We start from the raw sequence: 57,671 nt of genomic DNA, 5'->3' as shown, positions 1-57,671 counted from the left end.
GGTAGTCCAGCACACTCTTCTCACCGGTGATGATGTCCACCGTCGCCACCATCCCCGGGATGATCAGTAACGGCTTCGCATCCCCACCCAAGTGGTTCTTGTCGGTGCGCACCTGGATCAGATAAAAGCTGTTGCCCTTGTCATCGGTAATGGTATCTGCGCCAATCAACTCCAGCTTGGCGCTCAAGCCGCCATAAATGGTGTAGTCGTAGGCGCTGAACTTGACCATCGCCCGCTGCCCCGGATGCAGAAACGCCACGTCCTGCGGACGGACCTTGGCCTCGATCAGCAGGTTGTCTTCCAACGGTACGATTTCCACCATGTCGCTGCCGGGCTGGACCACGCCGCCGATGGTGTTGACCTTCAGCACCTTGATGATCCCGTGAACCGGCGAGACCACCGTGGTGCGGGTGACGCGGTCATCGATGGCGATGCTCGAAGCGGTAATTTTTGAAAGGTCGGTGCGTTTCTCGTTGAGCTCCTTGGCAGCGTCCGAACGGAAAGATTGTTCGGACTCGTCAATCTTGCTCTTGATTTCAGCGATCGCCGATTCCGCCCGAGGAATGGCCAGGGTCGTGGCGTTCAACGAGCCGCGAATTTCCACCGCGCTGCGCTTGAGTCGCAGGATTTCTACGGGGGACACGGCACCGGTGCCGACCAGCGGTGCTGACATGTTCATCTCTTGCTGCAGTAGGGCCAGGCTCGAACTGAATTGCCCTTGTTTCGAGCGAAACTCCGCCAGTTCCTGGGTTTTTTGCCGCAGCTGTTCGCTGAGCGTGCGCTGTTCACTGGCCAGTCGACGCTGCCGTTGCTCGTAGAGCGAGCGCTCGTCCTCGGCCACCTGCGGCGCCTTGGCGATCACCTCGGCCGACAACTTGAAGGGCCGCCCTTCGGCCTCGGCGGACAGGCGTTCAACCTGGGCGGTCAAGGCATACCGATCGGCCTCGCTTTCACCCTTGTTCGATAGAAAGCGGGTGTCATCCAGGCGCAGCAAGGTATCGCCCTTGTTCACCATCTGCCCCTCGCGGACAAAGATCTCGGTGACGATGCCGCCTTCCAGGTTCTGAATCACCTGGACCTTGCTTGACGGAATCGCCTTGCCTTCGCCCATGGTGACTTCCTGGAGCACGGCGAATTTGGCCCAGACCACGGCGCTGACGATCAGCCCCGCCGCCAGCCACACGGTGATCCGCGACCAGCGCGGGGAATCCTGCAGCGTCGCGCCGGCGGTCTCCGGCATGAACTCGCTCTCGGCGCTTTTCCTGAAACTGCCGAAATAACCGCGCGGCTTTGCGTCGGGCGAGTCGGATGATGATCGGGCCATGGGCAACTCCTAGACCGCTGCAGAGCCGACGCGGCCCTTGCGCAGTGCATCGATGACCGCTTCTTTCGGACCGTCGGCGACGATCCGTCCGTTGTCCAGCACCACCAGCCGATCCACCAGGCTGAGCATCGAGGTCCGGTGGGTGACCAGCAGCAGGGTCTTGCCCTGGACCCAGCCGTGGAGTTTCTGGCGCAGGACGTCTTCGCTGCTGTTGTCCATGGCGCTGGTGGGCTCGTCGAGCAGCATGATCGGTGGGTCGAGCAACAAGGCCCGGGCCAGCAGCACGGCCTGGCGCTGGCCGCCGGACAGCAACTGGCCGCGTTCACCTACCGGCCGGTCGAAGCCTTGCGGGTGTTGGCGGGCGAGCTCTGTGACGCCGGTGAGTTCTGCCACTTCGAGCATTCGCGAATCACTGACATAGCGGGCGCCCAGGGTCAGGTTATCGCGCAGGCTGCCGGCCAGCAGCGGCAAGTCATGGGCAACATAGCCGATCTGCTGGCGCAAGTCGGCGACGTCCAGTTGCCGCAGGTCCAGGCCGTCGAGTAGCAACTGGCCTTCTTCCGGGGTGTAGAAACCCATCACCAGGCGGGCGAGGGTGCTTTTGCCCGAGCCGCTGCGGCCGATAATGCCGATGCGCTCACCGGGTTTCATGCTGAAACTGACGTTGTGCAGCGCCGGGGCACTCTGGCCGTTGTAGTGAAAGGTCACGCCACTGACGTCGAGGGCGCCTTGCAGTTGCGTGCGCTCCAGCGGCCGTTGCCGGGCGTCGCGCTCCTGGGGCAGCCCCATCAGCGCATCGGTACTTTTCATGGTCAACTGCGCTTGCTGGTAACGCGTGATCAGGCCGGCAATCTGCCCGAGCGGTGCCAGCACCCGGCTGCCAAGCATGTAGGTCGCCACCAGCGCACCAACGCTGAGGTTGCCGGCAATGATGCTGTAGACCCCGGCGACGATGGTCGCCATGCCGGAAAATTGCTGGATGAACAGGGTGCCGTTGGTGGCCAGGGCCGAGAGATTGCGGGCGTGGCTGTCGAGGCGGGTCAGGGCGCCGTGGGTGGTTTCCCATTTGTGCTGGCGCTCGCTTTCGGCGCTGCAGGCCTTGAGGGTTTCCAGGCCGCCCAGGGTTTCAATCAGCAGGGCCTGGCGTTCCGCACCCAGGGTCAGGCTTTTTTGCACGGTGTCGCGCAGGCGTGCCTGGATGATCATCGCGAAGATGATGGTGATCGGAAATGCCAGCAGCGGGATCACCACCAGCCAGCCGCCCAGCAGACCGATCACCACCAGCATGAGCACGGCGAATGGCAGGTCGATCAGGCTGGTGAGGGTCACGGCGGTGAGAAACTCACGCAGGCCCTGGAAGTCATGGATGCTCTGGGCAAACCCGCCGATGGTGGCCGGCCGTGCCTTCATCGACATGCCAGTGATGCGCTCGAACAGAGTGGCCGAGAGAATCACGTCGGTTTTCTTCCCGGCGGTGTCCAGCAAGTGCGCGCGCACCACGCGCAGCACCAGTTCAAAACCGGTGCCGATCAGCAAGCCGATGGACAGCACCCACAGGGTCGATGTGGCCTGGTTCGGCACGACCCGGTCGTAGGTCTGCATGACGAACAGCGGCACCATCAGGCCCAGGAGGTTGATCAGGAAGCTTGCCAGGATGGCGTCGCTGTATAGCCATTTGGACAGTTTCAGTGTGTCGCGAAACCAGGCTTCCACCCGGGGTACCAGGGGCGAGCGCAGGTCTTCAAGTTCATGGCGTGGCCGGGCAAACAATGCCTGGCCGCTGTAATTTTCAGTCAGCTCTTCACGGCTGACCCATTGTTCGCCACCGTCGGCTTCGCTGGGCAGGATGAGCAGGCGGCCATCGTCTCCCAGACGTCGCAGAACGGCCGTGCGGCCGTTGCCGAGTATCAGCATCACGGGCAGGTTGAGAGTGGAAATATCCGCCAGGTCCCGGCGCAGCACGCGCGCCTGCAAACCGGCCCGGGCTGCTGCGCGGGGCAGCAGGTCCAGGCTCAGGCGTTGTTTGTTCAGGGGCAGCCCGGCACTCAGGCTGGCGCGACTGACCGTCGCGCCGTGGAGTTTGCAGAGGATCAACAGCCCGTCAAGAAGCGGGTCGTCGAAGCCAAGACGCGGATCGACACCAGTGTTGCCGGTTTCCATGCTGGTCAAATTGATCGCTCCAGGTGAACGGGCTGCCACATCAACACAACATACTGTGTAGGAGCCTGGGGCAGCTCCTACACCGGCACTTACCTCAGTTCAGGCAAGCGGGCTTCATTCTTCACTTCGGTCTGGGCGATCGCATCGGCAGGCAGCACCACGCGTTGTTTGCTCAGCAACAGGCCCATGTTCGAGAGGATGCGGTACATCGAGTATTCCTCGGTGTAGCGAACTTCGGTGTAGCGACGGTTGGCGTTGTAGAGCTCGTTCTCACTGTCGAGCACGTCCAGCAGGGTGCGCTGGCCGAGGCCGAACTGATCCTGGTAGGCCGCACGTACGCGTTTGGTCGTTTCGGCGTACTCGCGCGCGGTCGGCGTCTGCTTCTTCGCGTTGAGCATGGCGTTCCAGGCCAGGTGGATATTTTCGTTGAGCTGGCGCAGGGCGTTGTTGCGGATGTCCATGGCCTGGTTGATCTGGTGCGCGTTGGACTGCAGGCGGGCCTTGTCGCTGCCGCCGCGGAACAGGTTGTAGTTCATCACCACACCGACCCGCCACTCGTTGTCGTGACCTTCATCGCCCTGCACGTTGTTGTTCGCGCCCACTGCCGCTTCAGCGTCGAAGCGTGGGAAGAACGGCGACTTGGCAACTTCGTACTGGCTCTCGGCGGACTGCACGTCTGCCTGGGCGGATTTCAGGTACGGGTTATTCTCCACCATGCTCTGCTGGGCTTCCTGCAGGGTAGCGGGCAATTCACCGCGGGTCGAAGGCAGGGTTTCCAGTTCATCCGGCAGGCGACCTACCACGGCGTAGAAGTTCGATTCGGCGTCGGCCAGGTCGACTTCGGCGGTGTCCAGGTTGTTTTGCGCCAGTGCCCGACGAGCGGTGGACTGGTCGGCGTCGGCGGTGCTGCCGATACCGCGCTCGGTGCGCAGGCCGATCTGGTCGTTGACGCGCAGGTGAGCTTGCAGGTTGTTCTTGGCCAGGGTCACCAGTTCGCGACGCTTGAGCACTTCGAGGTAGACCTCGATGGTCCGCAGGGCCAGGTCCTGGGCAGTGCCCTGGGCGTAATAGGCCCGGGAATTGACCACACCCTTGGTGCGTTCGACTTCGTTGGCGGTGTTGAAACCGTCAAACAGCATCTGCCGCAGGCGCAGTTCCGACTGGGTGTAAGTCAGGACCTCCGTGTTGTGATTGCCCTGTGCACGGGTGTTGGTGTTATCGCTGTAGCCGCGGCCGTAAGCAGCGTTCAGATCGACAGATGGATAGAAGCCCCCTTTGGCGATTTTGACTTCTTCGTCCGCGGACAGCCGCGCGTCCACGCGTGAGGCAAGTTCCGGGTGAGTTGCAATAGTGCTTTGGATGGCCTCGGTCAAGGACATGGCCTGGGCCTGTGAAGTGCAGGCCATGGCCAGCAAAATCGCGCTGCAGAGGGGGGTTAAAACGCGCATGGGTGTATCTCCCTGATTCCTAATGATGCTTATCAGTCGCCAAATATTTGACGGCATTTATAGTGAAAACCGTTTCAAGCTTGTAACAACAGAGCTAAGAACATTCTAGAGCAAAGCTAAGAAATTTTTCTCATAAGTCTTATGCCAAAAAAAACTTATGCGCTCTGAAAAATCCAGCACATTGTTCACTCGTGGAACCCTTGTATTACGAGCTCTAGGGAGCTTGCAAGGGCAAATCGAAAGTTCCATCCATTTATCGATAACGGACGATGGAGTGCTGGAGGGGAAGGAGGCGGGGCAGTTTTTGGGTGACATTTTTTTGTCACTTGGTCGGTTCAGAACTGTAACGCATCGCTGGCAGGTGATCATTTTTGCCGATTAGTAGCCCAAAGCCATTGAATGTATTGGGTTTATTTGAATCAGGCGCTGATTGCCCATACGCGACAGGCTTGGCGAGAAAGTCGCCAGGGCCACGGTTGACCCGGAATTATCCGGGAAAAAACTCGTAGCCCGGTAGACAATTCACCCGGTAACTGGCTTTTTTCCATGAGCACGATCTTCGCAAAAAACAGGCTGCCGGCAACGGTTGGCAGCGGAGGAAATGCACATGGCTACGCTCATCGGTATCGTCACTAAAGTCATTGGTCAGGTGGTTGCTGTAGCGGGTGACGGCACCCGACGCGCGCTGGTCGAGGGCGATCGGCTGTTTGCCGGCGATCAATTGGTCACCGGGGCCGAAGGGGCGGTGGCGGTGAAGCTGCAGAACGGCCAGGAACTGACGCTTGGACGTGGCAGCAGCCTGCAAATGACCTCGCAACTGCTCGCGCACCAGGCGCCCCATGTGCAGACGCCGGAAGCCGTGGCGCCCAGCGAGGCGCAGCTGACCGACGTCGAACGCCTGCAGAAAGCCATCGCCGCTGGCGAAGACCCGACGCAAACCGGTGAAGCCACTGCGGCCGGGCCAACGGGCAGCACCGCTGCCGGAGCCCTGGGCGGCGGCCACAGTTTTGTCCAGCTCGAAGAAGTGGCAGGCCGGGTCGATCCGACTGTGGGTTTCCCGACGGCAGGATTCAACGGCATTCCAGAGTTTCCCCTGGAGCGCATCTTTAACGATCCCGACAACAGCCTCGATAACCTGGACAACGTCACACCCCCCGTCGTCGTCCCACCGTTGGTCGTGAACAACCCCGTCATCCTTGGCGGCCTGAATACCTCGGGCGGCGAGCTGACCCTCAACGAGGCCAATCTTCCCGACGGCACGGCCAGTAACCCCTCGGCCCTGACCCAGAACGGCACCTTCACCGTGACTGCGGCCGATGGCCTGCTCAACCTCAACGTGGGCGGGATCAGCGTGTTCAGCGGTGGCGTGGCGGCAGGCTTCCCGCAATCGATCACCACGCAGCTGGGTAACACGCTGACGATCACCGGCTATGACCCGGCCACTGGCGTGGTGAGCTACAGCTACACCCTCAATGGCAACGACACCCATTCGGCGGGTGATGGCGCGAACTCCCTCAGCGAACAATTCACCGTGGTGGCGGGCGACACCAATGGCGACACGGCCACCGGTTCCCTGGACATCAACATCACCGACGATGCGCCAACAGCGATCGACGACAGCAACGCCAATACCGCTTCGGAAACCCTGTTGACCCTGACCGGTAGCGTGCTGCCCAACGATATCCAGGGTGCTGACCGCATTCCCACCGGCCCTAATAGCGGACCGGTAATCGGTGGTACGTTCACCGGCACCTACGGCACCCTGGTGCTCAATCCGAACGGCACTTACACCTACACGCTGAACCCTAATGACGCCGACTTCAAAGCCCTGCACGGTGGTGGCAGCGGCACGGAAAGCTTCGTCTACACCCTCACCGATTCGGATGGTGATACCAGCACCGCAACGCTGGTGCTGAACATTCACAACAACGATGACCCGATCGATATCGGCGGGCTCGGCGTGTCAGGCGGCGAGCTGTCCGTCTACGAGAAAAACCTGGGCGACGGCAGCGCGCCGGATGCTGGCGCGCTGACCCAAAGCGGCACCTTTACCATCACCGCCCTCGACGGTGTGCAGAGCCTGAGCATTGGCGGGATCAGCGTGGTGAGCGGTGGCGTCAGCGCAGGTTTGCCGCAATCAATTACCACCCCGCTGGGCAGTACGCTCACCATCACCGGTTACGACAGCGCAACCGGCGTGGTCAGCTACAGCTACACCCTGGCCGACAACGAAACCCATGCCAATGCCGATGGTGCGAATAATCTGTCGGAGCAGTTTGCAGTCACCGTGGTCGATGACAACGGCACAACCGCCAATGCCAGTCTCGACGTCAACATCGTCGACGACCTGCCCAAAGCCGTGGATGACAGCAACGCCAATACCGCCTCGGAAACCCTGCTGACCCTCAATGGCAATGTGCTGACCAACGACGTGCAAGGCGCTGACCGGGTAACCACCGGGGAGAACGCCGGCCCGATCACGCCCGGCACCTTCACTGGGGTCTATGGCAGCCTGGTGCTGAACGCCAATGGCACTTACACCTACACGCTGAACACCAGCGACGCGGACTTCAAGGCGCTGCACGGCGGTGGCAACGGCACTGAAACCTTCGCCTACACCATCACCGATGCCGACGGCGATACCAGCACCGCGAACCTGGTGCTGCAGATCCATAACAACGATGATCCAGTGACCATCGACGGTTTGAACGTCAACGGTGGCGAGCTGACGGTCTACGAGAAAAACCTCGGCGACGGCAGCGCTCCGGATGCCCCTGCGCTGACCCAGACCGGCACCTTCACCATCACCGCGCTCGACGGCGTGCAGACCCTCAGCATCGGCGGCCTGAACGTGGTGGTCGGTGGTGTGAGCGCCGGCTTCCCGCAGTCGATCGTCACTCCGCTGGGCAGCACCCTGACCATCACCGGCTTTGACAGCGCAACCGGCGTTGTCAGCTACAGCTACACCCTGGCCGATAACGAAGCCCATGCGAACGCCGGCGGCGCGAACAACCTTTCCGAGCAGTTTGCAGTGACCGTGGTCGATGACAACGGCACCACCGCCAATGCCAGCCTCGACGTCAACATCGTCGACGACTTGCCCAAAGCCGTGGATGACAGCAACGCCAATACCGCCTCGGAAACCCTGCTGACCCTCAATGGCAATGTGCTGACCAACGACGTGCAAGGCGCTGACCGGGTACCCACCGGGGAGAACGCCGGCCCGATCACGCCCGGCACCTTCACTGGGGTCTATGGCAGCCTGGTGCTGAACGCCAATGGCACTTACACCTACACGCTGAACACCAGCGACGCGGACTTCAAGGCGCTGCACGGCGGTGGCAACGGCACTGAAACCTTCGCCTACACCATCACCGATGCCGACGGCGATACCAGCACCGCGAACCTGGTGCTGCAGATCCATAACAACGATGATCCAGTGACCATCGACGGTTTGAACGTCAACGGTGGCGAGCTGACGGTCTACGAGAAAAACCTCGGCGACGGCAGCGCTCCGGATGCCCCTGCGCTGACCCAGACCGGCACCTTCACCATCACCGCGCTCGACGGCGTGCAGACCCTCAGCATCGGCGGCCTGAACGTGGTGGTCGGTGGTGTGAGCGCCGGCTTCCCGCAGTCGATCGTCACTGCGCTGGGCAGCACCCTGACCATCACCGGCTTTGACAGCGCAACCGGCGTGGTCAGCTACAGCTACACCCTGGCCGATAACGAAGCCCATGCGAACGCCGGCGGCGCGAACAACCTGTCCGAGCAGTTTGCAGTGACCGTGGTCGATGACAACGGCACAACCGCCAATGCCAGTCTCGACGTCAACATCGTCGACGACCTGCCCAGGGCGGTGGATGACAGCAATGCCGGCACCGCCTCGGAAAGCCAGCTGTCCCTTAACGGCAACGTGCTGACCAATGACGTGCAGGGCGCTGACCGGGTACCGACCGGGCCAAGCGCCGGGCCGATCACCTCAGGCACATTCGTAGGCACCTACGGCACCCTGGTGCTGAACGCCAATGGCACTTACACCTACACGCTGGACACCAACGACGCGGACTTCAAGGCCCTTGAAGGTCGCGGCAAAGGCACTGAAACCTTCGCCTACACCATCACCGACGCCGACGGCGATACCAGCACCGCCAATCTGGTGCTGCAGATCCATAACAACGATGACCCGGTGATCATCGGCGGCCTGGACGTCAACGGCGGCGAACTCACCGTCTACGAGAAGAACCTCGACTGGGGCACCAACCCCGACGCGCCGGCGCTGACCCAGTCCGGTACCTTCACCGTCACGGCACTCGACGGCCTGAACTCCCTGGTCGTGGGTGGCTTCGCGGTGGTCGCCAACGGCGAGGTGGTCGGCTTGCCGCACACCGTGGTAACGCCGCTGGGTAACTTCCTGACGATCAACGGCTTTGATCCCGTCACGGGCGTGCTCAGCTACAGCTACACCCTGGTGGGCAGCGAAACGCATCCAACGGCCGACGGCGCCAACGCCATCGTCGAGAATTTCGACGTGGTGGCGCACGACAACGACGGCAGTACTGCGTCGGGCCAGATCAACGTCAACATCATCGATGATTTGCCGAGCGCCAATCCGGACTTCAAGCATGTGCAAGAGGGCGGGACGGTCGGCACCAACGTCCTGGTCAATGACATCGGCGGCTCCGATGGCCCGGCGGCTACGGGTGCAGTGGTCGGCGTGCGTGCCGGCAGCGACACCTCGACCTCGGCCAGCGGTGGCCTCAACACCAATATCAATGGCGCCTACGGTTACCTGACCCTGGACGCCAACGGCAACGCCATCTATCACAGCAACCCGAACAGCGTCAGCGGGCCCGGTGCGATCGATGTATTCACCTACACCGTGCGCGATGCCGATGGCGATGAGAGCACCACCACGCTCACCATCGACGTCTACAACAGCTGCCTCAAGGCAGCGTCCGATACCGACGTAACGGTCTACGAAAAAGCCCTCGATCTGAGCAAGGACGGTCAGGACCTGGCGGCAGGCACAGTCGCAGGCAGCGATCCGGGCAATACCGGGGAAACCGCTTCCGGCACGCTGGTGGGCTCGGTCACTGGCGCCGTGGGTGCGATCACCTACGCCCTGGTCGGCAGCGCCACGGGCAGCCATGGGCAGATTCAGCTCAATGCCGACGGCACCTACACCTACACCCTGACTTCGCCGGCCAGCACCACCCCGCACGCCAACGATGGCCCCAATACCCTGAGCGAAACCTTCACCTACCAGGCCACCGATTCCCTGGGCAACATCACCACCAGCACCATCGTGGTGAACATAGTCGATGACGTGCCAAAGGCTGTGGACGACAGCAACGCCGACAATGCATCGGAAACCCGTCTGACCCTCGACGGCAATGTCCTGACCAATGACGTGCAAGGCGCGGACCTTGTCGCGACCGGCCCGAACACCGGCCCAGTCACGCCGGGTACATTTACCGGCACTTACGGCACCCTGGTGCTGAACGCCAACGGCACGTACACCTATACGCTGGACACCAACGACGCGGACTTCAAGGCCCTGGAAGGTCGCGGCAAAGGCACTGAGACGTTCGCCTACACCATCACCGATGCCGACGGCGATACCAGCACCGCCAACCTGGTGCTGCAGATCCATAACAACGATGACCCGGTGATCATCGGCGGCCTGGACGTCAACGGCGGCGAACTCACCGTCTACGAGAAGAACCTCGACTGGGGCACCAACCCGGACGCGCCGGCGCTGACCCAATCCGGGACCTTCACCGTCACGGCACTCGACGGCCTGAACTCCCTGGTCGTGGGTGGCTTCGCGGTGGTCGCCAACGGCGAGGTGGTCGGCTTGCCGCACACCGTGGTGACGCCGCTGGGTAACTTCCTGACGATCAACGGCTTTGATCCCGTCACGGGCGTGCTCAACTACAGCTACACCCTGGTGGGCAGTGAAACGCATCCAACGGCTGACGGCGCCAACGCCATCGTCGAGAATTTCGACGTGGTGGCGCACGACAACGACGGCAGTACTGCGTCGGGCCAGATCAACGTCAACATCATCGATGATTTGCCGAGCGCCAATCCCGACTTCAAGCAGGTGCAAGAGGGCGGGACGGTCGGCACCAACGTCCTGGTCAATGACATCGGCGGCTCCGATGGCCCGGCGGCTACGGGTGCAGTGGTCGGCGTGCGTGCCGGCAGCGACACCTCGACCTCGGCCAGCGGTGGCCTCAACACCAATATCAATGGCACCTACGGTTACCTGACCCTGGATGCCAACGGCAACGCGACCTACCACAGCCGGCCGGACTCGGTGGGCGTAGCGGGCGCCACTGACGTGTTCACCTACACCGTGCGCGATGCCGATGGCGATGAAAGCACCACCACCCTCACCATCGACGTGTCCAACAGTAGTATCAAGGCCGTGTCCGACACCGACGTGACGGTCTACGAAAAAGCCCTCGACCTGAGCAAGGATGGCCTCGACCTCGCGGCCGGCACCGTGGTCGGCAGCGATCCGGGCAATACCGGCGAAACTTCCACGGGAACACTGGTCGGTTCGGTCACCGGGGCTACCGGCGCAATCACCTACACCCTGGTCAGCAGTGGCACCGGGGCCTACGGGCAAATGCTCCTCAACCCCAACGGCACCTACACCTACACATTGACCTCGGCGCCGAAAACCTCGCCGAACGCCAACGACGGGCCCAACAGCCTGAGCGAAAGCTTCACCTACAAGGCCACCGATGCCCTGGGCAACACCACCACCAGCACCATCGTGGTGAACATCGTCGATGACGTACCCAAGGCCGTCGCTTCCGAGCGTTCGGTGGCGGCGGTGGAAATCGATTCCAACCTGCTGTTGGTGATCGACGTGTCCGGCAGTATGGCCGATGCGTCCGGCGTGCCTGGCCTGTCGCGCCTGGCCCTGGCCAAGCAGGCGATCAGTGCCTTGCTCGACAAGTACGACGACCTTGGCGACGTGAAGGTGCAGATCGTCACTTTCAGCAGCAACGCCACCGACAAGACCGCGATCTGGGTTGACGTGGCAACGGCCAAGTCGATCATTTCCGGCCTGACGGCGGGCGGCGGGACCAACTACGATGCCGCCGTGGCAACCATGAAGACCGCGTTCAACACGGCCGGCAAACTGACCGGCGCGCAGAATGTCGGCTATTTCTTCTCGGACGGCAAACCCAACGAAGGTGACATCAACGCGGCCGACGAGGCTTCGCTCAAAGCCTTCCTCGACGCTAACAACATCAAGAACTACGCAATCGGCCTGGGTAATGGCGTCAGCAATGCCTACCTCGACCCAGTGGCCTATGACGGCAGCACCCACACCAACACCAATGCTGTGGTGGTGACCGATCTCAACCAGCTCAACTCGGTACTCTCGGGCACCGTGCAGGGGGCCCCGGTCACGGGCACCTTGCTGGAGGGCGGAAACTTTGGTGCCGATGGCGGTTTCATCAAGTCCATCGTCGTCGATGGCACCACCTACACTTACGACCCTAAAGCGTTGAACAACCAGGGTTCGCTGATTTCCAGCGGCGGGGACAACCACGGCACTTTCAACACGGTAAACAACTCCCTGAGCATCGCCACCAATAACGGCGGTACGCTGGTCATCAACCTCGACAGCGGTGAGTACAACTACACCTCGCAGAAAGCCACGAACGTGGTGATCACCGAAAATATCGGCTTCACCTTCAGCGACAACGACGGCGACCTGGCGAGCTCGACCCTGGTGGTCAAGGTCGTGCCGAACGCCGCGCCCGTGGCCGTCGACGACCACATCATCACCAACGTGCTGTCCGGCAGCGTGGTGGTACCTGGCGAATTGTTGCTGGCCAACGACACTGATCCCGAAGGCGATACCCTCACCGCAGCGCCGACTACTTTCAACACCGGCTGGGTGGCCAGGGGCGCGGACTTTGTCGGCACCGGCGCGATCAACTTCAAGGGCAGCAACAACACCGCAGCGAACCAGAACCTGGCGGATGTGCGCGGGTCCTTCGCGGCCAATACCGCAGCGATGACAGCGGTGCTGGTGATCAGCGGTTATCTGGGCTCTGTCACCACTTCCAATGCCAATGATGAAGACCTCATCACGGTGAAACTCAAGGAGGGTGAGACCCTTAATCTGGATCACAACCTGGCGGGCGGTCGGATTGCCATGGAGTACTCGCTCAATGGCGGTGCGTTCATGACCCTTGCCGATGGCGCTACCATCACGGCCGATGCCGATGGCACGTACAAGATCCATGTCACCAACATCACCAATTCCGGCGGCGGCGTCGGTGCCAACAATGCCGAAAACTACGAGCTGACCATGACGGTCAACTACGCCGGTGCCCATGACGTCACCCCGGACTTCAACGGCGCCTACAGCGCCAACGACACCCATGGTGGCAGCGACACGGCGAATGTGACCATCAGCTACCAGGACGGCCACACCCTCACGGGTACCGCGGGTGACGACGTTCTGGTGGCCGGCACCGGCAACAACGTGCTCAACGCCGGCGATGGCAACGACGTGTTGACGGCGGGTACCGGTAACAACGAACTGCACGGGGGGGCCGGCAACGACCTGCTGTTCAGCGGGGCAGGCAACGATCTGCTGGACGGCGGCGCTGGTATCGATACTGTCAGCTACGCCCATGCCACCAGCGGTGTCACCGTCGACCTGGGCCTGCTCACTGCGCAAAACACCGGAGGCGCCGGCACTGATACCCTCACCGGGCTCGAGAACCTCACCGGCTCCAACTTCAATGACAGCCTGATGGGCGACAACAACAGCAACATCATCACTGGCGGCCTGGGCAACGACGTCCTCAACGGCGGTGGCGGCGATGACTTCCTCATCGGCGGCCTGGGCAACAACACCCTCACCGGCGGCGCTGGCGCGGATACCTTCCAGTGGCTCAAAGGCAACTCCGGGCATGACCTGGTCACCGATTTCACCCCAGGCACCGACAAGCTCGACCTGTCGCAACTGCTGCAAGGTGAAAACGGCACGGCGGCTTCGCTGGATGATTACCTGCACTTCAAGGTTGTCGGCAGCGGCGCTTCGGTCCTGACCAGTATCGACGTCAGCGCCATGGCCGGCGCCACGCCGAACCAGACCATTGACCTTGCCGGTGTCAACCTCGCCAGCCACTACGGCGTCACGCCGGGGGCGGGTGGTGTGGTGGCCGGGGGGCATGACACGGCGACCATCATCAACGGGATGTTGAATGATCACTCGTTGAAGGTGGATACGGTTTGATCTGAAGGGTGAAGGAGCGAGGCTGATCTCCTGTAGGAGCAAGGCTTGCCCGCGATAGCGATCTTGAAGACGCTATCGCGGGCAAGTCTTGCTTCCACCGTGGAGGGCAGCTACCCCGTCACATTGGCTCAGGCGGCCCGATGAACCTGCCCATGACCCCATACACCCCTAATTCCCTGATCGTCGCAAACTCTCCCTGGGTCTCGACCATCTCCGCAATCAACGGCAAATCAATACTGTTGGTTGCCCGGAAGATCGCATCAATGAACAGGCGCTTGTCGCCCTGGCGATCTATACCCCGGATATACGCACCATCAATCTTCAAGTAAGCCAACCCCAGCTGTGTCAGGTTGCCGATCTGGCTGAAGCTGCCGCCAAAATGCTGCAGCCCGACGCGATAGCCGGTGTCGAGCAGGCTATGACACAAGCGTTGCAACTCCAGCGGGGGCGGCAGTTGGCGTTCGTCGATTTCCAGCGTCAGCAGCGGCGCCAGATCGGGTAACGATTCGAGCATGTCGAGTATCTTCGCCAACTGCGCCGGATCGCGCAGGGTGCTGCCAGACAGGCTCAATGCCAGCGGCCAGCGATTGACGACAAGGTAATCCAGGGTCGCTTCGAGCATCGCCAGGTCCATGCGCGCCGACCAGCCCAGACGCTCTATCCAGGGCAGGAAATGTCCGGCGGCGATCGCCTCGCCGCTGGGGTCGAGCAAGCGTGCCAGCACTTTGTGGTGAAGCACCTGGCTGGTGTCGGCGCATTGCACCACCGGCTGAAAGTACAGCTGCATGCTCCCCTGCGTCAGGGCTTCGTCGATCCAGGTTCGCCAGTCGTGCTGGGACTGGTTCGGCGCGCAGTCACCGTCGTCCAGGTATGTCCACGGCCGCTCGGGGTGTTGCCGGGCCTGAGTCAGGGCTTGATCCAGGCGCAGCAGCACCGCATTGGCGGATTCTCCCGGGCGATAGGGGACGATGCCCAGGTGCGCCACTGGCATGCTGTCACTGGCGCCGGTCAGGCGCAGGTTTTCCAGGGTGGCACTGACTTCCGCGACCAGGCGGGCGGCGTCCGCCTGGCCCAATCCAGGTGTCAGCAAGCTGAACTCTCCGCCACGATTACGCGCAGCCAGCCAGGTACGGCGCTCGGGTAATCCGCAAAGACGCTTGAGCAATTCGGCGACTGCGCTAATCAACGCATCAGTGCGCTGTCCGCCCATGCGCTGATTGAGCCCCGCCAGGTCATTGATCCGCAGCATCAGCAAATGGCCCTCACTGCTCTGCTCGGCCATCAGCAAATGATCCGCCAGTTGCTCGTCCAGTAACCGCCGGTTGGCCAGCCCGGTGAGGCCGTCGAGGTAGGATTCGGCGCGCAGTTTTTCGCTGCGAGCGGCTTCTTCGGCGAACAGCGCCTTGAGCTTTTCGACCATCTGATTCATCGCCAGCACCACGCGTTTCAATTCCGGGGTGCGGGGCAATTTCGTCAGGCTGCGAAATTCGCGCTTGCTGATGGCTTCGGCCTGTTTGACCATCTTGTCCAGCGGGCGCAATTGCCGGCGCAGCAGCCAGCCGCCGAACACCGCGCTGAGCAGCCCGCAGATGAGCAACCAGATCAGGCTGCCCAATGTACTGTCCCAGAGCTTGGCCAGGGCAAATCGCGGGTTGCTCAATACTTCGATCCGGGCGAATTGCTCCCAGCCGCGCATGATCAACGCTTCGCCTGCCTGGGGACGCAGGTCGACCAGCCTGGTGAACCAGCCGGGCACACGTTCGCCGCGGGCCTGGGCGCTGCGCTCCACTAACACCTGCTCATCGGCAATGCTCACCACGCGGATGCTGGTGAAGTAGCCACTGTCGAAAATCGAGCTGACCATCAACTCCATCATTGCCGGATCGTCTACTTGCGCGGTCAATGACAACCCCAGCGCCGTCGCCGCGTCCTGGGCGTGCGAGCGCAACTGGCCGAGCATCTGGTCGCGGGAGCTTTCCAGGCTGACAAAAAAGCTGCCGCTGAACGCCACCAGCAGGAACAGGCAAATGGCGAGAAACAATTGTTTGCGCAGTGACATAAGACGCTCCTTGCGAGACCTTGCGAGGACGACTAGCCGTCGCCCACGGCGAAACCTTCAACCTGCATTTTTTTCAACACATCCTGCCAGCGCGACAACTTTTTCGAGTCGCTGGAACGCTTGCCCCCGTTAGCCCCCGGCAGGTACAGCCCCTCGGCATTGAATGCGTAGACCGGTAGCAGGTCCTTGCGTCGTGAAGCGGGGGAGATCTCGCCCACCAGGTTGTCCAGCACCAGCGGATCGGCCGTGGGGCTGCTGTAGAAGGTCAGTACCATGTGCGCCTGGTTCTGGGTCAGGGCTTTAACGTAGGTGATGCGCAATTTTTCGCTGGGAATGCCGAGATGGCGCAGGCTGAAATACTTGGCCAGGGCGTAGTCCTCGCAGTCGCCCGCGCCCTTGACCAGGGATTCGACGGGGGTGGCCCAGTAATCGATCTGGCGCCAGATGCGCGTATCGTCCTGGAAAGTCAGTTGCTGGTTGAAAAAGCGGTTGACCGCATTGAGTTGCTCGCGCTCGGGCTGATCCTGTTGACTTTGCAGCAATTGGCTCCAGGCCTCTATCCGTCTTTGCGCGGGACCCTGCGCGCCGTATCGGGCCTGGGCGTTCTGCAAGACCTGCGCATAATCCCAGCTGGCGAACACCGCACTGAGGCCCGGCATCAGCCAAAATGCCAGCAGCAGCCATCCGCCGAACCGAAGTCGGAGCGTTGACCATCCTGGACTACGCCGGCGACGGGGCATGTCGGGCTGCTCGGGGTGCAGATGGATGGAGTCTAGGCGGTGTTTGCGGGGGAAGAGGGCAGATCGTCGGTTGGCAATGCAGTTGCAGTGAGTCACAGGGATGCTGTGACGAGGCGATCAGGGCTTGCGCAGGGTTTTCTGTCTGAGGATGTAAATAGTCACCAGCACCGCACTGGTCAACATGAAGCCCCGCGCCCACGGCATCGGCACCAGATAGCAGGAAAACCCGATGCTCAACCACATCAGCCCGATGGCGTAGACCTTGCCCTTGAGCGGAATGCCCTCACCGTCAAGGTAACCGCGGATCCACGGCCCAAGGCGCGGATGCTCCACCAGCCAATGGTAAAAGCGCGGTGAACTGCGGGCAAAACAGGCAGCGGCCAGCAACAGGAAGGGGGTCGTGGGCAATACCGGCAGGAAGATCCCGATCACCCCCAACGCTACGCTGAGCCAGCCGATGGCCAGCAGCCCGTAGCGCAACATCAGGGAGCGGTTGCCTATGGGATTGTCCATAGGCAGAACCTTAGTGGTGACGAGGCTTGAGGATGGCCGGTTTTTCGTCAGGCGCGTTGCACAGCAGGTACAGCGCGGTCAGGGCTTCCGGGATCTGCACGATCATGTCGTCCATCAGGTTGGCATCGGCGGCGATATCGGAGAATTCCGGTTGCTCGTCGAACAGGCCCGAACCGACCATGATCGGCAGCAGCATTTCGCTGACTTCGTCTTCAGCGGTCTCAAACCAGGCGGCTTCACGCAGGAACACGCCTTCCATGAAGCCGATGCACCAGCCGCGCAGGTCGGAATCATCCGGGTCTTCGCCAAGATCGAGTTCGCAAGGCAGCTCGAATTCTTCATCGGAAGCCAGCTGGCGAGCGATGTGGGCTTTGAGTGCCAGCAGGGTGGATTCGATGGCCTCACGCTCGGTGTCGTCGGCGTAATGCGGCTCTTCGGCGAACAGGGCATCGATCCATTCACGGTCCGGTACGGTTTCGGAGCATATCGACAGGGCCGTGAGGTAGCCGTGGGCGGCCACGTAGTCCAGCGCCTCGTCATGCAGTTCATCGGCGTCGAGGAAGACTTGCAGGCGGGTTAGTTGCTCAGCGAAGGACATTAAAGGGCTACCTTGGGAATTAAACAGATGCGGGAATTCTAGGCCTTCTTGAGCAGTCAGGCCAGCCGCGCGGCACATTTGCCCCCTCTGGGCTCGTTTTTCCATATGCGCTCTGTAGGAGCTGTGGAGTGAAACGAGGCTGAGATCTTTTGATCTTGCTTTGTGTACATATCCATTGCTGCGGTAATGGCTGCTTATGGTTCCGCCCTTACGGCGGGTCACTTTGAACAGCGCAAAGTAACCAAACGCTTTCTGCCCCACCACTCGGCACCTCGCCTGGGCTCGGTGTGCCCTCACTCCGGCATTGCTCCGCGGGTCGCCGCGATGGGCCATCCCTGGCCCAGCGCGGCTAAACCGGCATCCTTGCCGGTTTCCCCGCTGCGCAATGCCTGCGTTCGGCCAGCGTGGTTAACGGGGCGCCTGCGATCCAGAGCTTCGCCGTGGCGGCCTTCGGGCCGACCAAGGCATCAAACCGGCGCGCTGCGCTTCTATGATTGTGCACTGCCTCCGGGCTGGAGTTGTTCCTGAGTAGGAGCTGTCGAGTGAAACGAGGCTGCGATCTTTTGATCTTGTTTTGTGTGCAGATCCATTGCTGCGGTAACGGCGGCTTAGGGTTCCGCCCTTACGGCGGGTCACTTTCGAAGAGCGCGAAAGTAACCAAAGCGCTCTTGCCCCACCACTTGGCACCTCGCCTGGGCTCGGTGTGCCCTCACTCCGGCATTGCTCCGCGGGTCGCCGCGATGGGCCATCCCTGGCCCAGCGCGGCTAAACCGGCATCCTTGCCGGTTTCCCCGCTGCGCAATGCCTGCGTTCGGCCAGCGTGGTTAACGGGGCGCCTGCGATCCAGAGCTTCGCCGTGGCGGCCTTCGGGCCGACCAAGGCATCAAACCGGCGCGCTGCGCTTCTCTGATGTGCACTGCCTCCGGGCTGGTGTTGTCCCTTTTGGAGCAAAGCTTGCCTGCCGGGCTGATGTTGTTTCTGTGGGAGCAAAGCTTGCTCGCGATAGCGGGATGACAGTAAGCATCAATATTGGATGCAAAACCGTCATCGCGAGCAAGCTTTGCTCCCACAGATATCAATCCTTCCACAGACATCAGTCGTTCCACAGATATCGAACTCTTCACAGATATCGAACCTCCACAGAAATGACTGTCCAGAGGCATCACTTTCCAGCGGCCACCTTCCACGGATACCACCTCACAGGGCTCATTTCATATCCAGAAAAGGTGCGCGACCCAACAAGCGAAGCGCGCCGGCGTGATGCCTTGGTCGGCCCGAAGGCCGCCACGGCCAGGTATTTGATCGCGGACGCCCCGTTAACCACGCTGGCCGAACGCAGGCATTGCGTAGCGGGGAAACCGGCAAGGATGCCGGTTTAGCCGCGCTGGGCCAGGGATGGCCCATCGCGGCGACCCGCGGAGCAATGCCGGAGTGAGGGCACACCGAGCCTAGGCGAGGTGCCAAGTGGTGGGGCAAGAGCGCTTTGGTTACTTTCGCGCTCTTCGAAAGTGACCCGCCGTAAGGGCGGAACCATAAGCAGCCATTACCGCAGCAATGGATATGCACACAAAGCAAGATCAAAAGATCGCAGCCTCGTTTAACTCGACAGCTCCTACACACCAACAACACCACCCGCCGCACCCACAGCACCCACCAATGAAGTGTTTGTCCCAATGTGTCTACCAAGCGGCACCCTTTGAACCGGAGGGGTCGGGTATACTCCCGCGTTTTGCGATGCCCTGCCGGCGTCATGGCTGAGATGGACAGCGTCATGCAATCCGCACTTACGATTTGTTCAGTGCAGACCGCGCGATTCTGAACCAGCCTTGCAGGGATGTTTCGGTGATTTTTGGAGTTTTTATGCTCGAACAGGCTCAACGCGTCCTCAAGGACATCTTCGGCTACGACAGCTTTCGTGGCCGCCAGGGTGCGATCATTGAGCGCGTGGCCAGTGGTGGCGACGCCCTGGTGCTGATGCCTACCGGCGGCGGCAAGTCCCTGTGCTTCCAGGTACCGGCATTGCTGCGCGAAGGCCTGGCCGTCGTGGTCTCGCCGCTGATCGCGTTGATGGACGATCAGGTCGCCACCCTCGAAGAACTGGGTGTTGCCGCCGCTGCGTTGAACTCCACACTGAGCGCCGAACAGCAACGGGACCTGGCCAACCGCATCAAGCGCGGTGAGGTGAAGATGCTCTACCTCGCGCCTGAACGCCTGGTTCAGCCGCGGATGCTGGCATTCCTGCAAAGCCTGGAAATCGCCCTGTTCGCCATCGATGAAGCACACTGCGTATCGCAATGGGGTCACGATTTCCGCCGCGAATACCTGCAATTGGGCCAACTGGCCGAGCTGTTCCCCAACGTCCCGCGCATCGCACTGACTGCCACCGCCGACAAACGCACCCGCGAAGAAATCGTCGATCGCCTGCACTTGCAGGACGCCGAGCGTTTCCTGTCGAGTTTCGACCGCCCGAACATCTTCTATCGCATCGTCCCCAAGGAGCAGCCGCGCAAGCAGTTGCTGGCGTTCCTGGCCGAGCGGCGCAGCGATGCCGGCATCGTTTACTGCCTGTCGCGCAAGAAAGTCGACGAAGTCGCGGTATTCCTCAGCGAGCAGGGGTTTCCGGCGCTGCCTTATCACGCCGGGCTGCCCAACGAAACCCGCTCTCATCACCAGAGGCGCTTTCTCAACGAGGAAGGCCTGATCATGGTGGCCACCGTGGCGTTCGGCATGGGGATCGATAAACCCAACGTGCGTTTCGTCGCGCACCTGGACTTGCCCAAATCCCTGGAAGCGTACTATCAGGAAACCGGTCGCGGCGGGCGTGATGGCCTGCCGGCTGATGCCTGGATGGCTTACGGCCTGCAAGACGTGGTGATGCTCAAGCAGATGCTGCAGAACTCCGAAGGCGACGAGCGTCACAAGCGCCTGGAGCAGCACAAGCTCGACGCCATGCTTTCGCTCTGCGAAGAAACCCGCTGCCGCCGGCAAACCTTGCTGGCCTATTTCGACGAAGATATGCCGCAGCCGTGTGGCCATTGCGACAACTGTGTCGATGGCGTGCAGACGTGGGACGCGACCGAGCCGGCTCGCCAGGCCCTTTCGGCGATCTTCCGCACCGGCCAACGTTATGGTGTGGGGCATCTGGTGGACGTGTTACTGGGCAAGGACAATGAAAAGGTCCGCAGCTTTGGGCATCAGCACCTGTCAGTGTTTGGTGTCGGCAAGGCGATGGGCGAGAGCGAATGGCGATCGCTGTTTCGCCAGCTGGTTGCCCGCGGGCTGGCGGACATTGACCTCGAAGGTTATGGCGGCCTGCGGTTGAGCGCCACTTGCCGGCCGCTGCTCAAGGGCGAAGTGACCCTGGAGCTGCGCCGCGACCTCAAGCCGCAAACGACTGCGAAAAGCAGCAAGAGCCAGGCGAGCCAGCTGGTTCGTGGTGAGGAACGCGAGCAGTGGGAAGCCTTGCGCGCGTTGCGTCGCAAGCTTGCCGAAGAGCACGGGGTGCCACCGTACGTCATCTTCCCGGATTCGACCCTGCTGGAAATGCTGCGCAGCCAACCCGGCTCCATGGCCGAGATGGCACGGGTCAGCGGCGTCGGCGCGCGCAAGCTGGAGCGTTACGGGGAGGCATTCCTCGAAGTGCTGGGCGGCCAGGCCGAGGCGCCAAAAGTGGTGGCCGACCTGCGCCACGAGTTGATCACACTGGCCCGCGCAGGCATGACGCCACTGCAGATCGCCGGCCAGTTGCAGTGTTCGGAAAAGAATGTGTACACCCTGCTTGCCGAGGCGATTGGCAAGCAACACTTGTCCCTGGAGCAGGCACTGGATTTGCCTGAGGAATTGATGGGCGAAATACAGGATGCTTTTCTCGACGGTGAAGGCGAGTTGCCACCGGTTGTGGAGATCGCAGCAATATTTGCCGGACGGGTTCCAGAGGGCGTGTTGTACTGCGTCCGGGCGGCACTGCAGTCGGAATTCGAAATTTGAAACAACCCTTGCTTTGATGTAACGATTCAGTACAAAGCGAGCCTTGCTTCATGTCATCGGCCATGCTTAGCTGACTAATAATTAGGTTTTCTCTATTTCAGTCTAACCATGAGTTTTTTATGCCGTTAACCGATCAACACCGCTTTGGCATGCAGTTGGCGCAGGTGTCCCGTGGCTGGCGAGCCGAACTGGACCGTCGCCTGGCGGGCCTGGGATTGTCCCAGGCCCGTTGGCTGGTGCTATTGCACCTCGCGCGTTTCGGAGAGCCGCCGACCCAACGAGAGTTGGCGCAAAGCGTTGCCGTAGAAGGTCCGACCCTGGCCAGATTGCTCGACAGCCTCGAAAGTCAGGGTCTGGTCCAGCGCCAGGCAGTGGTGGAAGACCGCAGGGCGAAGAAAATCGTCCTCTGCGCCCCGGCCCGTCCGTTGATTGAACAGATTGAAACCATTGCCAACCAGCTGCGCCAGGAACTGTTTGAAGGCGTCGATGAGGCGGAATTGAAGATATGCATGCGAGTTCACGGGCATATCCTGGCCAACCTGGAAAAATCCTGACTCGTTGCTTCGTGCAGGACTTTTGAGATCGCCCGTTGGGCGGACTATAAAGAACTACTATGCATTATCGCGTTCGTACCGGATGTGCGAACGCGTACGGTTGGTTCTGGTTATCTAAGGGATGCTCATGCTTGAGAGTTTGCACGTTGTCTTGCGGTGTGGCACCAGGCTGCTGCTGGTGGGTGGCGCTGTGTGTTACTCGGCATTGGCGCCTGCGCTGGGGTTGGGTGAAATCACCCTGCATTCCGCGCTGAATCAGCCGTTGCGGGCAGACATCGCGCTGGTGGACGCGGCGGGGCTGGAAGAGGGCGACCTGTCGGTCAACCTTGCTACGGCGGACGAATTCAGCCGCGCGGGTGTTGAACGCGTGTTTTTTCTCAACGACCTGAAGTTCACCCCAATCCTCAAGGGCAATCGCAGCCTGATCCGGGTGAGCTCCAATAAAGCGGTCAATGAACCCTTCCTGAATTTCCTGGTGCAGCTCAATCAGCCCAATGGGCGGGTGCTGCGCGAATACACGGTGTTGATCGATCCTCCTGGCGCGCCGGGTGTTGCTCCTGTGGTCGATGAACCCGCCGCCACCACGCCAAACTCTCCGTTTCCTGCAGTCAAGCCTGTGGCAGCCACGCCAGCGCCAGCGCCAAAAAAAGCTGCTGCGCCCAAGGCCGAGGCTGTTGCCCCGGTAGCGGAAATTGACCCCGCTGCAGAGCAGTTGGCTGCCAGCGTCCTGCAAAACCAACAACTGCAAGCGACCATCACTGAGCTGAATGCGCGGCTGCAGGCACAGGACGAACAGATTGCCGCCCACAAGAAGCAGGTGATCGAACTGCAAACCCGGTTGGCCGAACTGCAACAGGCACCGCCCGCGGCACCTGTTGCCGTGGCACCGCCGGTGGTCGCCGTTGAACAGCCTGATGCCAATCAATGGCCAATGATTCTCGGCGTTCTGGCTTTGGCGGTCCTGGTACTCCTGGGCTTGTTCATGCGGCGCCAACGCCAACGCCAACAGGCGGATGAGGTGGCGCAGGAGGCTCCCGTGCCTGCTTCCCGGCCTGAGTCGGTGACTGATGATCCTGTAGGAATGCAGGCACCGCCGGCCAAATCGGCGGCTGATCACCAAGAGGATGCGCCGTCGGGCGACGTGCTGGAGGGCGTGGGTATCTACATGGCCTATGGCCGGTTTTCCGAGGCGGCCGGTTTGCTGCGCGAGGCGCTGGCCAAAGAGCCACAGCGCACTGATCTAGCCGTGCAACTGCTGGAAGTGCTCGGCAAACAAGGCGATGTGGCGGCCTATAACGCCCAGGAAACCCAGCTGCGCGACTCAGGATTTGACCCACAGGCCCTGCAGGACATTCGCAGCCGACACCCGAAAATGCACAACGTGACGCCGCTGGCTGCTGCGCCGGTTGTCGCTTCAGTGATCGCCGCAGCGCCCGTTGTTGCCCAGGGCGATGAGTTCCAGTTGAATCTGGATGACCTGTCGATGGACGCCAATTGGGACCTGATCAGCCCCTTCGACAGCGCTCCGCCGCCACCCGCACTTCCAGAAGAGCCGGCGTTTCACTCCAACCTCCACATCTTGCCCGAGGTGTTCGAAATGCCCGAGGAGCCGTCACTGGGCGAACCCGAGCTGGAGTGGGATGCGCCGGCGGATTCCCAGGGGCTGGACGACGATTTCCTCGCCGAATTCGGTGACCCGGACTCATCGCTGGAAATTGAGCCCTTCAGTCTTGAACCGGACAACGCCGGCAAACTCGAACAGGCTCAGACCTGTATTGATGACGGCGATCTGGACAGCGCGATTCAGCTGCTCAACGAGCTGCTCAAGGATGCCGATGAACCACTCAAGCAGACCGCGCGGAGTTTGTTGGCCGGCATTCGCTGATAGTGCATGTGTCGTTATCAATGTGGGAGTGAGCCTGCTCGCGATAGCGGTGAGTCAGTCGACATAAATAGCGACGGACCAGCCGCAATCGCGACCAGGCTCCCTCCCACAGGCTTCAGAATGTTTGCCCCAGGTTCAGGTACACGGCCTGCTCATCGGCATCGTTAAAGCCGTAACTGAAGTTCAGCGGACCCAAGGGCGTGTCGAAGCCGATGAATACGCTGGCGGCATTGATGTAGCCACTGTCGAACTCATTGTCGTTGTTCCACGCCCGACCCCGCTCCAGTGAACCACCGGCATACAGCGGAAAATCCAGCGGCAGGTACGAGCGCGGTGTCAGGCGTCGATAGTATACGGCGCGCATCAGGCTGATGTTCTGCCCGGAAATCGCATCCTCCCTGAAACCCGATAACTGCCGTGCTCCGCCGAGCAGGAAGCTGGAAGTCACCACATTGGCGTCATTGAGCGTGCGCCCGTAGCGGCCGCCGAGAATGAAGGTGTCCGGGCCGTGGCTGAGGGCCTTGTCCAGCGCGACTTCCCATTGTCGATAGCGATTGTCCGAGCCCAGGCCGGGTTCGTACTGCCGCAAGGCCAGGCCGAAGTCTTCGCCTTCATGGGGGAAGTAGACGTTATCCAGTGAATCGAACGAGTACTTCACTTCATAAAACCCTTCGTTGAAGCTTTCGCTGGGCAGGTCCTGGTCGCCAATGCGCACGTCTGCCTTGCCCCAGGCTTCGCCAACACCCAGGCGCACTTCGCCGCTGTTGCCGATCTGGCGGCCTACGTTCAGGCCAAAGCCGTAGCGCTCAACCCGGTATTGGGCGATCGGATCGTTGTCCAGGGTGGCTTCGACGTTCTGCGCGTCAAAGGCGGCGTAGGGCGCAATGAAATATCGCGATCCGACATCCAGTGGCTGGTAGAACTCGCTGTACAGTTCCTGGCGGTCGCCGATCTGCGCGCGGGTCAACCATTCGGCACCCAGGCGGTTGATGCCGTTGACGCGGTAACTGGCGCCCAGGTTGAACGCACTGTCGCCGCGCATGTCGTCCGAGAGGTTCAAGCCCAGCCGCAGGTAATCCGTGCCGCTGCGCTTGCCGCGGGCAGTGATGATCAGGGTGTGATTAGTGCCCTTGTGGGCGACTCGGTATTGCACCTGCTCGAAGTAGTCCAGGCCATACAAGGTGCCCATATCGGTTTGCAGGCGTCCCAGGTCCAGTGGTTGACCAATGTGCTGGCGAATGTAGTACCGAATGACATCATCGCCGACTTTCGAGTCATTCTCGACCTTGATTGCGGTGATGATCGGCGTGCGCTCACTGGGCTCACGGGCGGCGCTCAGCTCCGGATCCAGCGGCTGCGACGGCTTGAGCTGCGCCAGGCGTGCATCGAGAATCCTGGTTGCGCGATAGCCTGCCTCGATCATTTCTTCGGCACGACCAAAGTCGGTCACCCCAAAACTCGCCAGTGACGGCTGGATCAGGATGTCGTCCGGGTGCAAGGCGGCGAGCTGTTCTTCGGAGTTGCGGCGGGTCATCAAGGTGATCGACTGGTTCAGCACGTCGACCACGGTGGTCAGTTGTTTGCTGTTGCGCAGGGGCGTGCCGATGTCGACCACGATCGCCACGTCGACCCCCATTTCCCTGGCGACATCCAGCGGGATGTTATCGGTCATGCCGCCGTCCACCAGCAGGCGCCCATCCAGTTCGACAGGGGCGAACACCGCGGGGATCGACATGCTGGCGCGAATCACCTGAGGCAGGTGACCCTTGCGAAACACCACCTTCTCACCACTGGCAATGTCGGTGGCGACCGCGCGGAAGGGTATGGGCAGCTTGTCAAAATCCCGGGTATCGCTGGCATGGGCCAGCAGGCTTTCCAGCATCAGGGCAAGGTTCTGGCCCTGGATGACCCCGAGCGGCAAGCCGAGGCTGCCGTCGTCGCGAAAACTGAGTTTCTGCTTCACCAGGAAGTCGCGATCATCCTGCTTGCGCCGGAACGGCACGTCAGCTCTGGGCGGCGCATCCGACAGGGCCTGCTGCCAATCAATGTTGAGGGCGAGCTTTTCCAGCTCATCGATCTTGTACCCGGATGCGTATAACCCGCCCACCACCGCACCCATGCTGGTGCCGGCGATGGCATCGATCTGGATGCCTTGCTCCTCCAGCGCCTTGAGCACACCAATGTGCGCCAGGCCTCGGGCTGCGCCACCGGACAGCACTAGGCCGACTTTTGGTCGGGGGGCCTCGGCGGCCTGGACGATCATGGGCAGCAAGCAGAGCAGCAGGCAGGACAGAAGATGGCGCATCATGAATCTCGGGACCAGCGGAAAAGGTCGCTATTATAGCGGCGCCCCTCGCCTCTGGAGTCTCGTCAATCATGCCTGCCAGCAAACCGGAAATTGTCATCACCTATTGCACCCAGTGCCAGTGGTTGCTGCGCGCAGCCTGGCTGGCCCAGGAACTGCTCAGTACCTTTGGTGACGACCTGGGAAAGGTGTCGCTGGTGCCCGGCACGGGTGGGGTATTCCATATTTTTTGTGATGGCGTGCAGCTTTGGGAGCGCAAGAGTGACGGCGGTTTTCCCGAGGCCAAGGTGTTGAAACAGCGGGTCCGGGATCAGATTGATCCCGACCGCGACCTCGGTCACAACGACCGGACTCAGTGAGAGGCTGCCTCTGCAGCAACGGTTTTCTTGTCTGACCCGCCGGCAAGACGGCTGGAGACCACAATCGCCACGATGATCAACGCGCCGCCGAACAGCATGCGTGGCGTGGGATTTTCGTTGAACAGCAGCCAGGCCATGGTGATGCCGTATACCGGTTCCATGGCAAACACCACTGCGGCGGTGCGAGCCTTGATCACCGCCAGGCTGGCGACGAACAGGCTGTGAGCGACACCGGTGCAGAAGATTCCGAGCAGACTGATCCACAGCCAGTCCAGGGCGCGCACTTCACTCAATTGCGGTGCGGCCACCGGCAGCAGGCACAGCGCGACCACCACGTTCTGGCACAGCGCGGCCTGCACCGGCGGAATCCGTGAGGAACTGGCGCGGTTGGTCAACGACAATAAAGCGAAGAGCAAGCCCGAACCCACTGCCCACAGCAGGCCGGTGGTGGCGCCGCTGGCGAGGTCGAAATCAGGCGTGACCAGCACCAACCCGATACTCACCAGCACCACCAGGAGAATTTCGTTGGCGCGAATTCGCTCGCGGAAGATCAGTCCTTCGAGGATCACGGTAAAAGCCGGGAAACTGGCGAATCCCAACGTCGCAATCGCCACACCGGCAACCTTCACCGCGATGAAAAAGCTTACCCAGTGCCCGGCCAGCAGTACGCCGCTGAGTAACAATCGGCGCCAATCCACGGCTTCGAGAGGTTGCCAGCGGGTGGCACTGGCGAACCGCGCAAACACCGCCAAGGCGAGCACCGCGAATGCCGCGCGGCCAAAAACGATTACGGCTGGGGAGGCTGCCGCGAGTTTGCCGAACACGCCGGTCAGGCCGAACATCAGTGCACCAATGTGCAGGGCGCCAAGGGCGGTACGGGGAGTCATTGCAGATCCTTGATCGATGTGTGAGCACGGCCGATACACGACCCGTAGGAGCCTCCGGCAGCTCCTACAGTAGACCGTGGACGAGCCGTATACGTCTGTCGCCAGACTAGCGTCTTTTGTCGCCGCCCTCGCGTCGCAGTTTTCCCGGAGAGGCGCCGAACTCGCGCAACACCGTGGCGGCGAATGCACTTTGCGAGCTGTAGCCGACCCGGCTGGCGATTTCGCCGATAGGCAGCACGGTGTCGCGCAACAGCTCGACAGCCCGGTGCAGGCGGCGGCTGCGGATGTAATCCATCGGCGTCTGCCCGCATTCGGCGACGAAGCGGGCATGCAGGCGGGCGCTGGACAAGTCGGCGATGCGGGCGAGGTCAGCGACCTGCAGGGGATAGGCCGCGTGCTGGTCGATGTGCGCATTCAACGCCGCGTAGGGCAGGCGACGCCCCCCCATGACCTCGGGTTTGACGTTATTGAGACTGGCCAGCAACAGCACGGCACCCTGTTGCGCAATCAGCGGGTCGTCGACCTGGCTGCCCGCCAGCCAGCTCACCAATTGGCTCTGCCCGGCATCGAGGGGCAGGCGTGCGGCGCTGTCGAGCAGGCGTCGGCTGGCGTCGGCATGCTCACCCAGGGACTGCGCCACCCATTGATCGCTCGGTATATCCAGCACCAGGCAACGGCTGCCATTGGCACTGTTGCAGGCGTGATGAAAACCGGAAGGCACCACCACAAAACTCTGCTGTATCACCTGGCTGCCATGCCCGCCCACCTCGAAATCCAGCGCCCCCGACAACCCGAACACCAACTGCGCATGGTCGTGGCTGTGGATGATCAGGTCCTTGGTGTATTGGCGGAGCGTGAGGATCGGTCTCATCGCAGGTCTCCCGGGCAAGGTGGGCATTCTACACCGCGTTGGCCGCCCGGCGTTGTCACAGGACTGACGCGTCATTGTCATGGGCGATTCACCCGCCCGGCGCACAGTTGCCCAAACCATCGTGGAGCGTTGCCAATGACCAGTGCCGAGCTCGCCAGACCCGGTCGCAAGCAGCGGGTGCGGACCTTGTGGATTTCCGACGTGCATCTGGGCACCCGGGACTGCCAGGCCGAGCACCTGAGCACATTTCTCAAGGGTTACCACGCGGACAAGGTCTACCTGGTCGGCGACATCATCGATGGCTGGAAGCTGCGTAGCGGCATGTACTGGCCCCAGGCGCACACCAACGTCATCCGCCGCCTGCTGACCATGAGCAAGCGCGGCACCGAGGTGATCTACGTGACGGGCAACCACGATGAATTCCTGCGCCGTTACTCGAAGTTGATCCTGGGCAATATCCAGTTGGTCGACGAGGCGGTGCACGTCACGGCGGATGGCCGGCATCTGCTGGTGATCCACGGCGACCAGTTTGATGTGATCACCCGCTACCACCGCTGGCTGGCGTTTCTTGGGGACTCGGCCTACGAATTTACCCTGACGCTCAACCGCTGGCTGAATCACTGGCGCGCCCGCTATGGATATGGGTACTGGTCGTTGTCGGCCTACCTCAAGCACAAGGTGAAAACCGCGGTCAGCTTTATCAGTGATTTCGAGGAGGCTATCGCCCACGAGTGCGTGAAGCGCGAGTTGCACGGCGTAGTGTGCGGGCACATTCACCATGCCGAAATCCGCCGGGTGGGCGGCGTGGATTACTTGAACTGCGGGGATTGGGTTGAGTCGTGCACGGCGCTGATCGAGCACTGGGACGGCTCGATCGAGTTGTATCGATTGGCGGACGCACAGGCGCGGGAAGAGCAGATGACGGCGCAGAAGGTGGGTGAGCCTGCCTGAGATCAGAAGATCTTTTGATTCTAGGCTGGTGAGTGCTCCTGCATCGCCGCCTTGTAGATCGAGTTCTTCGGCTGCGCAAACAGGCGCTCCATCATCGGCTCGAAGAAGCTCAGCGGCAGCGTTTCGTAGGCGGGGTCAAACGCCGCCGCATCATATTTGGCACAGAAATCAATGGTCGCCTGATACTGCGGATGACCACTGAATTGCTCGCGCAGATGCCGATCCATACCCAAGTGATGAAAAAAGTAGTAACCCTGGAAAATCCCGTGCTTTTCCACCATCCACAAATTCTCGGTGCTGACGAATGGCTTGAGGATCGCCGCAGCAATGTCCGGATGATTATAGGAGCCCAGCGTATCGCCAATGTCATGCAACAGCGCACACACCACATATTCCTCATCACGGCCGTCGCGCCAGGCACGTGTTGCGGTTTGCAGGGAGTGGGTCAGGCGATCCACGGGAAAACCACCGAAGTCACCCTCGAGCAGCGTCAGGTGGGCCACGATCCGTTTCGGTAACTGCCTGGCATAGGCGCTGAAGTCGGCAGCGATGATTGCCCAGTCTTCCTGGGTGCCGTCCTGCATGTGGGTGAAGCGGGCATTGGCATTCATCGACTGTCCTCGAATAGCGGGTGATTCCTAGAACGGCACGCGACCCATGATCATGTCGCGGTACATGACAAAATCGCCGAGCAGGCTGTAAAAGGGATGCTGGAAGGTCGCGGGACGATTTTTCTCGAAAAAGAAATGCCCGGCCCAGGCGAAGCTGTAACCGGCCAGCGGCAGGCTCAACAGTAATAGCCAGGCGCCTTTGCCGATGGTCATGGCCAGAATGAAAATAACCAGGGTGGTGCCGATGAAGTGCAATCGTCGGCAAGTACTGTCGCTGTGCTCGCTGAGGTAATACGGGTAGAACTCGGCGAAGCTGTTGAAACGTTTGATGTTTTCCACGACAACGGTCTCTGTGGTTATTGTTCTGGCGCCAAGTTGTTCTGCGGGTAGCTTATTTAAGTCTAGAGTGATCATTGGCATCAGCCAGTGACAATAGGCGCCACTTTAGTATCCTTCGGTAAACCTGACGCCGTAGACGGCTCACCAAGACAGTAAACGCCATGAGCGAAAGAACGACTTCTGCAAGCTGGGCGATGGGGATTGTCAAGGCACTGGAAATGGACGGCCTGGATTGTCGGGTCCTGTTCAGGCAGCTGGGGCTGGACTACGCGGCCCTGACCGACCCGGATGGGCGCTTTACCCAGGACTCCATGACACGACTGTGGCAACGCGCGGTCGAGCTGTCGGGTAACCCGGCGATCGGCCTGAACATGGGCAAAGTGGTGCGGCCGGCATCCTTTCATGTGGCGGGCTACGCCTTGATGTCGAGCCAGACTCTGGTTGAAGGTTTTCAGCGCCTGGTGCGTTATCAACGGATCATCGCCGAAAGTGCCGACCTGAGTTTCCGCCTGCTGGACGAGGGTTATGCGCTGATCCTGACGGTGCATGGCGACCATCTGCCGCCGACCCGGCAAAGCGCCGAGGCTTCCCTGGCCTGCGCCCTGGGGCTGTGCAACTGGCTGACCGGGCGAACCCTGCAACCCCGCAAGGTGATGTTCCAGGGTGAGCACCCCGTCAACCTTGAGCCCTATACCCAAACATTCCACGCCCCGCTGGTATTCAGCGCGCCCTATGACGCGCTGATTTTCGAGCGCGCCGACATGGAGGCGCCGCTGCCTACGGCCAATGAAGCGATGGCGGCGTTGCATGACCGGTTTGCCGGCGAGTACCTGGCGCGGTTTTCCGAAAGCCGAGTGACCCACAAGGCGCGTCAGGTGTTGTGCCGGCTGCTGCCGCAGGGCGAACCCAAGCGCGACACCGTGGCGCAGACGCTGCACCTGTCGCAGCGCACCTTGCAGCGCCGGTTACAGGAAGAGGGCACCAGTTTCCAGGCCTTGCTCGACGATACTCGCCGCGAGATGGCCGAGCAGTACCTGGCCCAGCCCAGCATGACCCTGCTGGAAATTGCCTACCTGTTGGGTTTCGCCGACCCCAGCAACTTTTTCCGCGCGTTCCGCCGCTGGTTTGACGCCACGCCGGGAGAGTACCGGGCACGGTTGACGGGCACGCCTGGGCCGGTCAGTGACGCCAAAACGCCGGAATACACAACACAAACACCGTGATGATCTCCAGTCGGCCCAGCAACATGCCGAACGACAGGATCCACTTGGCGGCGTCGGGCAGCGTCGCGAAGTTGCCCGCCGGGCCAATGGTCTCACCCAGCCCCGGGCCGACGCCGGACACGGTACTGGCTGCGCCTGTCAGCGCGGTCATCCAGTCCACTCCCAGCAGCGAAAGCAGCAGGGCGATGACGCAGATGGTGATGGCAAAGAAGAACGAGAAGGTCAGGATCGACCGCACGATCTCTTCGTCGAGCCGGTGTCCGTTGTACTTCTGCTTGATCACTGCGCGCGGGTGAATCAATTGGTTAAGGTTGGCCTTGAGCAGGATATAGGCGACCTGAAAGCGGAAGATCTTGATCCCGCCAGCGGTCGAGCCTGAGCAACCACCGACAAACCCCAGGTAGAAAAACAGCATCAGCGAGAAATTGCCCCACAGGCTGTAGTCTCCCAGGGCAAATCCGGTCGTGGTGACCACCGAGGTCACGTTCAGCGCCACGTGGCGCAGGGCCTCCAGCCAGTGCAGCTGGGTGGTCCACCAGTACCAGGTGCCGAGCACCAGCCAGGTCACCAGCAACATCCCGAGCAGACCCTGAACCTGCTGATCCTTGATCAAGGCGCGCCGGTTGCCGCGCAGGGTCGCCACGTACAAGGTGAATGGCAGGCTGCCGAGGATCATGATGACGATCGCCACCCAATGCACCGCGGGCTGTGTCCACTTGGCCAGGGACAGGTCGGAGGTCGAGAAGCCCCCGGTGGAAATGGCCGACATCGCATGGTTGATGGCATCGAAGGGGCTCATCCCGGCCCACCAGAAGGCCAGGCTGCCGAGGATGGTGATGCCGACATAGGCTGCAACAATAAGACGCGCCACCATGTGCGAGCGGGGCATGACTTTTTCGGAGCGGTCCGAGGATTCGGTCTGGAACAGGCGCATGCCACCGATGCGCAGCAACGGCAGGATCGCCACTGCCATGCCGATAAAGCCGATGCCGCCGATCCAGTGCAGCAACGAGCGCCACATCAGGATCCCGGGGGACATCTTGTCCAGGCCGTTGAGCACTGTCGACCCGGTGGCGGTGATGCCGGACATGCTTTCGAAGAATGAGTCGGTGTAGCTGATGTGCTGGGTCAGCAGGAACGGCAGCGCGGCGAATATGCACACCACCAGCCAGCTGCTGACGGTCAGCAGGTACATGTCCCGCGGGCGCAGGTGTATGTGTTCGGGCCGACCGGGGATGACCAGCGCCAGGCCGGCGACGAAGGTGATCATGCTGGCCCAGAGGAACGAAGGCAGGTCGCTGGTGCGGTCGAAAATCACCAGCGTGGCCATGGGCACGACCATGGCGATGGCCAGGGTGATCAGAAAGATGCCGATGATGAAACCAATGATCCGTAAGGTCGGCAACGCCATGAAGTCCGCTCGGGCTGAAATAGGGAAGGGCGCCATTCTACCTGCGGGGCAGGGCATGTAAACCGGCATCCCTGCGGCAGTTACCGCTAGAATAGCCAAACATTTTTCATTGGAGGTGGCCGATGCAGGCTCTCGACGCTTTGCTCAACCGTGTTTCCGTTCCCCGACTGCTCGACCCGGCACCGACCGCCGAGCAGCGTGAGGCCCTGTTCGCCGCAGCCATGCGCGCACCGGACCACGGTCATTTGCAGCCTTGGCGGTTTCTGACCATCGAGGGTGCTGCACGGGAGCAGATGGGCGAGCTGCTGGCTGAGGCGGCGAAGCAACAGGACAGCGAAGTGTCTGAAGCCGCGGTGGATAAGGCGCGCAACGGGCCGCTGCGAGCGCCGCTGGTGGTCGTGGTGATCGCGCGATTGCAGGAACACGTGAAGTATCCGAAATCCGAGCAGCTGCTGGCTGCGGGTTGCGCGGCCCATGGCATCCTGCTGGCCGCCTATGCCCAGGGGATTGGCGCGGTGTGGCGCACTGGCGACCTGGCGTATTCGCCCCACGTGGCCAAGGGCTTGGGTTTGGCGGAGGGGGAGGAAGTAATTGCGTTTCTCTACCTGGGCACGCCGCAGAAAGAACCGCGGGTGGCGGAGAAAGTGAACCTTGATGAGTTCGTCAGCGCCTGGCCGGGCAAGCGCTGAACATCGACAGATCGCAGCCCCATTTCAAAGACGGCGCGTTCTGTAGGAGCTGTCGAGTGAAACGAGGCTGCGATCTTTCCGACAACACCGCTATCGCTACGGCTGGACCACGGCCCCTGGCACCAACGGCAATTCGAGACTGGCAATGAACCCGCCTTGCGGATGATTGCTTAGCACCAGACTCCCGCCATGCCGCTCCGCCGCTCGGCGCGCAATCGCCAGACCCAGGCCATGCCCTGCGGCAGTCTGTCCCGGCGCCCGATAAAACGGCTCTCCCAACTGACTCAGATGCACGGCCTCCACGCCGGGGCCGTGATCGCGCACGCTGATCACCATCCGCTCGCCCTGCCGGGTCGCCCGCATTTCTATCGATTGCCCGGGCGGATTGAATCGTTGGGCGTTGCGCAGCAGATTATCCACCGCACGTTCAATCATCGTTGGCCAGCCCTTGAGGCTGAGCGCCGAGTCGGCTTCCAGGCTTACGGGCTGTTCCGGCGAATTCAGCTGGGCATCTTTTTGCAGGGTTTGCAGCAGCGCATGCAGATCAACGTCTTCGGCGCTGGCATTGTCGGCATCGACCCGCGCCAGGACCAGGATTTCGCTGATCAGCGCCTCCAGTCGGTCGCACTCGCGGGTCAGGCGAGGCCAGAGCTTCTGCCGTTCTTCCGGGTTGGCCCGCTCGGCCAGCGCCAGGGCGATACGCAGTCGGGCGAGGGGCGAGCGCAGTTCGTGGGACACATCGCGCAGCAATTGCCGCTGGCTGCCGATCAGGCTTTGCAGGCGCGCACCCATGCGGTTGAAATCATTGGCCAGTACGCCGAATTCGTCGCGGCGATTGGCCAGTTTGACCAGGCTGTTCTGTTGGTAGGTGGTTTGCCCCAGGTCATGCACGGCCCCGCGTAAGCGGCTGAGCGGGCGGGTGATCGACAGGGTCACGAACAGGCTGAACAGGGTGAGTACCACCAGCGCGATGCCTAGCGCACTCAAGGGCCACAGCAGGCTTTCGCGGTGCCAGGAGTCGAGTTCCGGGTGCGGGATGCGGTAGATCAGCAAGTAGGTGTTGCCGGTTTTTTCGCTGGTGTACTCGTCGGTCAGGCGCCGCCAGGGCAGGCGTCGATCACCGTCGTTCTGGCGTGCTTCGAACGCTGCGGCGCGACGCGGGAAAGTGCCGCGAACCACCGGATCGCCGCTCTCGTTAAGCACCTGGACGTCGATATGGTATTGGCGTTTGCGCTGTTCAAGGATGTCTTGCGCGGCTTCTTCGCCCTGGGCTTCGAAGGTTTGCGTCCACTGTTCGGCCAGGGTGTTGAGGCCCGGGTGGCGGCTGAGGATCCATGCGTCCTGGTTGAGCATGTGCCCCAGCAGTATGGAAAGCCCTGCAACCAGAGCGATGGCTAGCCAGAAGCTGGCCAGGATACGCCAGAACAGTGAACGCACAGAAAGTCCTCAGCAGACACGAATTAACACTGTAGGAGCGAGCTTGCTCGCGAAAAACGCAGGTACGACGTGGGCTGTCTGATATCCCGCGTTTTCGTTGACGATTTTCGCGAGCAAGCTCGCTCCTACAAAAAACAGGACCCAACGGTGGGGGCCGTTGGGTCTGTGGTCAGCGTATTATTGCGCTTTTTGCGGTTGCTGCGCTTTCCACGCCTTGAACTCGGCCCATTCGGCGCGACGTTCAGCTTTTTTCTTCTGCATCTCGTCGAATTGCTTCTGCTGATCCGGTTTCAGCAGGGCGCGGACGTCCGCTTCGGCCTTCTTGTGGTTGGCGGCCATTTCATCTTTCATGGCTTTCTGGTCGGCCGGGGAGAGTTTCTCCAGGTACTTGTCGACCACTTGCTTACGCTCGTGCATCTGCTCGCCCATGATCTTGCGGATCTGCTCGCGCTGTTCGCGGCTCAGGTCAAGTTGGCCGTAGGGGCCTTTGCCGTGCATGCCGTGCATCTGACCGCCGTGGCGCGGGCCATCCATCGGACCACCCATCGGGCCGGCGCCTTCAGGCATCGCCATGGCAACGGTCGGCAGGGCGGTGGCGAACATCAGAGCGATAAGAGTCTTGCGCATGGTGAATCTCCTTGTCTCGTTCCCGGTACGTTCCGGATGAGTACAGATTATCGAGACCAAGGTAAGCGGCGGTCAGTGGAGCGTAAAGCCTGTGTAAAGAGCATTTTTGCCCGGCCTGACAAACCAGTTAGCCACCTGATCTCCAGGACTCATGATCTACCGCCCCGCCCCCGAGCCTCCGGCAGATCCTACCGAGAGCGCGATTTATGTCGATCGTAGGGGGCTTCAGAGACTGTAATAGTACCCACGGCTGCGCAACGCAATGATGCGCGGGCGGCCGTCGGGGTGGGGGCCGATCTTTTTGCGCAGGTTGCTCACGTGCATGTCCAGGCTTCGATCGTAAAGGGTCAGTTTGCGGCCCAGGGCGATCTGCGCCAGTTCCTGTTTATCCAGCGGCTCGCCCGGTTGCTTGAGCAGCGCTTCGAGCAGGCGGCTTTCGGAAACCGTGAGGGTGAACTCCTGTTCGTCGATGCTGACCACGCCTCGCGCCGGGCTGAAGCACAGGTCGCCCAGTTCCACCTGGCTGGACACCGCCGCCGGATGACTGCGCCGTAGCACCGCGCGCAGGCGGGCGGTCAGTTCCCGCGGGTCGCAGGGTTTGGCCAGGTAGTCGTCGGCACCCAGTTCCAGCCCAAGAATCCGGTCCAGGGGTTCGCCACGGGCCGAGAGCATCAATACCGGCAGGTCCGGATGATCGCTGCGCAACTGCTTGAGCAACTCCAGCCCGCTGCCGTCCGGCAACATGACGTCCAGCACCACCGCTGCGGGAGAAGTTTCGGTCAGGGCCCGGCGGGCACTCTGGCCATCGTGGCAGGCACGGACCTGAAAGCCTTCCTGGCCCAGCCAACTGCACAGGAGCTCACACAGCTCCTGGTCATCATCAATTAATAACAGCTCGCTCATGAATCACTCAATTTAGCCATTGCCGAGGTTTTTCGACTTGCCCCGATGGCGAAGATACCGCACAGCAGGGCCAACCGCGCAACTCCCGCCTGATTCCAATCGGTTATTGGGCAGGTTGTCGGCAGGTAAACGGGAAGGATGAGCGATTGAGAACACGATGAACCCGGGAAGGTTCATCGTGGGGGACAAACTAAGGCAGGACTTGCTTGAACGGCTTGACCGAAACGTTGGCGTACACGCCCGCGGCGATGTAGGGGTCGGCGTCGGCCCAGGCCTGGGCGGCATTCAGGGAGTCGAACTCGGCGACGATCAGGCTGCCGGTGAACCCTGCAGCGCCCGGATCATTGCTGTCGACCGCCGGGTGCGGCCCGGCCAGTACGATTCGGCCTTCGCCCTTGAGCTGTTGCAGGCGCTCAAGGTGGGCAGGCCGCGCGGCCAGGCGAGCTTCCAGGGAGTTAGCGACGTCTGTGGCAATGATTGCGTAAAGCATGTCAGTCCTCGGTTTTTGGCGTTGTGGTATCGGTGTCGTGCAGGTGGCGCGACAGGTAGATGCCCTGAGCGACCAGGAACAACAATGTCATGCCCAGGCTGCCGAAAACCTTGAAGTCGACCCAGTAGTTCTGGAACGTGAACGCGACAAACAGGTTGGCGGCTCCGCAGAACAGGAAAAAGCCGATCCATGCGATGTTCAGGCGAGTCCAGACCGGGTCTGGCAGGGTCAATGCATGGCCCATGATGCGCTTGATCAGCAGGCGGTCGCCGATGAAATGACTGCCGATGAACGCCAGGGCGAACAACCAGTTGACCACCGGTGCCTTCCATTTCAGGAAGGTTTCGCTATGAAACGCCAGGGTCATGCCCCCGAACACCAGGCAGGCGATAAGGGTCAGCCACTGGCTCTTCTCCAGCTTGCGCTGGCTGATGAACAGGGCGCCGTAGACCACCAGGGAGCTGATGATCAGCATCGCGGTGGCGCTGTAGATCCCGCCTACAGTCAACTCATGGCCGGCGATGTCGACGACCCGTGGATCAAGTTTGTAGACGATGAAAAACAGGAGAAGCGGGATGAAATCGATGAATTGTTTCACAGTGGCAGCCAGAAGCAGGATGTGGCGGCATAATAACAAACATATGGGCGCGCGATAGCGCCAGCTGATTTGAGGTAACACTTCCCCGTGAATGTTGATCTGCACTGCCATAGCACGGCTTCCGATGGCGCCCTGGCGCCGGCGATTCTGGTTGCGCGTGCGTTCGAGAAAGGCGTGCGAGTCCTGGCCTTGACCGATCACGACACCCTTGAAGGGCTGGATGAAGCCCGCACGGCCGCCACGGCGCTGGGCATGCAGTTGGTCAATGGCGTCGAATTGTCCTGCACCTGGGGCGGCGCGACCATTCATGTGCTGGGTTACGGGTTTGATGTAAATGCGCCATCGCTGGTCGAAGCTATCGCCCGGTTGCACGATGGCCGCTGGTTACGGTCCGAGGAAATAAGCCGCAAGCTGGCGCTCAAGGGCATGCCGGGCGCGCTCGAAGGCGCACGGGCCATCCAGCAGGAGTTGGGCGACAGTGGCAACGCGCCGGCCCGTCCGCATTTTGCCGACTGGATGGTGCGCGAAGGTTTCGTCAAGGATCGCGCCGAGGCGTTCCGCAAATGGCTGGGTGCCGGCAAGTTGGGGGACGTCAAGCAGCATTGGCCGACCCTGGAAGAAACGGTCGAAACCCTGCGCGCGGCGAAAGCCTGGGTCAGCCTCGCGCACCCATGGCACTACGATTTCACTCGCAGCAAGCGTCGTCGGCTGATTTCTGACTATATTCAAGCAGGCGGCCACGCCATAGAAGTGGTCAATGGCCATCAGCCCGCCGAACAGGTCGGCAGCCTGGCGATTCTTGCTCGTGAGTTCGGTCTGCTGGTCAGCGCCGGCAGTGATTTCCATGGCCCTGGAGGCTGGTCCGAGATCGGCGAATATCGCCCGCTTCCGGAGGATCTGCCGCCACTTTGGTCTCGATTCAAACATGACCCAATTATTGCCGCCGTCTGAACAGGTAGAGAATGTGAGTCAATTTTTCCAGATTCATCCGGAAAACCCGCAAGCGCGCCTGATCAAACAGGCGGTCGAGATCATCCGCAAAGGCGGGGTGGTGATTTACCCCACGGACTCGTCCTATGCGATTGGTTGCCAGATTGGCGACAAGAATGCGGTTGAGCGTGTGCGTCGCTTGCGTCAATTGGATGAAAAGCACAATTTTGCGCTGATTTGCAGCGATCTTTCGCAATTGGGCCTGTTCGCCAAGATTGATACCGGTACGTTTCGCCTGCTGAAGGCCCATCTTCCGGGCCCCTACACCTTCATTCTCAACGCGACACGGGAAGTCCCGCGGCTGTTGCTGCACCCGAAAAAGCGCACCATCGGCCTGCGTGTGCCGAGTCATCCGATTGCCCTGGCCTTGCTCGCAGAGCTGGGCGAGCCGCTGATGAGCGTGACGCTGATCATGCCGGGTGACACCGATCCCTTGACCGACCCGTACGAAATGCGCCAGCTGCTCGAGCATCAGGTCGACCTGATCATCGACGGCGGCGTCGGCGGGATCAAGGCCTCCACCGTGATCAGTCTTGCCGATGGCGAGCCGGAAGTGATCCGCGTCGGCTGCGGCGACCCTGCGCCGTTCATGGCCGAAGCCTAGATGTCGGCAGTAGAGCCCGTCGACACTCAGGCCGGCGCCCAACAGGAGCTGCCTTTCGCCATGGTCTATGGCCAGGCGGTAATGGAAATGCCGCTGGACCTGTACATTCCGCCGGATGCTCTCGAGGTGTTTCTCGAAGCCTTTGAAGGCCCCCTCGATTTGCTGCTGTACCTGATCCGCAAACAGAACATCAACATTCTCGACATTCCGGTGGCGGAAATTACCCGCCAGTACATGGGCTATGTCGAGTTGATGCAGTCGGTGCGCCTGGAGCTGGCGGCCGAATACCTGGTGATGGCCGCGATGCTGGCCGAGATCAAGTCGCGGATGCTCTTGCCTCGGGCGGAGTCGATCGAGGCCGAGGAAGACGATCCCCGCGCCGAACTGATCCGGCGCCTGCAGGAGTACGAACGGTTCAAGGCCGCAGCCGAAGGCATCGATGGCCTGAGCCGGGTTGGCCGTGATGTCGTGGTGCCCAGGCTTGATGCCCCCGAGGCGCGGGCGCGCAAGCTGGTGCCGGACGTCAGCCTGGCGGAGTTGCTGATGTCCATGGCCGAGGTGCTGCGCCGGGGCGATATGTTCGAAAGTCACCAGGTCAGTCGCGAAGCCTTGTCCACCCGCGAGCGCATGAGCGATGTACTGGAAAGGCTCAAGGGCGGCGGGTTCGTGCCCTTCGTCGAGCTGTTCACCGCCGAGGAAGGGCGCCTGGGGGTGGTGGTGACCTTTATGGCGATCCTCGAACTGGTCAAGGAATCCCTGGTCGAGCTGGTGCAGAATGAGCCGTTCGCGCCGATCCACGTGCGGGCCCGAGCCGAATAACGAGTTGAATCATGAACCTGACTGAACCCCGCGAGCTGGCACCACTGCTTGAAGCCTTCCTGTTGGCCTCGGGAAAGCCGCAATCGCTTGAACGCCTGTTCGAACTCTTCGAAGAGGCCGAGCGCCCGGAGCCACCGGTCTTCAAGAAGGCCCTGACGATTCTGGCCAAGTCCTGTGATGGTCGTGCCTTCGAACTCAAGGAGGTCGCCTCCGGCTATCGCCTGCAAATCCGCGAAAAATTCTCGCCGTGGGTCGGGCGCCTGTGGGAAGAGCGCCCGCAGCGCTATTCCCGCGCCATGCTCGAAACCATGGCGTTGATCGCCTATCGCCAGCCAATCACCCGGGGTGAAATCGAGGACGTGCGGGGTGTGGCGGTCAACAGCCACATCGTCAAGACCCTGCTTGAGCGCGAGTGGATCCGCATCGTCGGCTACCGTGACGTGCCCGGCAAACCGGCGATGTTCGCCACCACCAAGGCGTTTCTCGACCATTTCAACCTGAAGAATCTGGACGATCTGCCACCCTTGGCAGAGCTGCGCGAGCTGGAGCCCGACCCGGTGCTCGACTTCGACGACGCCCCCGTACCTGCCAGCCTGCAAGAGCTGGCCGACGCCAGTGCCGAACCGGAGGAGCCCAAGGAGGAAACCAGTTTCCATACCTTGCTGCTGGAGCTGGACACCATGGAGGAGGGGCTCAAGACCGATTTCGACGATCTGTTGCGCGATGGTGCGGTGACCCAAAGTGATGAGTTTCAGGATCAGCCTGAATCTGAATCCGAGATTGAGCCTGAGATGGAAGTTGAGGTTGAGGTTGAGCCAGAACCTGCGATTGAAGTTGAACTTCACGCCGAGCCTGACGCCACACTCGAAGAGGAACCGGGCGACGATGTGCTTGGCGTTGCCGAAGCTCGCGAAAAACTACTGGCCGCCGTCGCTGCCCTCGAACAGCACAAACCGGAGCCCGAATCTGAGTTGAGTGACGAGGAAGCCGAAGCCCGCGCTCTGGCCGAAGCCATCGAAGCTGAACGCCGCGAATTCGAAGACTGAGGTGCTGCCAAAAGATCGCAGCCTTCGGCAGCTACAGGACCGCGTTTGCCACCGGTATCAATTTGTACCCGGTCATGTAGGAGCTGCCGCAGGCTGCGATCTTTTGACTTTAATTTTTGAGGCCTCAAGTGAGCTCAACCAAAGACCCCTGCATCAGCGTCTGCAAATTCACCGACGACATCTGCATCGGCTGCGGCCGCAGCAAGCGCGAGATCAAGTCGTGGAAGAAGCTCGACAAGGTCGACAAGCGCACCGTGCTCGCCGAAGCCGCGTTACGCCTGATCGCGCTCGGCCCTACCGCTCGGCGCAAAAGCAAATAACCTGGTCTGCCTGCGCTAGTCTCTGATGCGTAAATCCGCGCATGCGCGTATGATTCGCGACCCTTCGGCGATCCCTTCGCCCAAGTACCAGATAGACAACGCTTCAGGACGCCTTATCAGCGCTTCCTGAACAGACCACACCGGGAGGTGCCCAGATGAGTATCAACGACCAGAAAGACGACCAGGAAATCGGCCCAGCAGGCGAAAAACTGCAGAAGGTCCTCGCCCGTATCGGCGTAGGCTCGCGCCGTGACGTGGAAGCCTGGATCAGCCATGGCCGCATCAAGGTCAATGGCAAAGACGCCACCCTTGGTCAGCGCGTCGACCTGCATGACGCCATCACCATCGATGGCAAGGTGATCAAGCGCGAAGAGGCCGCCGAGTCGGTTCGCCGCGTGATCATGTACAACAAGCCCGACGGTGAAATCTGCACCCGCAACGACCCGGAAGGCCGTCCAACCGTTTTCGACAAGATGCCGCGCCCGAAAGAAGGTCGCTGGATCAATATCGGCCGCCTGGACATCAACACTACCGGTCTGCTGATGTTCACCACCGACGGTGAGCTGGCCAACCGCCTGATGCATCCTTCCTACGAGATGGACCGTGAATACGCGGTACGTGTGCGTGGCGAAGTGGATGACGAGATGATCGAGCGCTTGAAAGCCGGGGTTGTCCTCGAAGACGGCCCGGCCAAGTTCACTGACATCAAGCAGGCGCCAGGTGGCGAAGGCTTCAACCACTGGTACCACTGCGTGGTGATGGAAGGTCGTAACCGCGAAGTTCGTCGTCTGTGGGAATCCCAGGGCCTGGTGGTCAGCCGCCTGAAACGCGTGCGTTTCGGTCCGGTGTTCCTCAACTCCGACCTGCCGATGGGTCGCTGGCGCGAAATGAGTCAGTACGAAGTCGACATCCTCAGTGCCGAGGTTGGCCTGACGCCTGTGGCCATGCCGCAGATGAACGCCAAGAGCAAGGACAAGCTCGAGCGGATGCAGCGCAAGTCGTCGCGTCCGATGGGCACCACCGAGCGTGTACGGACCCTGCGTCCAGCCGCCGGTGCTCCAGCTGCCAACCCGCGTCCGGCCCGTGAGCCGCACATCGAAGGCGAACGTCCGGCCCGCAAGCCGGCGGCTCCTCGCGCCGATGGCGAGCGCGGTCCACGCACGCCGCGTCCGGCCAATGGCCGTACCGAGCGCGGTGAAGGCCGTGGCGCGCCAGCCGGTGGTCGCAGTGATCGCGGCGCTCCCGCCGGTCGCGGTACGCCAGTGGCGGATCGTCCAGCGGACACCAAGCGTCCAGCCAAGCCAGCCGCGAAAAAGCGTCCGGGCATTGTCCTGGTCGACAAGGATGCGCCATCAGGCAAGCGCCGTGGCGCGCCGGCCGGTTCGGGTCAGCGTCCGGGCTTCGGGCGTCGCAAGCCGGAGTGAAGCAGCGGTAAGCTTCAAGCGGTAAGCCGTCAGTGAAAAGCGCCATCCTTCGGGGTGGCGTTTTTTTTTGTCTGGCTCAAATGCTGCGGCGCCTGGCAGTCCGCCTTCGCGAGCACGTCGCACCGTCGCTCCCACAGGGTGCTGGAGGTAGACGCAGCATTTGTGTTCGGCGGATATGCCTGTGGGAGCCGGGCTTGCCCGCGATGGCACCGGCGAAGACACCAAAGCATGTCGATTGGAAATCCGTCGTTACACGCTGTAACGAGATCTTGACGAATTACCCAGTGCTTCAGCTACTTCCCGCCGGGTGTAAGGAAATCCTTCCGCTAGCCCAGACCTTATGGATTCCCAAGCCCTCTATCGCGCTTGTTTCAACCTCCATAGCAGGATCAGATGCGCCCCATGCCTGCCGTGCAGGTGAATAAAAACAAGGAGGCGCAATGAACGCCGTGACCCAACTCCACCTCTCTCCGAGGGGCGATTTTCCTGTCGTCCCCGTCGATGACCTGCAAAGGTCTGAATCAGTTTTTGCAGCCGTCCGGCACTGCCGGGGCGGACACAGGCAATCCCGGCAAATGACACGCTGATCCAGCGGGTCTGGCAGCAGGGGGTTACAGGTGTACAATGCGCCGCGTTTTAACTGTGACTTCCTGCGCACCAGCGCAAACCTCAGGGCTATCCGCCTTGTTAACTCCGTTGCGCCACAAGCGCGTCGGGTTCGATTTCGTCACAGATAAAAACAAACAGGTGACGCATGAACGTTGTAAATACGCTGAACTCCTGGTGCTTGCGCTGGGGTTTGATCGGCGCTGCTTGAAATCGCAACCCGAGCAGCACGTCTACTGAACATCATCAAACCTTGCGTGAGACCCTTTTCATGAGTGGACAAAACTCGCATTCAGGCGAGCTGAAACGCGGCCTGAAAAATCGCCATATTCAACTGATCGCCCTCGGTGGGGCGATCGGTACCGGACTGTTCCTCGGCTCGGCCGGGGTGCTTAAATCCGCCGGCCCTTCGATGATCCTCGGCTACGCCATCTGCGGCTTCATCGCATTCATGATCATGCGCCAGCTTGGCGAAATGATCGTCGAAGAGCCGGTTGCCGGTTCGTTCAGCCACTTTGCGCACAAATACTGGGGTGGTTTCGCCGGCTTCCTGTCGGGCTGGAACTGCTGGATCCTGTACATCCTGGTGGGCATGTCGGAGCTGACTGCCGTCGGCAAGTACATCCACTATTGGGCGCCGGACATCCCTACCTGGGTCTCGGCGGCCGGTTTCTTCGTCCTGATCAACCTGATCAACCTGGCCAACGTCAAGGTGTTCGGCGAGGCAGAGTTCTGGTTCGCGATCATCAAGGTCGTGGCGATCGTCGGCATGATTGCCCTGGGCAGCTACCTGCTGGTCAGCGGCAACGGCGGGCCGCAGGCGTCGGTGAGCAACCTGTGGTCCCACGGCGGCTTCTTCCCCAATGGTGTCAGCGGGCTGGTGATGGCCATGGCGATCATCATGTTCTCCTTCGGCGGCCTGGAAATGCTTGGCTTCACCGCAGCAGAAGCAGACAAGCCGAAAACCGTGATCCCGAAAGCCATCAACCAGGTGATCTACCGGATCCTGATTTTCTACATCGGTGCATTGGTCATCCTGCTGTCGCTGACCCCATGGGACAGCCTGCTGGAAACCCTGAACGCCTCCGGCGATTCCTATAGCGGCAGCCCGTTCGTGCAAGTGTTCTCGATGCTGGGCAGCAACACGGCGGCGCACATCCTCAACTTCGTGGTGTTGACGGCGGCATTGTCGGTGTACAACAGCGGCACCTACTGCAACAGCCGCATGCTGCTGGGCATGGCCGAGCAGGGCGATGCCCCGAAAGCCCTGGCGAAGATCGACAAGCGCGGCGTGCCGGTGCGTTCGATCCTGGCCTCGGCGGCGGTCACGCTGATCGCGGTGTTGCTCAACTACCTGATTCCTCACAGCGCGCTTGAGCTGCTGATGTCGCTGGTGGTAGCCACCCTGGTGATCAACTGGGCGATGATCAGCTTCTCGCACTTCAAGTTTCGCCAGCACATGAACAAAACCAGCCAGACACCGCTGTTCAAGGCGCTGTGGTACCCGTACGGCAACTACATCTGCCTGGCGTTCGTGGTGTTTATCCTTGGCGTGATGCTGTTGATCCCGGGCATCCAGGTCTCGGTGTACGCGATCCCTGTATGGCTTGCCTTCATGTGGATCTGCTATGGCATCAAGAACAAGCGCAGCGCACGGCATGCCTTGCAGCCTGCCGTGAAGTAACGCGGTACGCAGAAACCACAAACCCGGCCATGTGCCGGGTTTTTTTGCAGGTGAGCAGCATAATCTGTGGGAGCTCGCTCCCACAGGGTATCCTGCACCTTCTGAATACGGACACTTTTACCATGCTGGAGATTTCCAACAACGTGCACCTGCCGGATGCCGAGATCGAGCTGACGGCCATTCGCGCCCAGGGCGCCGGCGGGCAGAACGTCAACAAGGTCTCCAGCGCCATGCACCTGCGCTTCGACATCCCCGCGTCTTCATTGCCCGAGTTCTACAAGGAGCGGCTGCTGGCGCTGCGCGACAGTCGCATCACCAGCGATGGCGTGCTCATCATCAAGGCCCAACAGTACCGCACGCAGGAAGCCAATCGCGCCGATGCGTTGGAGCGCCTTGTCGAGCTGATCCAGAGCGCCACCAAGGTCGAAAAGAAGCGCCGCCCGACCAAGCCGACCCTTGGCTCGAAAAAACGTCGCCTCGAGTCCAAGACCAAACGCGGCAGCATCAAGGCCGGGCGCGGCAAGGTCGACTTCTAGCGGGCGTCCCGTTGATCCCGGTACTTCGGCGCCTGGCTGTACAAATAGATGCTCAGGGCCAGACCGCCAAGGGCGGCAAGCGCGGCGAACAGGAAGATCGAGGCAAAGCCGAACCCTGCGGCGATGGCACCGGCCAATGGCCCGGTGATCCCCAGTGACAGGTCGATAAACAACGAATAAGCGCCCACTGCTGCCCCGCGGCTCGAAGCCGGCACCAGGTTCACGGCTTCCACGCCCAGCGCCGGGAACACCAGGGAGAAGCCAAATCCGCTAAGCGCTGCGCCGGCCAGGGCCCAGTGTGCATCCGGTGCCAGCCACAGCAGCAATAAGCCCAGGGTTTCCACCGACAGGCAGGCGATCGCCACGCGAAAGCCCCCGAGGCGGTTGATCAGGTTGCCGAACAGCAGGCGCGCGCCAATGAAGCTGGCGCCGAACAGGCTCAGGCACAGCACGGCGTTGTTCCAGTTTTGCGTGGCGTAATACAGGGTAATGAAGGTGGCGATGGTGCCAAACCCGATGGAGCCCAACGCCAGGCCACAGCCATGGGGCAGCACTCGCCCCAGCACGTGCATGAACGGCAAGCGCTCGCCGATCACGATCGGCGCGGCGGTCTTTGGCCATGCCAGGGCCAGGCCGATCACCGCCAGCAGCACGATACTCACGCCCATGCTCCACAAGCCCAACTCCCTCACCAGCAGCACACCCAGCGGCGCGCCGACAGCCAGTGCGCCGTAGCTGGCGATGCCGTTCCAGGAGATGACTTTGGCGGTATTCGCCGCACCGACCCGGCCGATGCCCCAGCCGATCGAACCGGAGCCGACCAGGCTTTCGGCGCTGCCGAGCACCAGGCGGCCAATCAACAGGCTGATCAGGCTCACCATCGGCAGGTTTTGGGTCCAGGCTGAAATCAGCATGAACACGCCGCTCAGGCCGCAGCCGGCAAGGCCGTACATGACTGCCAGCTTGCTGCCCTTGTTGTCGATGATCTTGCCGGCGTAGGGTCGGCTGAGCAGGGTGGCCAGGTATTGCACGCTGATCACCAGCCCGGCGATCACGGCACCAAAGCCCAGGTCGCTGTGGACATAGCCCGGCAGTACCGCCAGGGGAATGCCGATGTTCAGGTAGCCGATGAAGGTGAAGAGGACGATGGAGACAACTTGCAGCGTGACCGCCAGGGGGCGCTGGTTTTCAGACATGGGTAAAGGTCCACGGCAAAGCAGGATAGATAGGCTGCTTATGATAGCGGTGGGAGGGCGCGCAGGTCGTGAAAAAGTAAAACTATTTGCCGGGCGGGGTTGAGTTGGTCGTGTCCGGGGCAACCAGTTGCGTCGTGACCAAGGCGGCCAGGGCGTTTTCCTGGGTGCCGAAACGGGCGAGCAGGGCAGCCTGTTTTTCGGCGGAGAGGCGATTCCAGATAGCGATCATTTTCTCGGCGGTGCCGATCAGGACGCTGGCCTGGTTCTCGTTAAAGTCGTCGTTCATGCGCGGCTCAGGGTTCAGGCGGTGTGGAAAGCGCATGTTAGCGCTTTCCACACGGTCTGGCATTGCGGGTGTCTCAGTCTTCGCTGTCAGCCTTGCGACTGTCAGATGCTTCTTTCGGCTCGGGCTGTTGGGCGCCGGCTTGCTGCGTGGTTGTCTGCTCAGTTTCGTGCAGGCTTGGGAAGGGGAGATTAGGGATCTCGTGCATGTTTCGCGCTCCTCGCAAAGTCTGTTGATAGATCTGGTAGATCCGCGCTTTTACAAAGCCTGGGCAGGATACAGCAGGAGAAATGACAATTAGAGTTTTATCTGGGATTTCTGCGACAGATGGCCGCAGGGGGGCGCTCGATCTTGCGATGATTAACTGCAGGAGCTGCGTAAGAGCTGCGTAGGAGCTGCCGAGCCTGCGAGGCTGCGATCTTTTGACGTTGCCCTTCAAAATCAAAAGATCGCAGCCTCGCAGGCTCGACAGCTCCTACAGGGTTGTTTTGCAAACAGGGCTATTTGCAACCAGGGTTACTTGCAGACCTCGGCGATGGCCTCGGCCAGCAGGTCCAGGCGCGTTGCATCGATGCCGGCCACGTTCGCCCGGCCGGTGCCGACCATATAGACGCTGTGGTGGTCACGAAGATTTTTCACCTGCTCCGGCGACAGGCCGGTATAGGAGAACATTCCGCGCTGAACGCCGATGTGGGCAAAACGCTCGCGCAAACCGTGAGGCTCAAGCGCCTCTACCAAACCGCTGCGTAACTGCGCAATGCGCAGGCGCATGGCTTCCACTTCGTCGGCCCACAAGCTTTTCAACTCAGGGTCGCCAAGGATGGTCGCCACCACTGCAGCGCCATGATCCGGCGGTGTCGACCACAGGTTGCGGGCAATGTTGGCCAGTTGGCTGCGTATGTCCACCAGCTTGTCAGCGCTCTGGGCGCAAACAATCAGCGCGCCGGTGCGATCGCGGTACAGGCCGAAGTTCTTCGAGCAGGAACTGGTGATCAGCACTTCCGGCAACTCGGCGGCGAACAGTCGGGTTGACCAGGCATCCTGCTCCAGGCCATCACCAAAACCCTGGTAGGCGAAGTCGATCAGCGGCAGCAGGTCGCGGCTGCGCACGATGTCCAGCACCCGCCGCCAGTCGTCATGGGACAGATCAAAACCGGTCGGGTTGTGGCAGCAGGCGTGCAACAGCACTACGTCGCCCTTGGGCACTTCACGTAGTACCGCCAGCATGGCCTCGACGTCGAGACGGTTATCGCTGCCCACGTACGGGTAATGGCTGACCTTCACCCCGGCTGCCGCGAAAATCGTTTCATGGATCGGCCAGGTCGGGTTGCTCAGCCACACGCCACGGCCCGGCAGGCACTGGGCAATGAAGTCGGCGCTGAGGCGCAATGCCCCGGTGCCGCCTGGGGTCTGCGTGGCCCCCGCGCGCTGCCCGGCGATCAGCGGGGAGTCGGCGCCCAGCACCAGCTCGTTGATCACCTTGCCAAACGCCGGCTCGCCATGACCACCGATATAGGTCTTGGTGGATTGCTTGTCAACCAGTCGCGCCTCGGCGAGTTTCACCGCTTGCGGGATTGGCGTCAGGCCGTGGGCGTCTTTATAGACGCCCACCCCGAGGTCGAATTTGCGCGGGTTGGGATCCTGCGCATACGCCTCCATCAACCCCAGGATCGGATCGCCAGGCACCCGGCCGATCGAGTCGAAATGCATTATTTGCGGCCCTCGGCGTCCTTGGCCACTTCGTCGGTGCGCGCGGCCATGATGAAGTCGTTGCGATGCAGGCCCTTGATGGAGTGGCTCCACCAGGTCACGGTGACTTTGCCCCACTCGGTGAGCAGGCCCGGGTGGTGACCCTCCGCCTCGGAGATTTCACCGACCGCGTTGGTGAACGCCAGCGCATGCTTGAAATTCTTGAACAGGAAGACTTTTTCCAGCTGCATGATGCTGTCGCGAACTTCGATGTTCCAGTCCGGGATCTGCTTGAGCAATACCGGCAATTCTTCGTCGCTGACCTGAGGTGCGCCGGCTTGGCAGGCTTCGCAGTGGGCTTGGTTCAGAGCGTTCATGGTGTATTCCTGAATTCGATTCTTGTTGGAAATTACTATCTTTGCGCGCAAGTCGCGAGCGGGATCTGCTCAGGCCGCTTTTGGCTTGGGCGGAAATTTTGGTGCGTGCAAGCCCATCTGCATGCCTTGCTTGACCATGCCCATAATGTCCTCGTGGGCCAGGTCGAACAGGCGCTTGAGGTTGGGCAGCACGAAGTACAGGGGCTGCAGGATGTCGATGCGGTAAGGCGTGCGCATGCATTCCAGCGGGTCGAAGGCTTGATGTTCAGGCTCATCGGACAGGCAGTAGACGGTTTCTTTCGGTGAAGAAAGGATACCGCCGCCGTAGATGCGCTGGCCCTGGGGCGTGTCGACCAGGCCGAACTCGATGGTCATCCAGTACAGGCGCGCCAGGTACACCCGTTCTTCCTTGGTCGCCTGCAGGCCAAGCTTGCCGTAGGTGTGGGTGAATTCGGCGAACCAGGGGTTGGTCAGCAGCGGGCAGTGGCCAAATATCTCGTGGAAAATATCCGGCTCTTGCAGGTAGTCCAGCTCTTCGCGAGTGCGAATGAAAGTGGCCACCGGGAACTGCTTGTTGGCGAGCAATTCGAAGAAAGTCTGGAAGGGAATCAGCGCTGGCACCCGGGCCACCTGCCAGCCGGTGGTTTCACCGAGCACCTTGTTGATCTCGCCCAGTTGCGGGATGCGGTCGTGGGGCAGACCGAGTTTTTCGATACCGTCCAGGTATTCCTGGCACGCACGACCCTCGATCACTTTCAGTTGGCGAGTGATCAGCGTGTTCCACACCGCGTGTTCTTCGGCGGGGTAATCGATAAAACCTTGCGCATCGGGCTCACGAGCCACGTATTGCGTCTGCTTCATGCTTGCTCTCCTGCTAGGGGAAATTCGTTCTTGTTATGTCCAGCTATGGACTTACAAATACCCCAGGATTTTCGGATGTGCAGCCCCGTGCGCGAGGTGTAGAGAGCAAAAACCAGTGCTTTTCGTAAACTTTTCGTTACGCAATGGCAGTTGTGTCGTGGCTGTTGAGTTTTCTGGTTTGAAAAGCGCCGTGGGTGTCACATAATCTTTACGACTATCTGAGCGTCGCAGCAAAAAACCGCTCCTGCGGCCACCGCAATCCCCCTGTGGGAGCGGGTCGAGCTTGGCATGATTTCCTTAACCGCTTTTTGAGCCTTTATATGCGTATCAAAGTCCACTGCCAGAACCGCATCGGCATCCTGCGCGACATCCTCAACCTGCTGGTGGAGTACGGGATCAACGTCGCGCGTGGCGAAGTCGGGGGTGAGCACGGTAATGCGATCTACCTGCACTGCCCGAACCTCATCAACCTGCAGTTCCAGGCGCTGCGGGCGAAGTTCGAATCGATCCCCGGGGTGTTTGGCGTCAAGCGCGTAGGGCTGATGCCCAGCGAGCGCCGGCACATGGAGCTCAATGCGCTGCTCGGCGCGCTGGAGTTTCCGGTGCTGTCGATCGATATGGGCGGTTCGATCGTCGCGGCCAACCGGGCCGCCGCACAGCTGCTCGGTGTGCGGGTGGACGAGGTGCCGGGCATCCCGTTGTCCCGTTACGCCGAGGATTTCGACCTGCCGGAACTGGTACGTGCCAACAAGTCGCGGATCAACGGGCTGCGGGTCAAGGTCAAGGGCGACGTGTTCCTGGCCGACATCGCGCCATTGCAATCGGAGCATGACGACAGCGAGGCCATGGCCGGCGCGGTATTGACGCTGCATCGCGCGGATCGGGTAGGTGAACGCATCTACAACGTGCGCAAGCAGGAACTGCGGGGGTTCGACAGCATTTTCCAGAGCTCGAAGGTGATGGCCGCCGTGGTCCGCGAAGCCCGGCGCATGGCGCCCCTGGACGCACCGTTGTTGATAGAAGGCGAAACCGGCACCGGCAAGGAGTTGCTGGCGCGGGCCTGCCACCTGGCAAGTCCCCGCGGCCAGTCGCCGTTGATGGCGCTCAACTGTGCGGGGCTGCCGGAGTCCATGGCCGAGACCGAATTGTTCGGCTACGGCCCTGGCGCATTCGAAGGCGCCCGTGCCGAAGGCAAGCTCGGGCTGCTGGAGCTGACTGCCGGCGGTACGCTGTTTCTCGATGGTGTCGGTGAAATGAGCCCGCGCTTGCAGGTGAAATTGCTGCGCTTCCTGCAGGACGGATGCTTTCGTCGGGTAGGCAGTGATGAAGAGGTGTACCTCGATGTGCGGGTGATCTGTGCGACCCAGGTCGACCTGTCGGAGCTGTGCGCTCGCGGGGAGTTCCGCCAGGATCTGTACCACCGCCTGAACGTCTTGTCGTTGCACATCCCGCCACTGCGCGAATGCCTGGACGGCTTGACGCCCCTGGTCGAGCACTTCCTGGACCAGGCCAGCCGGCAGATCGGTTGTCCGCTGCCGAAACTGGCGCCGGCGGCGATGGAGCGGCTCAGTCATTACCATTGGCCGGGCAACGTTCGGCAATTGGAGAATGTACTGTTCCAGGCGGTGTCCTTGTGCGAAGGCGGCACGGTCAAGGCCGAGCACATCCGCCTGCCGGACTACGGCGTGCGTCAGCCGCTTGGCGATTTTTCTCTGGAAGGCGGGCTGGACGAGATTGTCGGGCGCTTCGAGAAGGCGGTGCTGGAGCGTCTGTATTCAGAACATCCGAGCAGCCGGCAGTTGGGTAAACGCCTGGGGGTTTCGCATACCACCATTGCCAACAAGCTGCGTGAGTATGAGGTGGGCAAGGACAGCAGCACTTAAAGTCAAAAGATCGCAGCCTCGTTTCACTCGGCAGCCCCTACGGGGATCAGGTATTCATGTAGGAGCTGCCGAGTGAAACGAGGCTGCGATCTTTCGCTCTATTGCCGCGAAGCGGCACAACACCGCCGGTTTTTCGACTTCACCCCATTCCTTCACTCCTCTCCAAACCCCTCAAGCCCCCTGTTTGCCGGGCCCCGCGCCGCCAGAAAATAGTTGGTCTGCAAATTGCTTATGGCTCAGCAGTACAGCGGTGGGCGGCAAACGTCCGGCATGCAGAGGAAAGAGTGTGGATAAGTACCTTTATGTAGCTATGACCGGCGCCAGCCAGAATGCACTGGCGCAGAAGGCTCATGCGAACAACCTCGCGAACATCTCCACCAACGGTTTCCAGAAAGACCTGGAGCAGGCGCGCTCGATGCCGGTGTTTGGTGACAGCTTTCCGGCGCGTGCGTTTGCCATGTCCGAGCGTCCGGCCACCGACTTCTCCGCAGGTTCGCTGGTGGAAACCGGCCGCGACCTCGACGTTGCCGTACAGGGCAATGGCTGGATTGCCGTGCAGAACCCCGATGGCGGTGAAAGCTATGTGCGCACCGGCAGCCTCAACGTCGACGCCCTGGGCGTATTGCGCGCCGGCAATGGTATGCCGGTGATGGGCAATGGCGGGCCGATTGCCGTGCCGCCCGAGCAACAGATCGAGGTGGGCGAGGATGGCACCATCAGCATTCGGGCGATGGGCGAAGGCCCGCGCGTGATGGCCGAAGTCGACCGCATCAAGCTGGTCAACCCTGACTTCCGGAACATGACCAAAGGCCTGGACGGTTCGATCCACACCAAGGACGGTCAGCCGGCGCAGGCGGATGCCAACGTCAAGCTGGTGTCCGGTTTCCTCGAGTCGAGCAACGTCAACGCCGTGGAAGAAATGACCTCGGTGCTGGCCCTGGCCAAGCAGTTCGAATTGCACATCAAGATGATGAACACCGCCAAAGAAGACGACCAGGCCATGGCTCGGGTCTTGCAGATCAGCTAATTACCAGAACGTCGCGCCGTAAAACAGGCGCACGAGGAGAATCGAATGCTTCCGGCTCTATGGGTTGCCAAAACCGGTCTGTCCGCCCAGGACACCAACCTGACCACCATTTCCAACAACCTGGCGAACGTGTCGACCACGGGTTTTAAACGTGATCGCGCCGAGTTCCAGGACCTGCTGTATCAGATCAAGCGTCAGCCTGGCGCCCAGTCGACCCAGGACAGCGAATTGCCGTCGGGTCTGCAAGTGGGTACTGGTGTGCGCATCGTCGGCACCCAGAAAAACTTCACCGCCGGCAGCCTGCAAACCACCGAGCAGCCGCTGGACATGGCCATCGACGGTCGCGGTTTCTTCCAGATCCTGCAGCCGGATGGCACCACGTCCTACACCCGTGACGGTACTTTCCACCTGGACTCCAACGGCCAGATCGTCAATGCCAGCGGCTTCGCCCTGGAGCCGGCCATTGTCATCCCGAACGACGCCCAGACCTTCACGGTCGGCCGTGACGGTACCGTGTCGGTCACCGTTCCCGGCAACGCCGCTTCCCAGGTGATCGGCAACCTGCAGACCGCCGACTTCATCAACCCGGCCGGCCTGCAAGCCGTGGGCAACAACCTGTTCCTGGAAACGGCCGCCAGCGGCGCGCCGCAGGTTGGCACCCCGGGCCTCGCCGGTTTTGGTACCACGCTGCAGAACACCCTGGAAACCTCCAACGTCAGCACCGTTGAGGAGATGGTCAACATGATCACCACCCAGCGCGCCTACGAGATGAACTCCAAGGTGATCTCCACCGCCGACCAGATGCTCTCGTTCGTAACGCAGAATCTGTAATCAAGAATATGGGGCGGCCACGCGGTCGCCTGCAACACCGTGAGGTAGGGTCATGAATCGCTTCGTATCTGTTCTGGCACTGAGTGGCATCACCGCACTCGCGGGCTGTGTCGCGCCTGCGCCGCGGCCCAATGACCCTTACTACGCCCCGGTGTTGCCGCGCACACCACTGCCGGCTGCCGCCAACAATGGCTCGATCTACCAGGCCGGCTTCGAACAGAACCTGTACAGCGACCGCAAGGCGTATCGCGTCGGTGACATCATCACCATCACGCTGAACGAGCGCACCCAGGCCAGCAAGAACGCCAACTCCCAGGTGGGCAAGACCAGCAAGACCGACATCGGCCTGAGCTCATTTTTCGGTGGTGGCCTGAACACCAACAACCCGGTCGGTGGCGGTGACCTGAGCCTGGACGTCGGTTATTCCGGCGACCGTGCGACCAAGGGCGACAGCAAGTCCGGGCAGAGCAACAGCCTGACCGGCTCCATCACCGTGACCGTCGCCGACGTATTGCCCAACGGCATCATCGCCGTACGCGGCGAGAAGTGGCTGACCCTCAACACCGGCGATGAGCTGGTGCGCATCGCCGGCATGGTCCGCGCCGATGACATCGCCACCGACAACACCGTGTCGTCGACCCGGGTTGCCGATGCACGTATTACCTACTCGGGCACCGGTGCCTTTGCCGATGCGAGTCAGCCAGGCTGGTTCGACCGTTTCTTCCTCAGCCCGCTGTTTCCTTTCTAGGTGGCTATCAAGTTGAGCATGTTGAACTTCAAACGCCTGATGGTGGCCGCCCTGATGCTCTCGGCTGCGTTCAGCGCGCAAGCCGAGCGGCTCAAGGACATCGCCAGTATTTCTGGCGTGCGTTCCAACCAACTGATCGGCTACGGCCTGGTGGTCGGGCTTAGCGGCACCGGCGACCAGACGACGCAGACCCCGTTCACCCTGCAGACCTTCAACAACATGCTCTCGCAGTTCGGCATCAAGGTGCCGCCGGGTTCGGGCAACGTGCAGTTGAAAAACGTCGCGGCCGTGTCGATCAGTGCCGACTTGCCGGCGTTCGCCAAGCCGGGTCAGCAGATTGACATCACCGTAGCGTCCATCGGCAACTCCAAGAGCCTGCGCGGCGGTACCTTGCTGCTGACGCCGCTCAAAGGTATTGACGGTAACGTCTACGCGATCGCCCAGGGTAACCTGGTGGTCGGCGGTTTTGATGCCGAGGGCCGCGACGGTTCGAAGATCACCGTCAACGTCCCGTCGGCGGGGCGCATTCCCGGTGGTGCATCGGTCGAGCGGGCGGTGCCGAGTGGTTTCAACCAGGGCAACAGCCTGACCCTGAACCTCAACCGTTCGGACTTCACCACCGCCAAGCGCATCGTCGACAAGATCAACAACATGCTCGGCCCGGGCGTGGCCCAGGCCATCGACGGCGGCTCGATCCGCGTCAGTGCGCCACTGGACCCGAGCCAGCGCGTGGACTACCTGTCGATCATCGAGAACCTCGAAGTCGATCCGGGCCAGGCGGTGGCCAAAGTCATCATCAACTCGCGCACCGGCACCATCGTGATCGGCCAGAACGTGAAAGTGTCCCCGGCCGCCGTGACCCACGGCAGCCTGACCGTGACCATCACCGAAGACCCGATCGTCAGCCAGCCGGGCCCGCTGTCCAATGGCCAGACGGCCGTGGTGCCACGCTCGCGGGTCAACGCCCAGCAGGAAGCCAAGCCGATGTTCAAGTTCGGCCCGGGCACCACCCTCGACGAAATCGTGCGAGCGGTGAACCAGGTCGGCGCCGCACCGGGTGACTTGATGGCCATCCTCGAAGCACTGAAACAGGCCGGCGCACTGCAAGCCGACCTGATCGTGATCTGAGGACTGCGCCCATGGATATGTACAAGAGCGGTGTGGTCAGCAGCAGCGATTCGGGGTCCTACTCGGACTTGAATCGCCTCAACCAGCTCAAGGTCGGCGACAAGAACAGCGACGCGAACATGCGCAAAGTGGCGCAGGAATTCGAGTCGCTGTTCCTCGGTGAAATGCTCAAGTCCATGCGCTCGGCCACCAATGCGCTGGGCCAGGACAACCCGCTCAACACCGCCGAAGCCAAGCAGTACCAGGAAATGTACGACCAGCAGCTGGCCGTTTCCATGTCCCGCGAAGGCGGCGGTATCGGCCTGGCCGATGTGTTGATGCGTCAGATGTCGAAGAACAAACCCATGGCCCCGGGTGAAGCGGCGGCAGCGTCCGCCGCCAAGCAAGCCGAGGCCAAAGCCGCCGTGGAAACGCCAATTGCCGCCGGCACGGCTGCCACCCACGGACCCTTGTCGCGCCTCAATGGCCAGCGCCCGTTGTGGGCGTCGCGATCGATCCATGCACCGCAGGCAGCAGGCGAGGGCGCGCATCGCAATGACATGGCGCTGATCAACCAGCGCCGCCTGGCGTTGCCGCCGAAGCTCGCAGACCGCCTGCTCGCCGGCCTGGTGCCATCGGCCGCGATCCCGGCTGCGACTGCGACGACAGCGGCCACCGCACTCAGCAAAATCGACGTACCCACGATCAGCCCGACCGGTTCCGGCTCGCTGTACAACGGCGACTGGCTGACCGCCCAAACCGAAGCACCGGCCAGCGGTCGCCTGCAGGTCTACGGCCGGGCCATGGCGCAGATCCCGCTGGCACCGCCAAAGAAAGCCTTCAGCTCCGCCGACGAATTCGTCAACGCCATGCTGCCCATGGCCAAGGAAGCCGCCGACCGCATCGGCGTCGATCCGCGTTACCTGGTGGCCCAGGCCGCCCTCGAAACCGGCTGGGGCAAATCGGTCATGCGCGCCCAGGATGGCAGCAGCAGCCACAACCTGTTCGGCATCAAGGCCAGCAGCAACTGGAAGGGCGATTCAGCCCGGGCCATCACCAGCGAATTCAGAAACGGCGAGATGGTCAAGGAGACGGCGCAGTTCCGTTCCTACGACTCCTACAAGGACAGCTTCCACGACCTCGTGACGCTGCTGCAATCCAACAATCGCTATCAAGATGTTGTGAAGTCTGCCGATAACCCCGAACAATTTGTACGCGAGTTGCAGAAGGCCGGCTACGCAACCGACCCGAACTACGCCAGCAAGATTTCGCAAATAGCCAGGCAGATGACGAGTTATCAGAACTACGCTGCGGCGGGCGTTTCCACTACGCCTTTATAGGCACAAGGTATAAGGTCTGAACCATGAGTTTGCTCAATATCGGGATGT

At 61.4% G+C, this 57,671-nt stretch carries 47 protein-coding genes and 1 pseudogene (2 of these 48 only partly in view); 23 read left to right on the top strand and 25 right to left on the bottom strand.

Going from position 1 to position 57,671, the window contains the following annotated elements; genetic code table 11:
• The 3 genes from AAEZ05_RS10905 to AAEZ05_RS10895 form a co-directional block, all read right to left on the bottom strand.
• A protein-coding gene (locus AAEZ05_RS10905) for an HlyD family type I secretion periplasmic adaptor subunit (RefSeq protein WP_045058683.1) crosses the window boundary here: on the bottom strand, positions 1 to 1,324 show its 5' portion. The gene continues 50 nt to the left of window position 1, outside the view; only the first 1,324 of its 1,374 coding nucleotides appear in the window; it begins with the start codon at positions 1,322 to 1,324; the stop codon falls past the left edge of the window.
• A 9-nt stretch (positions 1,325 to 1,333) separates the two neighbouring features.
• On the bottom strand, positions 1,334 to 3,493 hold the full coding sequence (locus AAEZ05_RS10900) for a type I secretion system permease/ATPase (protein ID WP_350647323.1): 2,160 nt from the start codon (positions 3,491 to 3,493) through the stop codon (positions 1,334 to 1,336).
• 80 nt (positions 3,494 to 3,573) lie between these two features.
• Positions 3,574 to 4,932 (bottom strand): TolC family outer membrane protein, encoded by a 1,359-nt coding sequence (locus AAEZ05_RS10895; RefSeq protein ID WP_205891914.1) that lies wholly within the window; start codon positions 4,930 to 4,932, stop codon positions 3,574 to 3,576.
• 607 nt (positions 4,933 to 5,539) lie between these two features.
• Between AAEZ05_RS10895 and AAEZ05_RS10890 the strand changes: the two genes are divergently transcribed.
• Positions 5,540 to 14,215: a retention module-containing protein gene (locus AAEZ05_RS10890; RefSeq protein ID WP_350647321.1), complete on the top strand. Its 8,676-nt coding sequence runs from the start codon at positions 5,540 to 5,542 to the stop codon at positions 14,213 to 14,215.
• A 118-nt stretch (positions 14,216 to 14,333) separates the two neighbouring features.
• On the opposite strand, the gene lapD is transcribed toward AAEZ05_RS10890, so the two are convergent.
• The 4 genes from lapD to AAEZ05_RS10870 all read right to left on the bottom strand — a co-directional run bounded on the left by lapD (position 14,334) and on the right by AAEZ05_RS10870 (position 18,125).
• Positions 14,334 to 16,274 carry a cyclic di-GMP receptor LapD gene (gene lapD / locus AAEZ05_RS10885; protein ID WP_045058679.1) on the bottom strand — a complete coding sequence of 647 codons (1,941 nt, stop codon included), beginning with the start codon at positions 16,272 to 16,274 and terminating at the stop codon, positions 14,334 to 14,336.
• 32 nt (positions 16,275 to 16,306) lie between these two features.
• Positions 16,307 to 17,014, bottom strand: a complete 708-nt coding sequence (lapG, locus tag AAEZ05_RS10880; protein WP_350647318.1) for a cysteine protease LapG — start codon at positions 17,012 to 17,014, stop codon at positions 16,307 to 16,309.
• 117 nt (positions 17,015 to 17,131) lie between these two features.
• Entirely contained in the window at positions 17,132 to 17,527 is a 396-nt protein-coding gene (locus tag AAEZ05_RS10875; RefSeq protein WP_045058677.1) for a YbaN family protein, read from the bottom strand.
• A 10-nt stretch (positions 17,528 to 17,537) separates the two neighbouring features.
• A complete protein-coding gene (locus AAEZ05_RS10870; RefSeq protein WP_045058676.1) occupies positions 17,538 to 18,125 on the bottom strand; it encodes a UPF0149 family protein in 588 nt (195 codons plus the stop codon).
• A gap of 1,860 nt (positions 18,126 to 19,985) precedes the next feature.
• On the opposite strand from AAEZ05_RS10870, the gene recQ reads away from it, so the two are divergent.
• The 3 genes from recQ (at position 19,986) to AAEZ05_RS10855 (ending at position 24,551) form a co-directional block, all read left to right on the top strand.
• Positions 19,986 to 22,112, top strand: a complete 2,127-nt coding sequence (recQ, locus tag AAEZ05_RS10865; protein ID WP_350598644.1) for a DNA helicase RecQ — start codon at positions 19,986 to 19,988, stop codon at positions 22,110 to 22,112.
• A 119-nt stretch (positions 22,113 to 22,231) separates the two neighbouring features.
• Positions 22,232 to 22,666, top strand: coding sequence for a MarR family transcriptional regulator (locus AAEZ05_RS10860; protein ID WP_045058845.1), 435 nt, complete (start codon positions 22,232 to 22,234; stop codon positions 22,664 to 22,666).
• Positions 22,667 to 22,793: 127 nt separating this feature from the next.
• A complete protein-coding gene (locus AAEZ05_RS10855; RefSeq protein WP_350647316.1) occupies positions 22,794 to 24,551 on the top strand; it encodes a motility hub landmark protein FimV in 1,758 nt (585 codons plus the stop codon).
• A gap of 115 nt (positions 24,552 to 24,666) precedes the next feature.
• Here the strand turns inward: AAEZ05_RS10855 and AAEZ05_RS10850 are convergent, their stop codons facing one another.
• Positions 24,667 to 26,856, bottom strand: a complete 2,190-nt coding sequence (locus AAEZ05_RS10850; RefSeq protein ID WP_350647426.1) for a patatin-like phospholipase family protein — start codon at positions 26,854 to 26,856, stop codon at positions 24,667 to 24,669.
• A 71-nt stretch (positions 26,857 to 26,927) separates the two neighbouring features.
• Between AAEZ05_RS10850 and AAEZ05_RS10845 the strand changes: the two genes are divergently transcribed.
• Positions 26,928 to 27,215 (top strand): Rdx family protein, encoded by a 288-nt coding sequence (locus AAEZ05_RS10845; protein WP_045058847.1) that lies wholly within the window; start codon positions 26,928 to 26,930, stop codon positions 27,213 to 27,215.
• On the opposite strand, the gene AAEZ05_RS10840 is transcribed toward AAEZ05_RS10845, so the two are convergent.
• Positions 27,209 to 28,102: a DMT family transporter gene (locus AAEZ05_RS10840; RefSeq protein WP_350647314.1), complete on the bottom strand. Its 894-nt coding sequence runs from the start codon at positions 28,100 to 28,102 to the stop codon at positions 27,209 to 27,211. The two genes, AAEZ05_RS10845 and AAEZ05_RS10840, sit on opposite strands and share 7 nt — an antisense overlap.
• Positions 28,103 to 28,208: 106 nt before the next feature.
• Positions 28,209 to 28,973 (bottom strand): helix-turn-helix transcriptional regulator, encoded by a 765-nt coding sequence (locus AAEZ05_RS10835; RefSeq protein WP_350647312.1) that lies wholly within the window; start codon positions 28,971 to 28,973, stop codon positions 28,209 to 28,211.
• A gap of 135 nt (positions 28,974 to 29,108) precedes the next feature.
• Here AAEZ05_RS10835 and AAEZ05_RS10830 point away from each other — a divergent pair, with 135 nt between their 5' ends.
• Complete coding sequence (locus tag AAEZ05_RS10830) at positions 29,109 to 29,924, top strand: UDP-2,3-diacylglucosamine diphosphatase (protein WP_045058850.1); 816 nt, start codon at positions 29,109 to 29,111, stop codon at positions 29,922 to 29,924.
• Between the two features lie 20 nt (positions 29,925 to 29,944).
• Here AAEZ05_RS10830 and AAEZ05_RS10825 read toward each other — a convergent pair whose 3' ends face one another.
• Together AAEZ05_RS10825 and AAEZ05_RS10820 are read right to left on the bottom strand one after the other, a co-directional pair.
• Positions 29,945 to 30,535 carry an HD domain-containing protein gene (locus tag AAEZ05_RS10825; protein ID WP_350647310.1) on the bottom strand — a complete coding sequence of 197 codons (591 nt, stop codon included), beginning with the start codon at positions 30,533 to 30,535 and terminating at the stop codon, positions 29,945 to 29,947.
• Between the two features lie 27 nt (positions 30,536 to 30,562).
• A complete protein-coding gene (locus AAEZ05_RS10820) occupies positions 30,563 to 30,874 on the bottom strand; it encodes an Mpo1-like protein (protein ID WP_350647308.1) in 312 nt (103 codons plus the stop codon).
• 161 nt (positions 30,875 to 31,035) lie between these two features.
• On the opposite strand from AAEZ05_RS10820, the gene AAEZ05_RS10815 reads away from it, so the two are divergent.
• Positions 31,036 to 32,097 carry an AraC family transcriptional regulator gene (locus AAEZ05_RS10815; RefSeq protein WP_225569053.1) on the top strand — a complete coding sequence of 354 codons (1,062 nt, stop codon included), beginning with the start codon at positions 31,036 to 31,038 and terminating at the stop codon, positions 32,095 to 32,097.
• On the opposite strand, the gene AAEZ05_RS10810 is transcribed toward AAEZ05_RS10815, so the two are convergent.
• Complete coding sequence (locus tag AAEZ05_RS10810; RefSeq protein ID WP_045058854.1) at positions 32,054 to 33,508, bottom strand: TrkH family potassium uptake protein; 1,455 nt, start codon at positions 33,506 to 33,508, stop codon at positions 32,054 to 32,056. The genes AAEZ05_RS10815 and AAEZ05_RS10810 overlap by 44 nt on opposite strands.
• A gap of 122 nt (positions 33,509 to 33,630) precedes the next feature.
• Here AAEZ05_RS10810 and AAEZ05_RS10805 point away from each other — a divergent pair, with 122 nt between their 5' ends.
• The gene (locus AAEZ05_RS10805) at positions 33,631 to 34,197 is read left to right on the top strand and encodes an NAD(P)H nitroreductase (protein WP_350598656.1); all 567 of its coding nucleotides are present in this window, start codon (positions 33,631 to 33,633) and stop codon (positions 34,195 to 34,197) included.
• A gap of 96 nt (positions 34,198 to 34,293) precedes the next feature.
• Here AAEZ05_RS10805 and AAEZ05_RS10800 read toward each other — a convergent pair whose 3' ends face one another.
• From AAEZ05_RS10800 to AAEZ05_RS10780, 6 genes and pseudogenes are all read right to left on the bottom strand, one after another.
• Positions 34,294 to 35,634, bottom strand: a complete 1,341-nt coding sequence (locus AAEZ05_RS10800; protein WP_350598658.1) for a sensor histidine kinase — start codon at positions 35,632 to 35,634, stop codon at positions 34,294 to 34,296.
• Between the two features lie 177 nt (positions 35,635 to 35,811).
• Complete coding sequence (locus tag AAEZ05_RS10795; RefSeq protein WP_122837915.1) at positions 35,812 to 36,261, bottom strand: Spy/CpxP family protein refolding chaperone; 450 nt, start codon at positions 36,259 to 36,261, stop codon at positions 35,812 to 35,814.
• A 225-nt stretch (positions 36,262 to 36,486) separates the two neighbouring features.
• Entirely contained in the window at positions 36,487 to 37,164 is a 678-nt protein-coding gene (locus AAEZ05_RS10790) for a response regulator transcription factor (RefSeq protein WP_122837916.1), read from the bottom strand.
• 7 nt (positions 37,165 to 37,171) lie between these two features.
• Positions 37,172 to 37,253: pseudogene (locus AAEZ05_RS30735) on the bottom strand (translation initiation factor 2); the annotation flags it as partial.
• 101 nt (positions 37,254 to 37,354) lie between these two features.
• The gene (locus AAEZ05_RS10785) at positions 37,355 to 37,654 is read right to left on the bottom strand and encodes a YciI family protein (protein ID WP_045058859.1); all 300 of its coding nucleotides are present in this window, start codon (positions 37,652 to 37,654) and stop codon (positions 37,355 to 37,357) included.
• A 1-nt stretch (position 37,655) separates the two neighbouring features.
• Entirely contained in the window at positions 37,656 to 38,252 is a 597-nt protein-coding gene (locus AAEZ05_RS10780) for a septation protein A (RefSeq protein WP_045058860.1), read from the bottom strand.
• Positions 38,253 to 38,339: 87 nt separating this feature from the next.
• Between AAEZ05_RS10780 and AAEZ05_RS10775 the strand changes: the two genes are divergently transcribed.
• From AAEZ05_RS10775 to arfB, 8 genes are all read left to right on the top strand, one after another.
• On the top strand, positions 38,340 to 39,203 hold the full coding sequence (locus tag AAEZ05_RS10775; protein WP_045058861.1) for a PHP domain-containing protein: 864 nt from the start codon (positions 38,340 to 38,342) through the stop codon (positions 39,201 to 39,203).
• Positions 39,204 to 39,216: 13 nt separating this feature from the next.
• Complete coding sequence (locus tag AAEZ05_RS10770; protein ID WP_045058915.1) at positions 39,217 to 39,846, top strand: L-threonylcarbamoyladenylate synthase; 630 nt, start codon at positions 39,217 to 39,219, stop codon at positions 39,844 to 39,846.
• Positions 39,847 to 40,665, top strand: coding sequence for a segregation and condensation protein A (locus AAEZ05_RS10765; protein WP_045058862.1), 819 nt, complete (start codon positions 39,847 to 39,849; stop codon positions 40,663 to 40,665).
• Positions 40,666 to 40,676: 11 nt separating this feature from the next.
• Positions 40,677 to 41,711 carry an SMC-Scp complex subunit ScpB gene (gene scpB / locus AAEZ05_RS10760; protein ID WP_045058863.1) on the top strand — a complete coding sequence of 345 codons (1,035 nt, stop codon included), beginning with the start codon at positions 40,677 to 40,679 and terminating at the stop codon, positions 41,709 to 41,711.
• Between the two features lie 128 nt (positions 41,712 to 41,839).
• Positions 41,840 to 42,031: a DUF1289 domain-containing protein gene (locus AAEZ05_RS10755; protein WP_045058864.1), complete on the top strand. Its 192-nt coding sequence runs from the start codon at positions 41,840 to 41,842 to the stop codon at positions 42,029 to 42,031.
• 155 nt (positions 42,032 to 42,186) lie between these two features.
• Positions 42,187 to 43,455, top strand: a complete 1,269-nt coding sequence (rluB, locus tag AAEZ05_RS10750) for a 23S rRNA pseudouridine(2605) synthase RluB (protein ID WP_045058865.1) — start codon at positions 42,187 to 42,189, stop codon at positions 43,453 to 43,455.
• A gap of 877 nt (positions 43,456 to 44,332) precedes the next feature.
• Complete coding sequence (locus tag AAEZ05_RS10745; protein ID WP_045058866.1) at positions 44,333 to 45,745, top strand: amino acid permease; 1,413 nt, start codon at positions 44,333 to 44,335, stop codon at positions 45,743 to 45,745.
• 122 nt (positions 45,746 to 45,867) lie between these two features.
• Complete coding sequence (gene arfB, locus AAEZ05_RS10740) at positions 45,868 to 46,281, top strand: alternative ribosome rescue aminoacyl-tRNA hydrolase ArfB (RefSeq protein WP_045058867.1); 414 nt, start codon at positions 45,868 to 45,870, stop codon at positions 46,279 to 46,281.
• Here the strand turns inward: arfB and AAEZ05_RS10735 are convergent.
• From AAEZ05_RS10735 to phhA, 6 genes are all read right to left on the bottom strand, one after another.
• A complete protein-coding gene (locus AAEZ05_RS10735) occupies positions 46,278 to 47,477 on the bottom strand; it encodes an MFS transporter (RefSeq protein ID WP_045058868.1) in 1,200 nt (399 codons plus the stop codon). The genes arfB and AAEZ05_RS10735 overlap by 4 nt on opposite strands.
• An 82-nt stretch (positions 47,478 to 47,559) precedes the next feature.
• The gene (locus AAEZ05_RS10730; RefSeq protein WP_082069154.1) at positions 47,560 to 47,799 is read right to left on the bottom strand and encodes a hypothetical protein; all 240 of its coding nucleotides are present in this window, start codon (positions 47,797 to 47,799) and stop codon (positions 47,560 to 47,562) included.
• A gap of 37 nt (positions 47,800 to 47,836) precedes the next feature.
• Complete coding sequence (locus AAEZ05_RS10725) at positions 47,837 to 47,968, bottom strand: hypothetical protein (protein WP_263868325.1); 132 nt, start codon at positions 47,966 to 47,968, stop codon at positions 47,837 to 47,839.
• Positions 47,969 to 48,276: 308 nt separating this feature from the next.
• A complete protein-coding gene (locus tag AAEZ05_RS10720; RefSeq protein WP_045058869.1) occupies positions 48,277 to 49,470 on the bottom strand; it encodes an amino acid aminotransferase in 1,194 nt (397 codons plus the stop codon).
• Positions 49,470 to 49,826 carry a 4a-hydroxytetrahydrobiopterin dehydratase gene (locus AAEZ05_RS10715; RefSeq protein WP_045058870.1) on the bottom strand — a complete coding sequence of 119 codons (357 nt, stop codon included), beginning with the start codon at positions 49,824 to 49,826 and terminating at the stop codon, positions 49,470 to 49,472. The genes AAEZ05_RS10720 and AAEZ05_RS10715 overlap by 1 nt, the downstream gene beginning before the upstream one ends.
• Positions 49,827 to 49,895: 69 nt before the next feature.
• The gene (gene phhA, locus AAEZ05_RS10710) at positions 49,896 to 50,711 is read right to left on the bottom strand and encodes a phenylalanine 4-monooxygenase (RefSeq protein WP_350647424.1); all 816 of its coding nucleotides are present in this window, start codon (positions 50,709 to 50,711) and stop codon (positions 49,896 to 49,898) included.
• Positions 50,712 to 51,007: 296 nt separating this feature from the next.
• Between phhA and AAEZ05_RS10705 the strand changes: the two genes are divergently transcribed.
• The 7 genes from AAEZ05_RS10705 to flgK all read left to right on the top strand — a co-directional run.
• Positions 51,008 to 52,570, top strand: coding sequence for a sigma-54-dependent phenylalanine hydroxylase transcriptional regulator PhhR (locus tag AAEZ05_RS10705; protein ID WP_045058872.1), 1,563 nt, complete (start codon positions 51,008 to 51,010; stop codon positions 52,568 to 52,570).
• A gap of 286 nt (positions 52,571 to 52,856) precedes the next feature.
• A complete protein-coding gene (locus AAEZ05_RS10700) occupies positions 52,857 to 53,597 on the top strand; it encodes a flagellar basal body rod protein FlgF (protein ID WP_045058873.1) in 741 nt (246 codons plus the stop codon).
• A 45-nt stretch (positions 53,598 to 53,642) separates the two neighbouring features.
• A complete protein-coding gene (gene flgG / locus AAEZ05_RS10695; RefSeq protein WP_045058874.1) occupies positions 53,643 to 54,428 on the top strand; it encodes a flagellar basal-body rod protein FlgG in 786 nt (261 codons plus the stop codon).
• A 52-nt stretch (positions 54,429 to 54,480) separates the two neighbouring features.
• Positions 54,481 to 55,176, top strand: coding sequence for a flagellar basal body L-ring protein FlgH (flgH, locus tag AAEZ05_RS10690; protein WP_045058875.1), 696 nt, complete (start codon positions 54,481 to 54,483; stop codon positions 55,174 to 55,176).
• Between the two features lie 18 nt (positions 55,177 to 55,194).
• Positions 55,195 to 56,304, top strand: coding sequence for a flagellar basal body P-ring protein FlgI (locus tag AAEZ05_RS10685; RefSeq protein WP_045058876.1), 1,110 nt, complete (start codon positions 55,195 to 55,197; stop codon positions 56,302 to 56,304).
• A gap of 11 nt (positions 56,305 to 56,315) precedes the next feature.
• Positions 56,316 to 57,623: a flagellar assembly peptidoglycan hydrolase FlgJ gene (flgJ, locus tag AAEZ05_RS10680; RefSeq protein ID WP_350647304.1), complete on the top strand. Its 1,308-nt coding sequence runs from the start codon at positions 56,316 to 56,318 to the stop codon at positions 57,621 to 57,623.
• Between the two features lie 23 nt (positions 57,624 to 57,646).
• On the top strand, positions 57,647 to 57,671 hold the beginning of the coding sequence (gene flgK / locus AAEZ05_RS10675) for a flagellar hook-associated protein FlgK (RefSeq protein WP_350647302.1). The gene runs 2,000 nt beyond the window's last position; 25 of the gene's 2,025 nt are visible here — the first part of the coding sequence; its start codon is at positions 57,647 to 57,649; its stop codon lies off the right edge, out of view.

This window comes from Pseudomonas sp. HY13-MNA-CIBAN-0226, assembly GCF_040310305.1.
Taxonomy (GTDB): Bacteria; Pseudomonadota; Gammaproteobacteria; order Pseudomonadales; family Pseudomonadaceae; genus Aquipseudomonas; species Aquipseudomonas gregormendelii.
The sequence above is the reverse complement of the archived record's forward strand: the minus strand, read 5'-3'. Positions and strand labels throughout refer to the sequence as shown.

Coding starts and splice junctions, on each gene's coding strand:
- arfB (WP_045058867.1), top strand. CDS start 45,868: ATGCTGGAGATTTCCAACAACGTGCACCTGCCGGATGCCGAGATCGAG.
- AAEZ05_RS10870 (WP_045058676.1), bottom strand. CDS start 18,125: ATGTCCTTCGCTGAGCAACTAACCCGCCTGCAAGTCTTCCTCGACGCC.
- AAEZ05_RS10765 (WP_045058862.1), top strand. CDS start 39,847: ATGTCGGCAGTAGAGCCCGTCGACACTCAGGCCGGCGCCCAACAGGAG.
- rluB (WP_045058865.1), top strand. CDS start 42,187: ATGAGTATCAACGACCAGAAAGACGACCAGGAAATCGGCCCAGCAGGC.
- flgH (WP_045058875.1), top strand. CDS start 54,481: ATGAATCGCTTCGTATCTGTTCTGGCACTGAGTGGCATCACCGCACTC.
- AAEZ05_RS10715 (WP_045058870.1), bottom strand. CDS start 49,826: ATGAACGCTCTGAACCAAGCCCACTGCGAAGCCTGCCAAGCCGGCGCA.
- AAEZ05_RS10845 (WP_045058847.1), top strand. CDS start 26,928: ATGCCTGCCAGCAAACCGGAAATTGTCATCACCTATTGCACCCAGTGC.
- AAEZ05_RS10825 (WP_350647310.1), bottom strand. CDS start 30,535: ATGAATGCCAATGCCCGCTTCACCCACATGCAGGACGGCACCCAGGAA.
- AAEZ05_RS10830 (WP_045058850.1), top strand. CDS start 29,109: ATGACCAGTGCCGAGCTCGCCAGACCCGGTCGCAAGCAGCGGGTGCGG.
- recQ (WP_350598644.1), top strand. CDS start 19,986: ATGCTCGAACAGGCTCAACGCGTCCTCAAGGACATCTTCGGCTACGAC.
- lapD (WP_045058679.1), bottom strand. CDS start 16,274: ATGTCACTGCGCAAACAATTGTTTCTCGCCATTTGCCTGTTCCTGCTG.
- AAEZ05_RS10810 (WP_045058854.1), bottom strand. CDS start 33,508: ATGGCGTTGCCGACCTTACGGATCATTGGTTTCATCATCGGCATCTTT.
- AAEZ05_RS10875 (WP_045058677.1), bottom strand. CDS start 17,527: ATGGACAATCCCATAGGCAACCGCTCCCTGATGTTGCGCTACGGGCTG.
- AAEZ05_RS10895 (WP_205891914.1), bottom strand. CDS start 4,932: ATGCGCGTTTTAACCCCCCTCTGCAGCGCGATTTTGCTGGCCATGGCC.
- AAEZ05_RS10850 (WP_350647426.1), bottom strand. CDS start 26,856: ATGCGCCATCTTCTGTCCTGCCTGCTGCTCTGCTTGCTGCCCATGATC.
- AAEZ05_RS10785 (WP_045058859.1), bottom strand. CDS start 37,654: ATGCTTTACGCAATCATTGCCACAGACGTCGCTAACTCCCTGGAAGCT.
- AAEZ05_RS10705 (WP_045058872.1), top strand. CDS start 51,008: ATGCGTATCAAAGTCCACTGCCAGAACCGCATCGGCATCCTGCGCGAC.
- lapG (WP_350647318.1), bottom strand. CDS start 17,014: ATGCCCCGTCGCCGGCGTAGTCCAGGATGGTCAACGCTCCGACTTCGG.
- AAEZ05_RS10815 (WP_225569053.1), top strand. CDS start 31,036: ATGAGCGAAAGAACGACTTCTGCAAGCTGGGCGATGGGGATTGTCAAG.
- scpB (WP_045058863.1), top strand. CDS start 40,677: ATGAACCTGACTGAACCCCGCGAGCTGGCACCACTGCTTGAAGCCTTC.
- AAEZ05_RS10840 (WP_350647314.1), bottom strand. CDS start 28,102: ATGACTCCCCGTACCGCCCTTGGCGCCCTGCACATTGGTGCACTGATG.
- AAEZ05_RS10855 (WP_350647316.1), top strand. CDS start 22,794: ATGCTTGAGAGTTTGCACGTTGTCTTGCGGTGTGGCACCAGGCTGCTG.
- AAEZ05_RS10835 (WP_350647312.1), bottom strand. CDS start 28,973: ATGAGACCGATCCTCACGCTCCGCCAATACACCAAGGACCTGATCATC.
- AAEZ05_RS10790 (WP_122837916.1), bottom strand. CDS start 37,164: ATGAGCGAGCTGTTATTAATTGATGATGACCAGGAGCTGTGTGAGCTC.
- AAEZ05_RS10805 (WP_350598656.1), top strand. CDS start 33,631: ATGCAGGCTCTCGACGCTTTGCTCAACCGTGTTTCCGTTCCCCGACTG.
- AAEZ05_RS10745 (WP_045058866.1), top strand. CDS start 44,333: ATGAGTGGACAAAACTCGCATTCAGGCGAGCTGAAACGCGGCCTGAAA.
- AAEZ05_RS10730 (WP_082069154.1), bottom strand. CDS start 47,799: ATGCGCTTTCCACACCGCCTGAACCCTGAGCCGCGCATGAACGACGAC.
- AAEZ05_RS10720 (WP_045058869.1), bottom strand. CDS start 49,470: ATGCATTTCGACTCGATCGGCCGGGTGCCTGGCGATCCGATCCTGGGG.
- AAEZ05_RS10735 (WP_045058868.1), bottom strand. CDS start 47,477: ATGTCTGAAAACCAGCGCCCCCTGGCGGTCACGCTGCAAGTTGTCTCC.
- AAEZ05_RS10795 (WP_122837915.1), bottom strand. CDS start 36,261: ATGCGCAAGACTCTTATCGCTCTGATGTTCGCCACCGCCCTGCCGACC.
- flgJ (WP_350647304.1), top strand. CDS start 56,316: ATGGATATGTACAAGAGCGGTGTGGTCAGCAGCAGCGATTCGGGGTCC.
- AAEZ05_RS10890 (WP_350647321.1), top strand. CDS start 5,540: ATGGCTACGCTCATCGGTATCGTCACTAAAGTCATTGGTCAGGTGGTT.
- AAEZ05_RS10860 (WP_045058845.1), top strand. CDS start 22,232: ATGCCGTTAACCGATCAACACCGCTTTGGCATGCAGTTGGCGCAGGTG.
- flgG (WP_045058874.1), top strand. CDS start 53,643: ATGCTTCCGGCTCTATGGGTTGCCAAAACCGGTCTGTCCGCCCAGGAC.
- AAEZ05_RS10685 (WP_045058876.1), top strand. CDS start 55,195: ATGTTGAACTTCAAACGCCTGATGGTGGCCGCCCTGATGCTCTCGGCT.
- AAEZ05_RS10725 (WP_263868325.1), bottom strand. CDS start 47,968: ATGCACGAGATCCCTAATCTCCCCTTCCCAAGCCTGCACGAAACTGAG.